A 56,511-nucleotide genomic window follows, 5' to 3' on the forward strand; every position below is an offset into this window, starting at 1 on the left:
TCACCGGCAGCGGACATGTGGCTCACACTAAAGCCCGGCTCAACGCGAATTCTGCCTGCCGCCACGATCGCCGCAAAGGCCGAGCCTAATTCTCCTCGCGCGGCTAGTTTATCATTTGCGCCGCCGCCAAAAGCCTTCGAGGGATCTGAGCCTCGCAGCAGCCAGATGATCTCGGTATCAGGTGAACCATCCTGAAGATGAGCCAACTCCATCAGCGTGCCGATCGCAGAATGGCCCGCTCCCAGTACAGCCACCGTCTTGCCTGCGTACCTTAAACGTTGAGCGCCACGAATATCTGGCATCGCGTAGGTAATATGGGCGGCGAGGTCTCGCTCCCCGATAGCAGGAAGGCCACTTACACCTGCAGGGTTAGGCGTTGACCACGTCCCGGACGTATCAATGATGGCATCGGCGCGTAGTGTTTCGGGACCTTTGCCATTCTGATACCGAATTTCGAAGGGCGCAGATTCGCGCCCCTTGGTCTTCGCCTTGTCGTAGCCGAGACGACTGATAGCCGTCACGCGGCTTCCCGTACGAATGACATCCTTCAGAACCGTGCGGGTAGCTAAAGGATCAAGATATTGCTCAAGCAGCTCCCGTCCCGTCGGATAAACGTGCGGATCAGGCGAATTCCAGCCCGCTGAAGACAACAAGCGTTCAGCCGCCTTATCAACATTGTATTCCCATGGTGAAAACAGCTGGACGTGCTTCCACTGCCTAATGGCATGGGCCGCCGCCGGTCCCGCTTCAAGGACCACCGGATTGAGACCACGCTCTAAGAGATGCGCGGCCGCTGCAAGGCCTACGGGACCAGCTCCGATAACGGCTACATTCTTGCTCATATACATCTCCTACATTTCGCGAATTGTCGAATTATTCGGCAAAGTTAGACTAGGCCGCGGATTTCTTATCCGCGCATTCTTCATCAACGCAGCATTCCGCAATCAGGAAATTCACTAATCCTTGCATGGTGTCGTATTCAGCAAGGCAGAATAGGGTCTTCCCCTCGCGCCTTTGCGTAACCAATCCCACCATCATGAGCTCCTTGAGGTGATACGACATTGTAGAGGCTGCTACCTTTAGCTTCTCACCCAGCTTCCCAGCCGGCATACCGGCATGGCCCGCACGAATAAGGGCTCTGTAGATCCTCAATCGGGTCGTATTTCCCAAGGCCTCAAGCCGGGCCGCTGCATCATCGATTTTCATGACCCCATCCTGACACGTGAGGGGATGGAGTCAATCATAATTCGAGAATATTTGAAATATAGAAAGTTGCTTCTCTGAGACAGTTGACATCGTTCTAATATATCCATATATCTGGATTTATGGAGAACGAACCTGCTATCCTCGCAATGGCTGCGCTTGCACAAAGTACGCGCCTCGCGGCCTTCAAAATTCTGGTGAACCACGAACCAGACGGCCTGCCTGCGGGAGATCTCGCGCGCGTTTTGGAAGTGCCTCAAAATACTCTTTCGGCGCACCTCTCCGTCCTCTCGCGAGCGGACCTTGTTACGTCTGAGCGTCGCAGCAGGACGATCGTCTATCGTGCCAATCTCCAAACGTTTCAGTCCGTCGCACTGTTCCTATTGCAGGATTGCTGCGGTGGCCGCCCGGATATTTGTGCTCCTGTTCTGAACAGCCTGAAGATCTGTGACACCCCAAAATCAAAAAAGGAAAAGTCCCGCGCCTGATTGCCGGGACACCGCTCGCTTTAACCTGGTGCAATCATGAATACCTTCGAACGCTATCTGACACTCTGGGTCGCACTCTGCATCGTCGCAGGTGTGGCTTTAGGTCATATAATGCCGAGCTTCTTTGCAGCCGTAGCTTCTGCCGAAGTCGCGAAGGTCAATCTTCCAGTAGCAATACTGATCTGGCTAATGATTGTGCCAATGCTACTCAAGATCGATTTCGGTGCGCTAGGAAGCGTTCGTGAGCATTGGCGCGGTGTAGGCGTCACGTTGTTCGTTAATTGGGGCGTGAAGCCTTTTTCGATGGCTTTACTCGGCACCTTCTTCATCGGACACGTCTTCGCACCGATGCTGCCATCAGCACAAATACCCTCCTACATTGCCGGTCTCATTCTGTTGGCCGCAGCACCATGTACGGCCATGGTTTTTGTCTGGTCGAACCTCTGCGAGGGTGAACCACACTATACGCTCAGTCAGGTCGCGCTTAACGACATTCTGATGGTGTTCTTGTTTGCGCCGCTGGTTGGCCTGTTGCTGGGCGTGGCATCGATCACAGTACCGTGGGCGACGCTGCTATTGTCCGTAGTACTTTACATTGTCGTTCCGGTCATCATTGCGCAGCTTTGGCGCAGCTCAATGATTCGAGCAGGCAATGGAGTCTTTGAGCGGACTATGGCTAAGCTACAGCCCGTCTCGCTCGTGGCGCTCCTCGCGACCTTAGTGCTGTTGTTTGGCTTTCAAGGCGAACAAATCCTGCGGCAGCCTGTTGTGATCGCGATCCTGGCGGTGCCAATCTTGATCCAGGTCTACCTGAACGCGGGCATCGCTTATTGGCTGAGCCGACGATTCGGTGTGGCCTGGTGCGTAGCAGCTCCAGCTGCTCTGATCGGGGCTAGTAATTTCTTTGAGCTCGCAGTTGCTGCCGCGATCAGCCTGTTCGGATTGAATTCGGGAGCCGCATTAGCGACAGTCGTCGGCGTGCTGGTCGAAGTACCCGTGATGCTTTCGGTAGTGCGAATCGTAAAGGCAACAAGGGGCTGGTACGAAGCGGGAGTATCCTGCGAGCCAGCTAAAGTCCGTTCATGACAGTTACGATCTACCACAACCCCGCATGTGGGACCTCGCGTAATACGCTCGCCATGATCAGGCAAAGCGGCGAGGACCCGGTCGTGATCGAATATCTAAAAACGCCACCAACGCGCGAACGGCTGAAAGAGCTGATTGCCGCGCTAGGGATACCCATCCGAGGATTGTTGAGAGAAAAAGACACGCCCTACAAAGAGCTTGGACTGGATGATCCCAAATGGTCTGACGACGAATTACTGGATTTCATGTTGGCGCATCCGATCCTTATCAACCGACCAATCGTCATAACACCCAAAGGTACGAAGCTCTGCCGTCCTTCGGAAACCGTCTTAAACTTGCTTGACCATCCGGTTCGTCGGTTCGTGAAGGAAGACGGGCAAGTGGTCGAAGGGAATTGATCTCGTGCCGTAACCTCGCGCAGCAAATGTTGCGATGCAATATGCAAGGCGGCCCGCGCCAGAGTTCACTTTGTAATGATTTTAAATGTCGCTAGACTTGTCCACATGTCTGGAGAAGTCGAATGGCGTCCAAGACTGAGTTATCGCGTCGTGTAGTGGTCGGGACAGGCTTGGCGTTGCTGCTCCCGAAGCCAGCCCGGTCTGAACCCGCATCGCCAGAACCGATTCGTTTCGGTCTCACGCCCGTCTTTTTGACATCCGATCTCGAACTTCTTGGTCGGCTTCAATCCTATCTGCAACTTGCCACCGGCCTTCCCGTAAATCTCGTCGAACGTCGCACCTATCAGGAAATCACAGCCATGCTGATTTCTGGGCAGCTGGATGCGGCATGGATTTGTGGCTATCCGTACGTGGCGCATCGGCACGAATTGCAGCTCGTCGCCGTGCCCCTCTGGCATCAAAAGCCGCTCTATCAATCCTATATCATCATCGACAAAGAACGCGACGCTCAAACCCTTGTTGATCTGCGGGGAGATATTCACGCTTTCTCCGATCCAGACTCCAACTCGGGATTTCTCGTAACCCGAGCAGACCTCGCGGCGATGGGTCTTAGACCAGAAAATTTCTTCCGAAGGTCGATCTTCACCTACGGCCACCGCAACGTCATTCGTGCGGTGGCATCCGGTCTCGCTCAGTCAGGCTCGGTCGATGGCTATGTCTATGATGTCGTCGCAAACCTCGAACCGACACTCGTGTCCAACATTCGCATTCTCTCGGCATCCGAATGGCTTGGGTTTCCTCCTATCGCCGGACCAAAGAACCCGCCGGACGGCCAGAGACTTTCGTTATTAAAAACTGCGCTTCTCGATATTCATAAAACAGAAGAAGGGCGGGCTGTGCTGGCTATGCTTCAATTGGATGGATTCGCGAGTGAAGGAGCAAAACTTTACGATACCATCGCGGCGAAAGCTGCCTTCGTCGCGACGGCGGGATGATGCTCATGACGCGCCTCGGCAAATGGCCCATCACAGTTAAAGTCCCGCTGGCGGTTGCCGCCTTGATGATCACTGTAGGCGTAATTGTTTCCGAGCAGGTCCTTCGTCGTCTCGAAGAAACGCAAACACGTTTCCTTTCCGATCTTTCACAAAGCTACCTGGATGGCCTTTCGTCTTCAATTACACCCGCACTTTTGCGCGAAGACAATTGGGAGGTTTACGATGCCATCGACCGGGCCAAAACGATAAACCGCGGCCTGCGAGCTATAGAGACGATCGTCACCAATGCAGACCGCTCTGTGATCGCCGCGTCAGATCCTCGCGTTCATCCTATCGGCTCACAAGTTGAGACGAGCCTGCCCATTAACAAATTTAGTTTTGAGGCAGGCGCGAACACCGCAAGCGCGATGCGTGTCCTTTCGTATCCGGGCCGAACAGCCGGAATCATTTTTGCGACATTCGACACGCGACATCTGGCGGCAGAACGTAGAGATGTTTTATGGGCTCTAACGATAAGCAATGGTGTTCTGACGCTTACGCTCGCGCTGGCGGGTTGGTTTCTCGTCATGCGAATGATGTCGCCTGTCAGAGTACTCACGGATCATCTCGGTGCCGCCCAAGATGGCCATGCCGACCTCATACCGTCTTCAAATCTGTCAAAAACGTCCGGGGAATTCCATCTTCTCTTCAAATCCTACAACGCCCTGGTTCGCTCGATGCGCGACCGCGAAGAGCTTGCGATAAGACTTGCTGAAGAAAAACGTCTTGGCAGTTTGGGGCGTTTGGCTTCGTCCTTGGCTCACGAGATCAACAATCCACTCGGCGGTCTTTTCAATGCTCTCTCCACGCTTAAGAGTCACGGTGCCATTGAGCATGTCCGGGAACGTTCGCTGGCGCTACTTGAGCGTGGCCTAAATGGCATCAAAGATACCGTAAGGACAACGCTGACTGTCTACCGGTCCGATAGTCAATCAAGGCCGTTGGAGCCAAGCGACATTGATGATCTTAAGCTTCTTGTCGCGCCGGAAGCGAAGCGTCGGTCCATACGGATCGAGATGATCAACGGTCTTGTTGAGAAGATGCCTGTTCCGGCCACGCCAGTCAGACAGGCGATCTTGAATTTACTTCTTAATGCAATAGCTGCCTCGCCTGACGGTGCAACCGTTACGCTCACGACAAACAGAAATGAACAACTCGAAATAAACGTAAGGGATCGCGGGCCAGGCTTGCCAGATTGGGCGGCCGAGGTTCTCAGCGCGGCTGAACTGACACCTCCTCGCTCCGAAGGAGGCCTTGGCCTTTGGACAACAAGTAGGCTCATTGTTCAGTTGTGCGGGCGCATCAGTATCAAGCGGGTAGACCCCGGCACGGAGATTTCTATTCGTATTCCTCTTACTAGACCGGAGTTGGCCAGTGCAGCGTGAGCAACGATTAGTTGGATTGGTGGAGGACGATCCAGTCATGGGTGAAAGCTTGATCCAACGGCTGACGCTGGATGGCATCGGCGTCAAATGGTGGCAGGACGGAGAGAGTGCGGTCAAAGAGATCGCAAGCAGTCGCTTCGACGCTATCGTTTGCGATATTCGACTTCCTGACATGAATGGCGAACAATTTTTTACAGAGGCAGCCCGGAGCGGCAACGCGGCTCCCTTCATGTTCATCACGGGACAGGGAGATATTGACCAAGCTGTCAGGCTGATGCGCGCTGGAGCACGCGATTATGTAACGAAGCCGTTCGATATGGATCGCTTTCTTGTGCGGCTTGCTGAGATTTTCAGGCCTGCACAATCTTCCATCGTATCTGAAGCATTGGGGTATTCTCAGCCTGCCAAGGACTTGGCGCATCTCATCGAACGGTTGGCTCCGCTCCCATCCACCGTCTTGTTCACGGGAGAGACCGGCAGCGGTAAGGAGGTTGCCGCTCGTTTCTTGCACGCAACCTCGCCTCGCAGCGATAAACCTTTTATCGCCGTCAATTGCGCTGCCATCCCGTCTGAATTGATGGAAAGCGAACTCTTCGGTCACGAAAAAGGATCTTTTACGGGCGCATCACAGCGCCACGTCGGATATGCGGAACGAAGCGGAGCTGGAATCTTATTCCTAGATGAGATCGGCGATATGCGGCTTGAGCTCCAAGCAAAACTATTGAGGTTGCTCGAAGAACGTAAATTTAACCGAGTGGGCGGCGAAACTGCCCTTCCTTTCACCGGCCGTCTGATCGCAGCTACCAATCAGGACCTATTCGATCTCGTGCAAAAGGGACGCTTTCGCGAGGATCTCTATTACCGGATCAACGTCGTAACGGTCGAAATACCGTCACTACGTGCAAGACGCGACGACATTCCTTGGCTGATGAACAAATTTCTGAATGAATTCTCGACGACAGCGAGCCGCGATATCAAAGGCTTCGGTGCCCTCGCTGAGCAGGCAGCCCTCCATTATCCGTGGCCTGGGAACGTGCGTGAGCTTAGAAACCGAGTTGAGCGAGCAGTCGCTCTCGGTTTGGATGAATGGATCATGCCGGCCGATCTATTTCCGGCGACAGAGCGAAGCGCAGGGCGTGCCAATTTGGAATCTCTGGAAGATGTCAGACAGGACGCCGAACGTCGTCACATTCTTCGTGCACTTCAGACCGCAAACGGTGAAATCGGAACGGCATCTAAAATTTTGGGAATTGGCCGGACCACACTCTGGGACAAGATGCGGCGGCTCGGCTTAAGCACCGACGTTCAGGATCCAAGTCAATAGTGCGACTTGTTCAGCGTCATTTAATTACGACAGGAACCGTTGTCAGTGGAGCAACCGTTCGCATTCCTGAACGAACGGCAACGCAACATGTTCGGGAATCCGAACATCTGCTCCTCGGCAGGTAGCCCCATCTTGGAAAAATTCAATTATCTCAACGCTGGAACGTAGTGGCCCGATCTCTGCAATGAGCTCCCCGTCCGATGGGACACAAAATCCATGATCTGGGGAGATCATCATGAAGAGTTGCGACAAACTAGTCGACGCTGGCCGTCGCCATTTTCTAAGTAGCGCCGGCGCCATGACCGCGGCCGCCGCCGCCGTTTCAGTTTTATCTACTGAAGCAAAAGCTGACCAAGCACCCTCAACTTTAATTCGTTACCCGAAGAGCAGGCTCGGGAATGTCGCCGATTTGAAAGTGAACGAGCCTCTCGCCGTCAACTATCCTGATGATGACGCGCCAGGCGTTTTGATCAAGCTCGGGCAACGAGTTGCCAGCGGCGTTGGTGCTGACGGAGATATCGTAGGCTTTACGACCGTCTGCCCGCACAAGGGATTCCCGCTGAATTACGTCGCTTCCGACAAGACGATGAATTGCCCCGGTCATTACTCGCGGTTCGATTGCGAGAAAGGTGGCCAGCAAATCTGGGGTCAGGCGACGCAGAATCTGCCTCAATACACGCTTCGCATCGACGAGAAGGGCGACATCTACGCTGAGGGCGTGGATGAGCTGCTCTACGGCCGTCTTTCGAACGTACTGTAAGGAGAGAGAACATGACGTACAAACGCCAAATTGGTCATCTTCCGATCGTCCCCGCAGACGCGAAAGAGCACAACGTCGTTTGCCACTACTGCATCGTCGGATGCGGTTATAAGGCCTACACTTGGGATGCGCGCTATGAAGGCGGCACAGCCCCAAGTCAGAACAAATTCGGCATCGATCTTTCCAAACAGCAGGAAGCCGATACGGGCAGTTGGTATGCGCCTTCGATGTATAACATCGTGAAGCAGAATGGCCACGATGTACATCTGGTCGTTAAGCCCGATAAGGACTGCGTGGTCAATTCAGGTCTCGGATCGCCGAGGGGCGCCCGAATTGCTGAGATGAGCTATTCGCGCCAACGCAACACACAGCTTCAAAGGCTAACCGACCCCCTCGTCTGGCGCTACGGACAAATGCAGCCCACGAGCTGGGACGATGCGCTTGATTTGGTAGCCCGCGTGACTGCGGCTGTGATCGCCAAGCAAGGCGAAGACGCCCTCTTTGTCTCGGCCTATGACCATGGCGGCGCCGGCGGCGGTTACGAAAATACGTGGGGCACCGGGAAGCTCTATTTTGGCGCGATGAAGATCAAAAACATCCGCATCCACAATCGGCCCGCTTACAATTCCGAAGTTCACGGAACGCGTGATATGGGCGTCGGCGAGCTCAACAATTGTTATGAAGACGCTGAACTTGCCGACACCATCGTTGCCGTCGGCACAAATGCCCTCGAAACGCAAACCAACTATTTTCTCAATCACTGGATACCGAATCTACGCGGCTCGACGTCAGACAAAAAGAAAGCCCAGCTCGGCAACGAACAATTTGATCGCGGCCGGATTGTTATCGTCGATCCGAGACGGACAGTGACCGTCAATGCTTGCGAGGTTGAGGCCGGGAAGGACAACGTCCTTCATCTCGCCCTCAACTCCGGCACGGACCTCGTCCTCTTCAATGCTTGGTTTACGTATGCCGTCGATAAGGGCTGGATTGATAAGTCCTTCGTTCAGGCCAGCACCAAGGATTTTGACAAGGCAGTTGCGGCCAATAAGGTTTCGGTCGCCGATGCAGCCAAGATCACTGGGCTTAGCGAAAACGACATCGTCAAGGCGATCACCTGGATTGCCGAACCAAAGGCTGGCGGCGCACGCCGGCGCACGATGTTTGCATATGAGAAAGGCCTGATTTGGGGAAACGACAACTATCGCACGAACCAAGCACTTGTGAACGTTGCTCTCGCCACCGGCAACGTCGGACGGCCGGGTGGAGGTTGCGTCCGAATGGGCGGACATCAAGAGGGCTATTCACGACCGTCGGATGCACACGTCGGCAAACCTGCCGCTTACGTCGATCAATTGCTCATCGGCGGAAAGGGAGCGGTTCATCACATCTGGGGATGCGACCACTACAAGACCACGTTGAACGCAATGGAGTTCAAGAAGGTCTACAAGAAGAGAACCGACATCGTTAAAGATGCGATGAATGCGGTTCCGTATGGCGATCGCAACGCGATGGTCAAGGCCATCACCGATGCAATCGCAAAAGGCGGCCTATTCGCCGTGAATGTTGACATTGTGCCAACCAAGATCGGAGAGGCTTGCCACGTCATTCTTCCCGCCGCGACCTCCGGCGAGATGAACCTGACCTCGATGAATGGCGAGCGGCGGATGCGCATAACGGAGCGATACATGGACCCGCCAGGACAAGCGATGCCCGATTGTCTCATCGCAGCGCGTCTCGCCAATAATCTTGAGCGTATATTCCGTGAAATTGGCAAGAAAGACGTTGCCGATAAATTCAAAGGCTTCGACTGGAAAACCGAAGAAGACGCATTCATGGATGGCTACGCCAAACATGAAAAGGGAGGCGAATTTGTCACGTATGCGCGCCTGCGTGCCATGGGAACCAACGGCTTTCAGGAGCCCGCGACTGGCCTGGAAACCACCGGGGCTGTCGCAGGCGGCACATCAACCGGCGCTCCTGTCGCTGCGAGCCAAGACCAGCAGAAGATCATCGGCACCAAACGTCTTTATGCGGATGGAAAGTTTAACTCCAAGGACGGCAAGGCTTCGTTTGCAGCGTCTCCATGGCGGGGGCTTCAGGCTCCAGGCAAGCAAGCAGAGAAGGATAAATTCCACTTCCTGATCAACAATGGTCGTACCAATCTCGTCTGGCAGAGTGCTTACCTAGACGTGGACAATGAGCTTGTCATGGACCGATGGCCCTATCCATTCATCGAGATGAATCCATCTGACATGACTGAGCTTGGCCTGAAAGAGGGTGATCTTGTCGAAATCTACAACGACAATGGCTCAACGCAGGCGATGGCACTCCCGACTCCGACTGCAAAGCGGAAACAGGCCTTCATGCTGTTCGGCTATCCGACCGGGGTGCAGGGCAACGTGGTCTCCAAGGGAGTGAACGAACTGATCATTCCTAACTACAAGCAAACTTGGGGCAATATTCGTAAGATCGCGGATGCCCCAGAAGGAGTGAAACACCTCTCCTTCAAGTCGAACGAATACGTAACCTGAGTTGCAGACGAGGGATTCCTTGCGGAATCCCTCGTCTCTTGAGGGGACGGCATGAACCTCCATCAAAGCTTTGTTCAGCACGACATTGCTGACTGCACGAAGGGACAATCGTTGTTGTCCCTTCGGCACGCGCGTGAGATTTTTCTCAAAGACGTGCACCCAATTAGTGAAACCGTGTCTATCCGGCTTAACGAGGCCGTATCCCGTATCACTGCGGCCGATGTTGTCTCTAACGTTTCTCTTCCGAGGTTCGACAACTCGGCAATGGATGGCTTTGGTATCTGCCTCGAAGATCTTTCCACATCCTTCCCTAAAACGTTGCAACTGGCGGGTCGCGCCCTCGCCGGCCATTCAGCGACGGGCAGTTGCACATCCGGTTCCGCGCTGCGAGTCCTGACCGGGTCGCGGGTGCCAACAGATGTCGCGGCAATTATCCCCCAAGAGCAAGTCACCATCATTGGCGACACGATCTTGATTTCCAGCGTACCGCGTTGCGGCGCGAACATCCGCCGCCAAGGTGAAGATACGCTGGCCGGCTCAGTCGTGGTGCCTAAAGGCACAATCATCGATGCTAGGCACATTGCGATGTTAGCCGCTGTCGGCCTTACTCAGATCCATGCTCTACGACCACTTCGAATCGGGTTGATTTCGACGGGCGACGAACTTTCGGACGATAGCCGAGACCTGAGCCAAAACGGCATCGTGGATGTAAACAGGCCAATGCTCCGATCCCTCTTGGCCTCGCCGATGTTCGACCTAACCGATTTTGGAATTTGCCGCGATGATCCTGGCTTACTCTCACAGATTTTGAAAAGTGCTGCAGGGCGAACCGATTTAATCATCTCATCAGGCGGCATCTCTGGAAGCGAAACAGATTGCTTGGAAAGGGCTGTACTGAATGCTGGCGGAACGTACGAGCGGCTCAGAGTGGCGATCCGGCCCGGAAAGCCGATTGCGAAGGGACGCATTGGCGCAATGGAGATTGTCGGCCTTCCAGGTAATCCAGTGTCTGCATTAATCAACTTTCTTCTTTTCGCGCGGCCAACATTATTCAAGAAGCTTGGAATATCCGGAACCGCTCTGTCTGCCGTAAAGGCGAGATGTGCGGCAGCTCTACCTCGGCACTTCAATCGTTCTGAATTCATCCCAGTTCAAATTGGCAATATCAATGAATTTTGCGAGCCGATTGTCCACAAGCTTGGCAGCGGTAGCTCTGCGAGCCTGAGTCCACTGGTCGCCGCGGACGGCTTTGCACTGATTGAAGCGGGAGTGGGCTCCATTGAAGCAGGCGAGCGATTGGACTTCTATCCCTTCAGAAACGCCTTTTCGATCTCATGAGGAAAACGGATGAAATTGACAGTAAGCATCATCGCGCTTGCGTTCGTTGGAGTTGCTTCGGCGCATGCGCAAGACATCGAAGCAGGCCGCAAGGTATTCAATAAATGCATCGCCTGTCATTCTGTCGGACCAGGCGCCAAGAATAAAATTGGTCCCGAGCTAAATGGCTTGATCGGACGAAAAGCAGGCTCAGTCCCGGGATACTCTTACTCGGATGCAAACAAGCAGTCCGGCATAACGTGGACCGAGGAAGAATTTGCCAAATACATTCGGGACCCGCAGGGCACGGTAAAAGGAACGAAGATGGCCTTCGCCGGCCTGAAGAACGACCAGGACATCAAGGACGTCACAGCATTCCTGAAATCGTTCGATAAGGATGGCGGTTCCAAATGAATCTGCTGTCCACTCTCAGCTTTCGAACAAGCAACTCCGCCGAGTCGGAGATCTTCGCAAAACGTCGGAATTTTAAAGTTCTCGTCGATGCCCAGAAAGAAACCTCAGCGAGTCTTGCGGGTCATGCCTCTGTCATGTAATTTGTCCATAAATATGGACATATGGACACGAGGGACGTGGACCGATGAGCACTATCCAAGAGACGGCTATTGAGGGCTTTGGCTCGCTGGCTCAATCGACTCGGCTTGAGACCATGCGACTTCTACTTGCGGCGCATCCCGCCAGCGTGTCCGCAGGAGAAATCGCCAAAAGGTGTGAAGTCCCCCACAATACGATGTCCAATCACTTGAGCATCTTGGCGAGAGCAGGCCTCGTGAATGTCGAAAAAGACGGCCGCTCGATGAACTATCGCGCCGATGCCGGCGCCTTTCGCACACTGATCGATTTTCTAGCTAAGGAATGCTGCGGCGGTCGTCCTGAGCTTTGCGGCTATTTTCCCGATGCCGTGAAGCCTGAAGTTCGAGACGAATCGGGAGTTGTGCTCCCCTCTTTCAACGTCCTGTTTCTGTGCAGTCACAACTCCGCGCGTTCTATTATCGCGGAAGCCCTGCTTGATAGATTGGGCGGCGGAAAGTTCCGTGCACACTCTGCTGGTTCAGACCCAAATAAATCCCCTCTCCCGGAAGTGTTAGAGCGCCTTAAGGCGCTTGGCCATGACGTGTCGAATCTACGTAGCAAATCATGGAACGAGTTCACAGGCAGCAATGCGCCGCGCATGGACTTCGTTATTGCGCTTTGCGATACGCCCGAGGGACAGGCCTGTCCGGATTTTGGCGATCGATTTGTAACCGCCGCTTGGCCGCTTCCTGATCCTAGCAAGTTCGTGGGTTCAAGCACCGAGCGCACTACATTACTTAACGAGCTCTACGCGATGATCCGGCGACGAATAGAAATCTTTATCAATCTTCCATTCGCCTCGCTCGATCGCATGGCGCTTAAAAGACGCCTTGACGAAATTGGCGACACGACACGCGTCGCGCCATAAGAGACGTTCAATCGCCGCTAATCGCAGGATCTCCGCAAATGTCGGGACTTCAAAACCGAGTGTTGCCAGATCTCATCCTTGTATCCGGAGAATTTATCCTAGATCGCGAAGCTCTGAGAGCTTGGCGAGGTACCGTTGAACTCAGCCTGTCGCTTCGACAACTTCGTATCCTCGAGATATTCCTCGAGCGGCCAGGTCAGATCATCAGTCGCGCTTTTATCCGATCAACCGTCTGGGGACCGACCGCACCGGTCTCGGGAAACAATGTCGACGTGGAAATCGGTCACATGCGAAAAGTCTTACGTGGAGCCGACGGCAGCCAACCGATCAAGACGGTCAGGGGTTGCGGCTTCGCTTTTGAGCCCAAAGAAGCTCAAAGACACGGCTAGATCCTGCGCTAACTTGCCTGCGCAAAGCGATCGTCGAGAGCATATCCGGCGCCCCGCACCGTTCGGATTGGATCCTGGTTGCTATCCAGGTTCAGCAATTTGCGTAGGCGTCCAATGTGAACATCCACCGTTCGCTCATCGATATAGATGTCGCGACCCCAAACGCCATCGAGCAATTGCTCGCGGCTAAAGACACGGCCTGGATGCTCAAGAAAGAATTCCAGAAGTCTGTATTCTGTCGGGCCCAAGTCGACGGCACGGCCTGCCCGCGCCACACGGCGCCTCTCACGATCCAGCTCAATGTCGCCGTACGAGAGGATGGTTGCCATTCGACTTGGACTTACGCGGCGAAGTAGCCCTCGGACACGCGCCAAAATCTCCGGCACCGAGAACGGCTTAACAATGTAATCGTCTGCGCCGGTCGCTAGTCCCCGGACCCGCTCACTCTCTTCGCCACGAGCTGTAAGCATAATGATTGGAAGATTTTTGGTTTGGAGATTGCCGCGAAGCCGCCGGCAGAGCTCGATGCCAGAAAGCCCCGGAAGCATCCAATCGAGAATTAGAAGATCTGGCAGGTACTCCTTCAACCGCGCGTCTGCCTCATCACCTCGAACGGATATATCGACGTTATAGCCTTCAGCCTCCAAATTGTACTTAAGCAGCGTAACAAGAGATTCTTCGTCTTCGACGACAAGAATGCGCGCCTTCATTTGATGCCTCTTGCCTGCGATCAATTGGTACCCGTGAAGTTTGTCATGTCGCCCTTAGGACGCTTTTCCGTAATCGTTTGCCCATCGACTTGGTACACGATGGTCTCAGCTATATTGGTCGCATGATCTCCCATCCTCTCGATATTCTTCGCACAGAACATCAGATGGATGCAGAAGGTGATGTTGCGAGGGTCTTCCATCATGTAGGTCAGCAACTCGCGAAACAGCGACGTGCAAATCGCGTCAACTTCTTCGTCACCCTTCCAGACCGTCATGGCGGCAGCTACATTTCTAGCCGCATAAGCGTCCAGCACAGATTTAATCTGCTCTTGCACAAGCTCGGACATGTGTTCGAGTCCACGCACGAGTTTCACCGAGTGGAAATCCCCCTCGCCGATTGCATGCACGCGCTTTGCATTATTCTTGGCAAGATCCCCGATTCGCTCCAGGTCCGTCGCAACTCGCATGGCACTGACAATCTGTCGAAGGTCAATCGCCATCGGCTGGCGCCGAGCAATTGTGAGAACTGACCGTTCCTCGATCTCGCGTTGGAGCTGATCGACGTCCGCATCTTTCGCAACCGTTGCGACCGCTAGAGCCGCGTCGCGCTCAACCAGCGCGTTAACGGCGTCAACGAGCTGTCGCTCGACGATTCCACCCATTTCCGATACCAGCCTGCCAATCTCCTGCAGATCTTCATCGAAGGCTTTGGCCGTATGATCGAGGATCATCATTTTCTCCCAGATGATTAGCCGAAACGGCCCGTGATATAGTCTTGCGTACGGTGGTCTTCGGGCGCGGTGAAGATCTTAGTTGTCAGACCAAACTCCACGAGCTCGCCCAAATACATAAACGCCGTGTAGTCAGAGACCCGCGCTGCTTGCTGCATGTTGTGCGTGACGATAACGATCGTGTAATCGGACTTCAGCTCGTCGATCAGCTCTTCGATTTTCGCTGTCGAAATCGGATCAAGGGCAGAGCATGGCTCGTCAAACAGGATCACCTCGGGTCGAACGGCGACGGTCCGCGCAATACACAGGCGCTGTTGTTGACCACCAGACAGGCTTAAACCACTGGCTTGAAGCTTATCCTTGACCTCATCCCAGAGCGCAGCGCGCTGAAGGGCCTTCTCCACGCGGCTATCGATCTCTTTCTTCGGCAACTTCTCGTAGAGACGAATCCCATAGGCCACATTCTCATAAATCGACATGGGGAACGGCGTGGGTTTCTGAAACACCATGCCGATCCTGGCCCGAAGAAGGTTAATGTCGATCTCATCGCCAACGATGTTTACGCCGTCGAAATGAACCTGCCCTTCCGCGCGCTGACCGGGATAAAGATCGTACATGCGGTTAAGCACACGAAGTAACGTTGACTTCCCACAGCCGGATGGCCCGATAAACGCAGTCGTTTGGTTTTGATAAAGGGGCAATGTGATGCCCTTGAGAGCTTTGTGATCTCCATAGAAGAAGTTCAGGCCTCTGATCGCGATTTTGTCCCGCAAAGGCGAACTGGCCGCCTCCGGCCGAACAGCCGCAAGATGAGTCGCGCTCATGACGTTTTCCTTGTTCCAGCAAGTGAACGGGCGACAATGCTAAGTGTCAGCACCGATAGCGTGATAATCAACGCGCCTGTCCAGGCTAAGCTTTGCCACTCGGCATATGGACTAAGCGCGAACTGGAAGATGACGGCAGGCAAACTCGCCATCGGCGCGTTAAGGTTGTTCGAGAAGAACTGATTGTTGAGAGCCGTGAAGAGCAACGGCGCTGTTTCTCCAGTCACGCGCGCCACGGCGAGCAGAATGCCAGTGATGATCCCTGCTCGCGCCGCTCGATAGCCTATCTGCCGAATCATAAGCGCACGTGGCAGACCAATCGATGCCGCTGCTTCACGAAGCGTGTTCGGCACCAGAACCAACATATCTTCAGTCGTCCGCACTACGACGGGCACGACAAGAACCGCCAGAGCGGCCGCCCCCGCGATGCCTGAAAAGTGACCCATCGGCCGCACCATGACCTCATAGATAAAGAGGCCGATCACGATGGAGGGCGCACTCAGCAAAATATCATTGATAAATCGAATAACGCTCGTCAGCTTTTCGTGGCGCCCGTATTCGGCCATGTACGTTCCCGCGAGCAGACCAATAGGCGTTCCGATCAAAAGACCCAACCCAGTCATAATGAGGCTGCCCGTGATCGCGTTGAGAAGACCACCGCTCGCTCCAGGGGGCGGCGTCATTTCGGTGAAAACCGCCAGCGAGAGCCCACTTAGCCCTCTCCAGAGCAGCACACCCAGGATGGCGGCAAGCATTGCCATCCCCATCACGGTTGCCGAGACGGAAGCGAGAACTGCGAAGCCGTTGGTGCGCCGGCGCGATGAATATCTTGCGGACTCCATTAGCCGACCTTTCCTTCAATTCGCATCAGGAGGAAGCGCGCGAGTGCGAGGACAATGAACGTGATCACAAAGAGAATGAGACCAAGCGCAATCAACGATGAGGTGTAGAGATCACCAACGGCCTCGGTAAATTCATTCGCAATCGTCGCAGCGATCGTTGTCCCAGGCGCGAGCAAAGAGGCGTTAATCTTGTGCGCATTGCCGATCACAAAGGTGACCGCCATCGTCTCGCCGAGCGCTCGACCTAGCCCGAGCATGACGCCGCCGATGACACCGACGCGCGTGTATGGAAGCACAACGAAGCGCATCACTTCCCAAGTACTGCACCCTAGACCGTAAGCAGCTTCTTTAAGTACGGGCGGAACGGCATCGAAAACATCGCGCGAGATCGAGGTGACAAAGGGAAGAACCATGATTGCCAGAATGAAGCTGGCTGTGAGAATGCCTATTCCATAGGGCGGACCGGCAAATAACGTCGATAAGACTGGAACGTTATCTGTCGCAGCAATCAACGCCGGTTGAACATGCTCGGCGAAAAATGGCGCCAGAACAAACAGTCCCCATATCCCGTAAATGATGCTGGGAATGCCGGCTAACAATTCAATTGCAATACCTATCGGCCGCCGCAGCCACTTGGGGCAGAGTTCGGTAAGAAACATTGCAATAAGTAATCCGAACGGCACCGCAATCAGCATTGCGATGAATGACGTAACCAGCGTCCCATAGATCGGCGCTAGAGCACCAAATTTCTCCGTGACTGGATTCCATATCTGCGCCGAGACAAAGCTGAAGCCAAATTCGTGCAGAGCGGGCAATGAGCCAGAAACGAGCGATATGATGACGCCGCTCAGCATCAGCAAAACGAAAATCGCAGCAGAGCGGGTCAGAATGCGAAAGAGCGCGTCGCTCGCTTTTAGCCTCTGAAGCACCCGCGCGCGTTCGGCAACGTCTTGCACCACGTCTTCGCTTTGCCAAGCCACATCCACCACGGAGGCCTCCAGATTAGATAGATCGTCAGAAAGTTGGGCGATTACGGTCGCTGAAAGAGCGAAGGGGCGACGTGCTAGTCGCCGCCCCTTCGATGCTTATTCAGTTCGAAGCTGCAAAGAGAGGCTGACCGCCGCTATTCTTGATGTCGCTCGCCCATACCTTCTTGATACCTTCCACGACCTTCGCGGGCATCGGGACGTAATCAAGGCCAGCTGCCATCGCGTCGCCCTTCGGCGTAAACGCCCAACCAAAGAACTTCAGAGCTTCTTTGGTCGCGGCCTCGTCATTTGGCTGCGTCGGAATCAAGACAAAGGTCGAACCAGCGATCGGCCAGCTATCAGCCCCGTGCTGATCGGTGATGACCACGAAGTAGTGGTCTGAGTTGCTCCAGTCCGCATTCGCGGCAGCCGCCTGAAAAGCTGCCGCGCTCGGCGAAACAACCTTTCCGTCCTTGTTGATCATATCAACAGAGGTCATTTTGTTTTGCTTGGCGTAGGCGTATTCGACGTAACCAATTGCGCCCTTGGTATTGGCAACGTTATTGGCGACGCCCTCGTTGCCCTTTGCGCCAATCCCTGCTGGCCATTCCACTGCAGTGGCAGCACCAACCTTGGATTTCCAATCTTCGCTCACCTTGGACAGGTAGTCGGTCCAGATGAAAGTCGTGCCCGAGCCGTCCGAGCGGTGCACAACAACGATAGCCTGGCTTGGCAACTTCGCATTGGGATTGAGCTTGGCAATCGCAGGATCGTTCCAAGTCTTGATGTCACCGAGGAAGATTTTGGCGAGCGTCGCGCCATCGAGCTTCAGATCACCGGACTTGAGCCCGTCAAGATTGACGACCGGGACATCGCCGCCGCTGACGACCGGGAATTGCACGAGGCCGGACTTCTGAAGATCGGCAGGCTTCAACGGCATGTCGGATGCGCCAAAGGTCACCGTGCGACTCTGGATCTGCTTGATGCCGCCGCCAGAACCGATCGACTGGTAGTTCACGCCAACGCCATTTTCCTTTTTGTAGGCGTCAGCCCATTTCGCAAGAATTGGGTACACGAAGGTCGAACCGGCCCCCGAGATGTCGGCCGCGAATGCTGGAACCGCCGAAGCAACGGCGAGACCGACAGCGACTAGAACTTTTGTGAATTTCACTGGCTCTCTCCTGTTTGAGCGAGGCGCAGGTAATTTCGGCGCCATCGGGCATCCCTTCGGGATTGGCCAATTGCGCTTCTATGGGCGTTGAATAACAGTTCTGTGACAAATACGTCGATAAATACCGACATATTTCATCAGTAACACTGAATACATCAGGAATTAGTCGATTAGTCTCGACTTATTGACATCTACGCTCAGAGGAGGAGACATCCCTTGAGGTTCTGATCCGGCTCATCTCCTTGGTTTCCAGAATGCGGCTGCCGGATGCCGCACGCGTCGCTTTTTATAATAGGGAATTTTTCGATATCCCGATGGGAGCCTGGACGCAGGCTGCAATGCGGGGGCCGAGCGACTGGAGCGTCGGCGAACGCGAATTGATGGCGGCCATGGTCGCGAAATAGAACTCTTGGGGCTTTTGCACGGGCGCCCATGGAGCCGTAGCCCCAAAGATATTGCAGCGGCCGACAGTGAACGCAGCACTTGCGGACTTTCGCGCAGCGCCGATTTCGGAGGCGCTGAAGGAAACGCTGGCATACCTGGAAACCATGACGTTGCGACCGATGGAATTGACGGTCGACAATGCAAAAGCGGTGCTTCGCAGCGGCGTGCGTCCCGAAGCACTGACGGATGCAATCGCGGTTGCAGCGATCTTCAACATTGTCACCCGATACGCGGACGCGCTTGACTTCGCCATGTTGCGTCCCGAGGAATTCGAACGTGCTGCCAACATGCTCCTCAGGCGAGGTTATGCTTCCTGAGGGCCGCTATATGCCCCCAAACGAACTCGATGTGGGTTATTCGGGGTATGACGACACTGACGTCGTCATAAGACCTTGGGAAGAACCCTGAGTTTGCGAGAGAAGCAGTTCGCACAACCCGGCGACAAATCTAGGGTTGCCGGCGACGATTGCCCTAAATCGCACTGATTCCTTTTCTTGCTCCGTCAAAGTGGAAACGTATCCCTGCCATTTCCAATGCACTTTTTAGCCTGGCTAACGTGTCATCGTAGGCGATTGAGCGCCCCTGTTCGTACCGGGCGATTGAGTGCTTTGACACACCTGATTTGATCGCCAACTCGTCCTGGCTCCACCCGCACCATGCTCGCGCGGCCCGCAACTGAGCTGGCGTGATGTCTGCCTCGTTAACCATAAATCGCTCATTTTGAGACAAATGCAAACTTCTGTGGTAGTGTTAAGATAAGATTAAATATCGCGGCCGAGCCGACCCTCCGCCGTCAGTCGCTTCAAGTCCAGAACGCCAGAGTTAGTATCGCTGAATCCTTCATAAGGATTTAGACCGGCAGGATTTTGACGGAAGGTTGCCCTTCGTTCAAGGACTCGAATCGAGTCCTTCGCCGCTTATCGCACGTCAGCAAGCCATCATTGTATCGGGAGCGTCTCATGCCCGCATCGAGGAATCACGCGCCATTTTCATTGGCTCCGGCTCCTGCACAATTCTCTCCGCTGATTTGGTGGCGCACACGGAGGCCCAGTCCCCTTCTGTGCAAAGGCATCGGCGGAATTCGTGAAGCTTTGCTTGGGACCGAAATCCAAGGAGAACCAGAATGGCCTCGCGCAATCCTTGGCGACGCCGCGGTTGCAATTCGGATAGCGGTCGGACAAATGAAAGTGCGCAAGATCACGGCTACCGAAGTCGACATAGCACTATCGGCTGTTCTGGCATGCGCACTTGAGGGTGAACCAGCATCAGCAATTGTGCTTTCCTCGGCGTTGAGGCGCCGCTCGAAATGTGATCCCTCTTGCAAGACTCTCAGCTTGCTCTGGTTAGTCGCGAAATTCTGACCTCAACGAACACGTCATCGCTCGGGCAGTTTGCACGCAGCTCAGCGCAGACGATGAAAATTGCGGTCAGCATAAATCGCGGAGTTTGTGAGATGTCTATTATAACGCAATGCGGAAGCCTGAACCATCTAAGGGACAATCTGACAAGCTTCCTCTGTGATATCCATAATCTACAAAACGGTGAAACGCCGCGCTCGATGGATTTAAGTGTCGCTCCTACCATCGAGCAATGGTCGTATGGCCTCATACCGACACGCTGCATTGTTGGTTTAGTTCGCGGACACCCAATTCTTGGCAATCGCGCTTCCGTCCACACGTCTCAAGTCGTCCTCTTAGATCCCGAGAACGGTTGGGCGCGGACATGGTCTCGATACTATCGTCTCGGAGCGCCCGAACGGTCTACCACCTACTCAGCGGGCTCGTAGTCGCCGTTTGGTGAATGGCGACCCTGTTGGCCGATGCTTCATCGGCGCCGATCCGAGTTCTTTCGTTGAGGCGATGAAACGTTTGCCCGAGAAGATGGAGGCGAGGACTGAAGTGTTGCTCTGGGTCTTATCGGATCTGCACTTGGAAGCGACGCGCGGCTGGAATCTACCGTCCGGAGACGCACGTCCACATTTCGACGTCCTCGTCGTGGCCGGCGATCTGATCCCCCGAATGGAGCGCGGTGTGAAATGGCTATCCGAACGTGTGACCGATCGCCCCGTGATCTACGTCGCAGGAAATCACGAAGCTTATGGCGCGGATCTCGATCGCACGATCGAAAAAGCTCGTGCCGCCGCAGTGGGAACAAATATCCATATCCTGCAGAACGACAGCGTGACCATCGGCGGCATGATTTTTCTCGGTGCAACCGGATGGACCAACTTCAATCTTTTTGGCGATCCGGACCGCGCGATGCATGCCGTCGGCGAGTTGATGAATGACTACAAGAAAATCCGCGTCAGAAATTATGAGTTGCGCTTGCGTCCGGCACACACGCTTGCACGCCACAACGAGACGCGCGCATTCCTACAGCGAGAATTGAGCCGGCCGAAAACCCTACCGCGCGTTGTGGTCACGCACATGGGCTTTCATGCGGAAGCTGTCCGCCAAGGATTCGAGCGCGATCTGATATCGGCCGCATACACCAGCAACGATCCCATCGAGGGTGCGGACCTCTGGGTGTACGGGCACACCCACGAGACCCGGGATTTTCGCGTGGGTGCCACCCGCGTTGTCAGTAACGGAAAAGGCTACGGACCCTGGCGCGCGAACGAGACCTGGGAAAATCCGCACTTCGATCCGAACCTGATCGTCGAAATCTAACAGCGGCAGTTAGAATTAAGGACTGAACGGCTTTCCGCTAAGGCGACGACAAACTCGGCGTGCCCGCGGCGACCGATCGGCATCGAGATGCTCAAGCAAATTCCAATGAAGTCGCAAAGAATAATCGCATGAAGTTCAGGCTCATACCACCAGAAGTCTGACTGTGATGGTGCTTGAACTACAAAACTCCCCAGGAGCGACCGATGACGCGCAAAAGCTTCGCGAAATTGCAACGCTCTCGAGTCGCCGCAAAGGACACCCACGCCGCAGGCGTCGATGCTGGTATTCCACTCCATAAATTTAGGAGGATTCCAAGCAGCATGACATCCAATCCTTCACTATCTCAGCCAGTTGGGGAGGAGGTCAAGGACCCTGTCGACGACGACGATTCGGAATCGGCTTGCAAACCAGTAGCAAAGCGAGCGAGCCCCTCGGCAAGATGTTCGATAGTCGCAGCCGCGTTTCGCGCTGCGACCAAAGGTGCCATCCGGCGACAGTTGAAAGGTAAGTCTCCGCTCGCGCTCGTTGTCCTAGTGCCCGGGCCCAGCTGGATTGCGCCGGTCAGGGCGCTTTTCTTAAAGCGATTTGGCGAGAGATGGCAGACTGCGCTCGAAGCGGATACCAAGACAACGGCCGGGCATAAAGCCGAACGGAACGCTGAGGTCGCCAGTTGTCTTACGCGCGGGCTACCAGTGATCGGCGTCGCAGTTGAACGTGATGCGCTTCCTTCGGTGCTGACAACCGCTGCCGATCTGACTATTCGTTTTGATACCCCGCGCGGCTCCACGATCGGCCGCGCGATCCGGATGTTCACGGGACGAGCGGCTCCGACCGAGATCGACGAGAAAATCGCATTCGGCCTCGAGTTCCACGACCTTGTCGCCGCCTTCCGCCCCAACTCGTCGCCGGTCGAAATCATCGAGCGCTTGCGGAAGGCCTCGCCCGCAACACGGAGCGCAGGCACCGCCGAGCGTTTACCCAATTTGGAAGGGGCGATCGAATATGGCGCGGCACGAACCTGGGGTATGTCATTGGCGCAAGACCTCGCCGACTATCGCGCCGGACGTCTCGACTGGCAGGAAGTAGACCGTGGCGCTGTGCTGTTTTCGGAGCCGGGTCTTGGAAAAACACTGTTTGCCCGGATTTTGGCACAAGCGTGTGGCGTCCCGTTAGTCGCCTTTTCGATCGCCGATCTGTTTGCAAGCTCTCCTGGCTATCTGGACTCGGTGATCAAGGCATCCCGCGCGATGTTCGAGCGCGCGGCCGCTGTTGCGCCGTGCATTCTATTCCTCGACGAAATCGATGCACTACCGAACCGCGCTACCATGTCTCCACGTGGCGCGGACTGGTGGACACCCGTAGTGACCGATTTCCTGCTTAGCCTCGACAACGCGGTCGCGGGTAAGCGCGCAGGAATCGTGGTGATCGGCGCCACCAACAACATTGGCGGCGTCGATGCGGCCATGCTGCGCCCCGGTCGGCTCGAACGGGCGATCGAGATCATGCGTCCTGATCACGCAGGCGCGGCGAATATTCTTCGTCACCACCTCAACGGAGAATTGCTGGACGCGGATCTCACTGACATCTCGCATTTATTGGATGGATCGACCGGTGCCGAAATCATGATGACAGTCCGTAGCGCCCGCCGGAGCGCGCGCTACGCGGGGCGCAAGCTGGAGCGCGATGATCTACTGCAATCCATCGCGCCGATCGAGGCCATCGCGCCCGACGCGCTCAATCGCGCATGCATTCACGAGGCTGCTCATGCCGTGGCCTCGCTCGTCGTTCCTTCCGGAATTCTCAAACGATGCATTATCGGTAGCACTGCGGCTACGGCAGGCCGGACACTTATCCAGACGGATAAGAGCGACCTGCTGACCCGGGATTCGGTCGAACGGCGCGCCGTGGTCTTACTCTGCGGTCGCGCCGCGGAGCGGCTTTTGATCGGCAGTGCCGGACTCGGTGCGGGTGGGGACGACGAATCCGACCTCGCCCAGGTCACTCAGTTCGTCGCAACGCTGCACGCCTCCTCGGGCCTTGGCGACACGCTGACCTACGTCACCTCATTTAAGGAGGCACTGGCAGCCGTGCGCGACGACCGCGAACTCCGGTCAAAGGTCGAGCAACACTTGCGTGCCCTACAGGAGCGGACTGAAGAAATCGTACAGAGGCACCGTGACGCCATCATCGCCGTCGCCGACCAGCTCAGGACACGCCGTCAGCTTTCGGGAGAGGAAGTTCGCCGGATCGTCCAGGCGACCTCCGAACGATCGGACCGAAGCCATCAGTCATTGATAACCACGGAGGGCTGAATGCTCGTTGTTACGGTTGACCTCGTTCCTGGGGGTTACGAATCCCACCGCCGCACCATCGGCTCCATGCGGATAGCCAATGTTTCCAATCTGGCGGACGTGTCCGACTACGCCGTCGATGCGACGGAAAACGCCAATCCACTGTCCGGCACAGCGCTGCGAAACACAAAGTGCACGGTGCGGGCCCATAACCGCAGGCAAAGCATTTGGGCTCTTCTGGCGAAGGCATCGGGGGAAATCCTCAAGGACTCCGGCGAACTGTAAAACCGTTCGCACATCAGTCCACTGACTCAATCCGCAGACCCGACTTCACGGACGATTCATCATATCGGTATCAGACGAATCCTAGGAAAACGATTTCGCAACTAGCGCGCGAATAGTGTCGCGCCACACTTTCATGTCCAGAGTACGAGTGCTGCGATGACCTTGGAATTTGTCTTCCACCTGAGCCACTTTCCCAAGCGGATCCCACCCGCACTCGGAATTCGCGCCTCATCTAACCAACCGCTTCCCGCCGCTTGCTTCCGAAATGGTGCCGGCACCACGTCGTCGCAGCAGATTCGTTGACTGTAGGTCCCAAATGACAGTTGAAAATCGCGTCAGGCATATGGGCCGATCTGTCTCGAGCCGTAAGGTCGTAACTTACCGCAGCGGTCACTTTACCGGTTACGTGCCATCGGAAAAGAACCGGCGCATGATCCAATATGAAAGCATCCTCGAACGCGACTACATTCAGCTTGTCGAATGCGACGACGACGTTCTCGGCTATTCGGAGCAACCGATGAAGCTGCACTGGTCTGACGGCGTGGACTTTTACGACACGACGTTCGACTTCGAAGTCTTCCGCCGCGGAGGCCAGAAGTACCTCGTCGAGGTAAAGCCGCTCTCGAAGGTGATCAAGTATGAACTAGCCGAGCTTTATGGTTATGCCCGCGCCGCAGCCATCAAGAAGGGCTACGACGACATGGAGCTTTGGACGGACCGGGAGTTGAAATCCATGCCGAGGCTGGGCAACGCCGAGCTCCTGGTCAGCGGTAACACCACATTCGAGGATTCCACCACCAAATTGGCGATGCATTCAGCGATCAGCGATCTTCGGCGGATCGTAGACCGCGCGACAATACGCGACATCCGCTCGGCTTCGGGGCTCGGCGCATCTGCCTACTGGGGGGTGATCAGAATGGTCGCACTGGGCCAGTTGATCCCCGCGTGCGCGCGTTCTCCGTTGGACGATAGCGCCGTGCTGCTGTTTGCGGGAGGCCGCTTGTGAACGCGCCACTTATTCGCCTCGGCAAGGGCGATATCATCATCATAGACGCCGTCTGGTATGCTGAAGTGTCGCGACACGACGGAACCTTGAAACTCCGTTCCATCGGCGGCGAGATCGAGCGTACTTTCACAGGGGTAGAGCTCCGGAACATCTATTTCGATCCCGCGGGCCGGATGAAGATCGTCCGCAGCGAGCTTGCGGCCCTTGAAGGGGAGGCCGCTAAGGTCGTGGCTCGTCCGTTCGAGAGTTTCACCGACGAGCAGCAGGCGGAGATGTTGCTCCGGCTGGAATACGTAAACGCGTGTGACGAAGGTTTCGCTGCCAAGACCTACAACAAACGGCCAGAGGACGGGTACACGAAGATTGCAGCGAAGGTTACCGAGCGTTTGCTGGCCCAGTTCATTGTCGGCACAAGTCAGTTTGACGTGCGGGAGAGGAAAGTATCCGGATCCACTCTTCGCGACTGGTACATGCGTTGGCGCCGAGCGGGGCGCCGTCTCGGTGCCCTCGCCCCGCTTACACATTGCCGTGGCAATTACGATGCCAAGCTTGATCCTGCCGTGCGTGCGATCATCGCGGACTGCGTGCGACAGAAATGGCTGACCCTCGAGAGACCGCCGTTGACTGTGGTGTACGACCTAGTCTGTCGGAGCATCGAAAAGCTGAACGAAGGGCGGGTCGGCGGCGAGTTGGAAGCGCCGAGCGAGATGGCCGTATGGCGCTGGATAAAGGCGAACATCGACCCTTATGAGGAAACCTTTTTCCGGAAAGGTCGCAAGGAAGCCGACCATCAGTCGCGGCTAATCGGTAAATCTCCGATGGCCGTGCGCCCGTTGCAGATCGTCGAATTCGACGAGACGCCGCTCGATATTCTGCTGGTCGATCAGAACGGCAAGGAACGCGGCCGCGCCAACCTGACCGCAGGCATCTGCCTCGCGACCGGCATGATCGTCGGCTGGCATATCGGCGTGGAGAAGCCGAGTTGGACAACCGTGATGCAGGCGCTGCGGATGGCCGTGCTCGAAAAAGACACGACGGCATCCGGAGCGGAGTCGCCCTATCCAGTTTATGGCGTACCGGAGATGGTCAAGGTCGATAATGGACCTGCGTACCGCTCCAATTCATTAGTCGCGGCTGCGGGCCAGCTTCAGTTCGAGCTCAGGCTTGTACCGGTCGGAAAGCCGAACCTGAAGGGGAAGGTGGAGAGGTTCTTCAGAGAGGTCTCGCGCGACTTCCTCTCGGTATTTCCGGGAAGGACATTTTCAAACATCCAGGAGCGCGGTGACTATGATTCCCAAGGTCGCGCCAGGATGACCCTTGAGCAGACCCAGCTTCTGTTCATGCGTTGGGTCGTGGATATCTATCACAATCGGCCGAACAGCCGCTCATTCGGTCAGACCCCGCTTCAGAGGTGGGAAGCACTGTCTGGCTGCGGCGTCAGACTCCCTCCGGAATCTGCGGATCTCGCGCCACTTATCGGCCTTATCGTGAACCGCACGATTCAGGCCGACGGCATCACCTTTATGGGCCTCACCTACCGCGACCCGAAGCTGGCTGAATTCCGCAGGACCGGCCACATGGGTCAAGAGTGGATGGTCAAAGTGGATCCGCTGGACCTTTCGGCGCTGCTTGTCCTCGATGCCAAGGGGCAGCGCTGGGCCCGCGTACCTTGTCAGCAGATGCACCTAATTGAAGGCCTCACGTTGCAGATGTGGATGGACGTGGTGCGCGCAGCGAAGGAGCGCACCAAGCAAGGGCAGAGGGTAGCGAGGTCCACGCTCCTGAAGGCGAGAGAGGCTCTGATCCTGGAAGCCAGGAAAATGGGTCACAGACCTCACGGAAAGATCACGACGGCCGAATACCGGTGGATCGAAGGAGAAGTCAACAACCCGAAATATGAGTTCGATATCGATCCGGACGACGACAGCAAGAAAAATATGAAGCCACGAAACCGCAAGGCGTGGAGGGCAAATGCAGACGACGCGGCCGACCAGGAACCGGCGATGACCGATCCCGCTTCCCGCGCCGGCGGCCATGGCGTGGCCGAAAAGGAAGTGCCTGACGCCCACTTTGAACAAGCGCAACGGGAATTCTTCGAAGAACTCGCGGAGGAGGATGAGACCGAACGCTTGTGGCGGTTCACGGAAGAAAGCGCATCCGCAGCCGACGCCGCCCGACAAGTCCGTGAAGCGCCTTCGGCGGAGGGCGCTCCGGAATTCGACGAAGCGTCGCTGGTGCCCACGGCCAAAGATATGGAGACCGGCGTTCCAGGCAGCAAGGATCAACCAATGCTGCGCGCTTTCCTGCGGAAAAGACGAAAAACCGAGAACCAGTCTAACCGATCAGCCGATATCGACATCAAAAGACAGCCGAGGGGACTGATCGACGAGGATGACGTCGAGCACTGGAACAAGGGTGACAGCAACGAGGCTCACGATGACTGAACGTCAGCAAAAAGGTCCAGGCCGGGAGCCCACAAGGGACCCGGATGAGGCCTTGTTCGCGAAGCTGCCATCCGACCGCAAGTTCAACCGCATCCGCAGCAAGGACCCCAAACGAATCGCGCGACGGGAGCAGTTGAGAGCGATCCGGGCGATCAATGTTTCGACCGGAAAATTCGCCGTCGCACAATCTTATTTCGAGGGTTTGGTGGATCGTGCCGATGCCGGCATCGATGGTCACTGCCTCGTCATCCATGGCCGCACTGGGGCCGGCAAGACCCACATCCTCAAGCAACTGCGAAAGCATCCGGATTTGCAGGAGGAAGAGACTCCTGAGGGACCTTACCGCCCGCTTCTGCAGGTCGTAGCGCCGGCACCGTGCACATTGAGCACGCTAGGGCTGCAGATACTTCACTGTCTCAAGTACCGCCCGCGCAAGAAACTCCGGGAGAACGAGATATGGGATCGCGTCGTTGCGAACCTTGCGGCTCAGGACGTCGCAATTCTGGTCATCGACGAAATGCACAACGTGCTGACCGGTCGCAACGTCGTAGAGCGCGAAAAGATCGCGATGACATTAAAGTCGCTGATGGTGTCCGAGGATAATCCGATACAACTCGTGCTGTCCGGACTTCCCGGTGTGACGTCCTTTATCGACATATGGAAGGAGGTCAAACGCCGATCACACTTCCTCGAATTGACGCCGCTGGTCCCGGTGAAAGACCACAAGAAGCTCCTTTCATTCCTCACCGGTCTGGAAGAAAGGATCGCGATGCCGACATGCGGATTCACGGAAGGCGACATGCCGGAGCGATTCATGATGGCGTCCAGGGGTTACGTCGGCCGGATGGCCTACTTCGTACAGGAGGCCGCCACCTTCGCCCTCGCCGCAGACGATCCCTTGATGAAAGAATACCTCGGCGAGGCGTACAAGCGTCCATATGCGGTGAACGCGAAAGAGAATCCTTTCCTGATCGCGAACATTCGCGACTATAGGCCTCCTAAGGGCAAGGAGGCCCTCGACGCGGACGGAAAGACATTCCTCAAAGGAATGAAGAAGCCCCCTGCTAACGATACTGACATCGATGACCGCGATGATTTTTACGATTAGGCCATTTCGGAACGACGGCGAAGGCGCGATCGGGTACCTGATGCGATTGGCGCAGGCGCATGGCGTTCCTCGTCTTTCCGAAATGTTGACCCAAGTCGGAGTGCCTTGGTTCGATCTGGCGCAGGGGATGCATGCCGCGCATATCGCGGCGTCCGTCTGTGGCGACATCAATGCCATGGAGTACGACACAGCCAGGCTGTCGACGGCCGGCATCGTTCTGCGCGACCAGTTGCTGCGGCGCCGCCAGTGGTCGGTGCATGCAGGCCGCCGGGCTTGCCCGATCTGTCTTGCGGGAGATGCATCGTCGCAAGCCGGCGATCGGTTACCTCGAGCATGGCACCGAAATTGGTGGGATATCCGCGCGGTCACGGTATGCCCGGTCCACCACGTGAAGCTCGTCGGATGCTGCGGTATATGCCAGGCGAAGCTTGATTTCCGTAACACCACCGTTGGGAACTGCCCAGCGGGCCACCGCATCGCGGATGTGGACGTTCAAACCGTGGAAAAATGCACTGGTGACGCATACATCGTTGCCCGTCTCGCCGGCCTTCCCCGTCCAGCGTCGGGCGTGCTGGATTCCAGTTCTCTCGGCGAGGCTATTGAAGTCCTTGAACTCACAGGCGCCGCCTCGGTGGCCGGTCATCGTATTCACGACGCTGCGGCGTCCGAAAGACACACCGTGCTGGACGCCGGTTACAGGACACTTTCCAGTTGGCCGGCCGCCTTCGATGCGATGTTGGATAACCTGGCTTCGCAAGCTGTCACAGGCCCCGGTAGATGGGGCGCGTCGGCTACCTATGGTACATTTCACTCGAGGCTTCTCAAGATCGAGGGCCCGGCTGCTGAGCAGTTAAAGGAGCGAGTACGGCGTCACGCACTCGCTCATGGCGTGGCGATATCCAAGCCGGTGTTCGGAGTATCGCAGGAGCCCCGCGAAGTTTGTTCGGTCCGCCACGCAGCCGTGCGCATGGGCATGGGCTTTGAGCGAGCCCGGCGCGAATTGGGTATCCGTGGACTGCTGCCGAAACGCACGCGTCGCGGCACGCCAATCAAGATTTCCGTTGAGGCCGTGGACGAGATCATCGCGCAGCGTCAGACGGGCATTGGCATGGCGGCAGCCGCAAAACGTCTCGGCATCGGAAGGACTCAAGCGCGCAGACTGGCGGTGCTCGGAATGTTCGGCGCCGACCGTGCTTTGTTACTGGACAAGGATGTGGACGCCTTCGTTATGCGCTTGTCGCAGAGCGTCGAAAAAAAATTCGATCTAAAGGCGATCTCGCTTCCGGAAGGGTGCCGGACTGCGCGCTGCCCGATGGAGGTGGCGGTTGCTGCGGTTCTCGACGGACGGCTGCGCCTTTCAACTTTTCAGGATGGACGCGGATTGGCCGGCGCGTTCGTTCCGCTTCGGGCATTGCGCGAACTCGGAAAACAGGCCCGCGGTACGATGCCGCTGAACGACGCCGCTACGATCCTGGGGTTAAAATGGGAAGCGCTCAACGGGCTTGTGAGGCTGGGGCTTGTAAAGTGCGGTCCCTCCGGGATTGCCCGCTCGGACCTTGAAAATTTCCGACGTGACTACATCGCTTGCACCCGGATGGCGCAGTCAGTCGGTCTGACGCCTCGCGCCTTGATCAAGCTCCTCGCAGCGGCGGGCGTTGCACCCGCGGCAGCGCCGCCGCGCTGCCGTCAGGTATTCTACCGCCGCCGTGACGTGTTGAAATCCAAGTCTGACCCGAAGTACCGCACCGAACTCCTTGCCGCAGCCCAGTCATGACGGGCGCGGGGACGAGACATAGACTTCTGAGCTCCCGCGTGCCGCTGTGGACTGACGAGCCTTCTTACGCCCTGGCGAACCGGTTAGCCCGTCGCAACGGTGTGAACTCCCTTGTCTCGTTCGGCGGTGATCACGCGATCCCCTATCGCGAAATCATTCGCGGCCTGCGGAATGCCGAAATCGCCGATCTCTCAGGTGCGGAAATAGGCAATTTGGACTCGGCCACCTTCCGCGTAGAGGGTGAACGGGTTCATCTCAACGGGGAGTTGCTGCACGTCGACGATTGGTCCTATTCAAGTCTGCGGGTCTGTCCGTCCTGCATTCGGGGCGACCTCACTCACGACGACCGACGCAAGGAATATCTGCCCCACGTGAGGTCGTGGTGGAATTTGCCGGCGATGACGGTGTGCCCGATACATCGGCAGGCTTTGTTGGACCGACATCCGGCGTGTCCGGACGCGTCGGTCAATCACTTGTCTCTGGATATCCGCTTCGTGGCTGAAGGCACCGGCGACTTTGCAACCCTCGCTTCCGAGCCGGTCGAGGACGTGCGCGCCGAGGCCTACCTGCTTGGTCGTCTTGGCTTCATGCCTAGGGTCTTCAATCCGATCCTCGATCCACTTCCTCTTTGGAATGCCATCCGGCTCATGGACCGCTTTGGCGCGGTGGCCGCGGCCGGTGTGCGCGGGTATACTTCCTTCGGCGGCGACGTCGAAGCACCGAAAGCTCTCGCAGCGGGCTACACAGTTTTTGCGGACGGTAGGGATGGGCTTTTTCGCTTCCTCGATCGGCTTGTAGCCGCGCCGGACATACCGATGGGCAAATGGGGTCCGCGGGTTGTCTATGGCAGGATCTACGAATGGCTGTCGCACGACACTCGCGATACTGCCTATGACAACGTTCGGGAGCTGGTCCGCGAACATGCGCTGGATCACGTGCCGCTCGCAGGTGATGACCTTTTGTTCGGCCGGCCCGTCGGAGAAAGGCGGCTTTACACGCTTTGGCATGCAAGCAAGGCTGTAGGCGTTGGGCCCTCCGCAACGCGGCGGATTCTCAAGGCGCTCGGTCACCTTGACGGGACCACTGACGGAAAGCCGAACTGGCAGATCGCACTCAGGGCACCGGTCGTCGAGAAAGCCGCGGCCGAGCTCCGTGACAGAATCAGTTTCAATGATGCCCGCGACTATCTGGCATTACCGCGTCAGCCCATGGCCGCCCTCTGTGATTCAGGGACCTTGGTGCCGTTTCTCCACGTGTCGACGGGTGTGAAGGAGCACGTTTTCCGCACACGTGATCTCGACGCGTTTATCGGTAAGCTTCTGGGAGATGCGCCTTTACTCGGAAGCCCAGGCAAGTTGTGCGATGTGATCAGCGCAGGTAAGCGCGCCCAAACCTCAACCCTCGAGATCGTCTCTTCCCTGATCGACGGTAGCCTACGATGCGCCGGCAAACTCGCAAGCGCATTCGGAATGATGCAAATCCTGGTCGACCTCGACGACGTGAAGGCCCTTCGAGATGCGGGCGCGAACGTCGATGAGAGCCAGACTATGGAAGCTGGAAGGCGGAAATTGGGACTGACCTGGCTGGTCTTTGGAAAGCTGGTCCGGTTGGGCTACATCGACGCAACGTCGGTTGGGATCGGCCTTCGGAACCGGAGCAGAAATCTCATCGACCCTGAAAGCCTGGAAGCCTTTTCGTCGACATACATCTCTGCCGCCGAAATCGCCGCAGAACGTGAGACCCATGTGCGGACGCTGGTTCAGCAACTGCGGCAACAAGGCATTGAGCCCGCCATCGGCAACAAAGAGGTCGGACAATACTTCTATCGCAGGTCTGCCTTCGCCATTAGCGGCACCCGGCACAGGCAATCGCGCTGAGTGCTGGGCTACTTACTTCCCCCTTTGAACTTGCAGACCGTGCCCTTACGATTCCTGGAACAACAGGAGATCGTGCCCATGAACGCGGAACACATAGCGTCGTATTTTACGAAGAAGCTCGCGAAGCCGATCCACTTCGATATTGATCTAATGAACGACGATGAAGACATCATCCGTCGATATTACGCGATGGAGCCGACGGCAGTCGATGGCAACAGTGTGCACGTGCTATTGACCTTCAGATTTCAAATGATTTTTGATGAGAAAAGGGGCCAAGCGAAGTATTGCGGAGAAGCCAAAATACCCTTCGAGGACGGCGACACGCTGGAATCTATTTTTGACATGGCCGTGGCCGGTGCCAACTTCGGCGAGGATAGCCTCCGTTTAACGGCTGCCGGTCCCGACGAGGACCGAATTGCGACGGCATACAAAAAACTTCAATCTCGCCTGAACGCGGCGCCGCCGACATCCCCACGAGGTCCTTAACGTCCGAAATTGCCTACCGCCTTGCGCACTGCCATCGTAGGCTGCATGGGTCACCCGGAACCCAAACGATGCAAGCCGAAGATATAGCCGCCTACTTCACTAAGAAGATCGCCAAACCGATCGCGTTCGATATCGAGGGAGCGGAGCTAGACGGCGAACAGGTGCATTTCTACTATTCAATCGAGCCGACGGCGGTCGACAACGACATTCTGCATGTCATCGTCAACTACAAGCACGCGATCCAGGGCAAAGAAAAACATAAGACGCCTCCGAATTTTCTCGGAGACGTCGAAATCCCGCTGAAGGACAACGACACGGTAACATCGGTCCTGACTATGGCCGCCGCTTGGGCGACTTTCGGCGCAGCCAGCGAATTCGTGAAGTCAAAGGACGACCAGATAAGTCTCAGCTACCAGGAGCTAAATCGACGGCTTAAAGAGCGATTTCCGAGTCCAAAACCTTAACCTCGTCTCAGCGAATTTCTGAATGTCCACCGCTACAGAATAAGGAATCGACCATGAGCTCGAACAGCATTCGAAGCCGAGAGATAAAAAAGGCAGCGGCAGCCGACTTCGAAGCCCGTTCTGGAGCCGCTCGGTTCGCCGTGGCCAACACCGCTATCGAGGGTGGACACGTACTACCGGAAACCGAGGAACTGCTGGACGGATGGACACGCGGAGAGATCGACGACGACGAACTGATGAAGCAGGCCCTAAAGAGGTTCGGGTCGGGTATCTGATCCAAACCCTTCTTCCGAATCTATCTTCGTCGCGGCCGTCGCTGACGCCAACTTCGAAAAGAACAGCCTCCGCGTGACCCATGCTGACATCGAATAAGGACGCAAGCCGCGCCTAGCTCAGTTCAACGTGCCATTCCGGGACCAGTCTGCGACTCAGGGTCCTCTTCGTAGTCGTAGTCGTGCTCCGCCGGCACCTCGGCCTGATTGATCAGGGCCATCTCCGTATCGGTCAAATCCACGGTCGACATCGCGCGTTGATCGGACTGCCACATCTTGAATCTCGCAATTGTTGTCCTGACCAGACAACCGGAATGACCGAAAACTGCAAGTCCGGACTCAAAATATTTAACGCCATCCGCACCGGCGCCGACTACGGGAATTATGCCATCTTGAATACGTGGACTGGGTCATCGTCGCGTTCGACAGGGACCTTGTCATCAGCAGCAATCCGGATGGCTATCCAAGCTGTTTCGGCTTCCTTAACCTGGAAACGCGTTGTCATCCAATGTAGATAGGTCTCAGTCCCCATCAGATCGACGTCAACATGGTCGAGGGCTTTGATGGCGGCCCTAGCCTTACCATCGTCGGCGATCACGACCACGGCCTCGCCGTCGGCCACCGAGTTTTCGACGCCTTCAAGAATCTGAAGGATACTTTTCTCGCCGCGCCCTACCCAACTCGGCTTCAACTCAGCCGGCATCCCCGCCATCTGCCAGACCTTCATCGCCTTTTCATATTCGACGAACTCATCGGTCGTTTGAATATTTATGCGATGTGCGTTTCGCGCGAACCATTCAGCGATATCCTGGCGATGCAATTCCCGCCGATCACCACCTTGGTCTGGCTCACGAACAGCCTCTTCGCGGACCATGTCGGTGATCCATACTTCTGCACCAGGAACGAAAAGCCAATCGAGGGCCTCGGGCCCGGCCATCGCGAGGAGCGATAGAGGAGTATTGTCAGGAATGAGTATCCTTGAGCGACGCATGCCCTCGAAGATGTCGCTCATTGCTGACCCCTGAACCGGTTTTCGACCACCGCTATTTCGGCATCAACGAAGGATCGATTTCTTCCGGAAAGTGCAGCTTCCGCCATCGATAAAGCGCAAGCGCGCAGATCGCTAGTATCGTATCCAAGAGGATCAACCGGTAAGCCTCGACGAACGACGGCTCTACGCTCCCTGCGAAGCTCGGATGGCACAAGCTCGCCGCTCTCCTGCTTGAGGCGGCCGAACTCCTCGACGGTCATCATGACCATCCGCGCACGTCCGTGATTGGTGATGATCACAGGCTCCGAGATCGCTGCCCTCTGGATCTCTCCGGTACGCTGCTGCAGATCGAGCGAGGTAAAGGACTGCATAAGGACGTCTCCTTTCCACGTAAAATACGTGTTTTGAAAGAAAAAGTCAATATGAGAGTTCATGGCGACACCCAAACCTTAACGGCCCCGCTTCTTCGCCGGCCGCAACACCTGCCCGCCGGCAGCCTCCTGCATTAACCCTTCCAACGCGCGCGATCGCGGACTCGGCCGGCGATCGGCGTCGGCTGCTGATCGGCCTTGCAACCATTTGGTGCGGCGTTTTTCGATTGAGTCAGGGATATGCGTTAGAGACCTGCGTTTGAGTCAGGGAATTGCGTTATTTGAGTCAGGTTTATGTGTTGTGCCGTCGGCGGCGCGCTCTGATTTCGCTCAAGAAATTCCGGCGCCAGAGTCAGGGTTATGTGTTACCCAACATGGGATCAAAGCTTCATCTGTTCCAGCGCCTCGTACATCGGCGCTGGTGAAACCTTGATGTATCCCGCGAACGGATGCTCCATATCGACGATCAGGTTGACCGCCATCGCGATGGAGAATGCCGCAACGGCAAAGGCGATGACTACGACAGCATTTGGTGGCGCGTAGACCGCGTAGCTGAAAAACAGCACGCTCAACCAGAATGTCACGACGATCAGGAAAAAATGCGGAGTGCGCGCGCCAATTTGAATGGCCAGCAGCCGGCTGTTTTGTTTCAGATCTTCGATCATGCGCAGACCGCTCGCACGGGCTTCCCGGCCGACGTCGTCCTGTGGCGCGAGGCTGCGCAGCCGATCCTGAATCTCGTTCAGAGTCGTTACGCTGCGTGAATGATCCGGCGAGACCGCCGTCCATATCTGCACAATTTTTGCTGCCGTGAAGGCCCGCAGCAATTCGCGCACCGGCTTAGCCTCCGAGCCGAAATGAACCGCTTCCCGATCGAGCAATCTGAGGCTCGTGCTGAACTGCTCGATCGCCCTTCTGCTGTTGTCGAGATCGGTCTTGGCATTCGTGACCAGAAATCCAATGACAAGTGCGGCCATGAGACCGACGGCGCCCATCGTGTGCTGGACCGTCTTGTGCGTCGGTTCGGAGAGATAACGTTCAGGCAATTTCTTGCTTAGCAACAAACCTGCCAGACTGGCTCCAAAAATACAGCAGAAAGCAACAAACCCCGCGCCGGTGAACATCAAGCCACCTCAGAAGGACGAATGTGCAAAAATGGAACGATCCGCGGCGGCCGGTGCGATGTCAAGCAGCCTCATGAGCGGCGGTTCAAGTTACCTGCCTCGCCACGACAAGTGCCTGCCTGACCTCACGATATGGCGATGTGGCGGTACGGGCTTTAGTCTAACCGCCGCACTCTCGCGCCTCGTTCTGATCGATGTATAATCGCGCTTCCTTGTCCAGGGAGATGCGCGATGAGCTGGATGCCGTCCAACGATCCGATCCTCGGCGACCCGCAATCCTGCGATGCGCTCGAACTCGTGATCGTGCCGCGCACCCGCGACCTCGGTGACGGTTTCGCCGTTCGCCGCGCGCTGCCGCACGGCAAGCGGCAGATGGTTGGCCCCTTCATCTTCTTCGATCATTTCGGCCCGGTGCAATTCATCGCAGGCCAGGGCATGGATGTACGCCCGCATCCCCATATCGGCCTTGCGACCGTCACCTATCTGTTCGACGGCAGCATCATGCACCGCGACAGCGAGGGCAATATTCAGGAGATCAAGCCCGGCGCCATGAACCTGATGACCGCGGGCCGGGGCATTGCTCACTCCGAACGCACGCCGGACGTGCCGCGCGCCAATGGGCAAAGAATGCTTGGCCTGCAAAGCTGGATCGCGCTGCCGATGGATCGCGAGGAAATCGCGCCGTCTTTCCAGCATTACAGCGCCGACAGCCTGCCCCTCGTCAGCGACACCGGGCTCAAAGCCCGCATCATCGCGGGCAAGGCGTTTGGTGCGGCGTCGCCCGTTGATCAAACCTCCGAATGGTTTTACGCCGAGGTCAATCTCGATGCCGGAGCGCGCGCGCCGCTCGACGCCGACCACGAGGAACGCGCGGTCTATCTCGTCGAAGGCGAGGTGGAGATCGCGAATGAGCATTATGAGGCGCCGCGACTTCTGATCTTCCGCCCCGGCGACTGCATCACCATTACGGCGGTGACGCCCACAAAAATGATGTTTCTGGGTGGCACCGCGCTGGAGGGGCCGCGTTACATCTGGTGGAATTTCGTCTCCTCGAACCGAGAACGGATCGAACAGGCCAAGCAGGACTGGAAGACAGGCCGTTTCGCGCACGTTCCTGAGGAGATCGAATTCATTCCGCTGCCGGAATGAATATCCCTGTAGTCCCATGAGCGGAGACGTCTGACCGATGCCAAGCCTGACATTCGACCGCGCCTTTCTTACGAACCTGCTCGGCACCCTGACCGATCGCGGACGCGACCTGATCCGTGGGTTGACGCAAGCATCGCCGCACCGCATCGCCGATGGCGAGCTCGCCGAGCTTGGTGAAACCTTGCTGTCCCGCCGCGGCGAAGCGACCGGCGTCGCGCTCGCCCAGGCACTGCTCGCCGGTTATGAAGCGGCGACACCCGAGCAGCGTCTCGCCTTTCTCGATGCGCTGGCCGATCTGTTCGGTCCCGAGCGCGAGGCCATCGAGCGCGCGATCGAAAAGGTCCGCGCCGAAGGCATGAGCCCCGCTGCCGTCAGCGACCTGCATGACGCAGCCGAGCCCCGGCGGCAGGAATTGATCCGCCGCCTCAACCTCGCGCCCGGCGGCACCGCCGCGCTGGTGCGGATGCGGGAAGAACTCCTGACGCATCTTGCCGAACATCCGCAACTGCGCCCGGTCGACAATGATTTTGTCCATCTGTTCGCATCATGGTTCAATCGCGGCTTCCTGGTGCTGCACCGGATCGACTGGACCACGCCCGCCAACATTCTGGAAAAGATCATCCGCTACGAGGCGGTGCACGCAATCAAGAACTGGGACGATCTGCGCAATCGTCTCGCACCGCCGGACCGGCGCTGCTATGGCTTCTTCCACCCTCGGCTTGTCGATGAACCGCTGATCTTCGTCGAGGTCGCGCTGACGAAGGAAATTCCCGGCGCCATCGCGCCGCTGCTCGAGGAAGCCCGCGCGCCGATCGACCCGCAGCAGGCGACCACCGCCGTGTTCTATTCGATCTCGAACACCCAGCGCGGTCTCGGCGGCATTTCCTTCGGCAACTTCCTGATCAAGCAGGTGGTCGAAGATCTCAAGCGCGAGTGGCCGAACCTTAATACCTTCGTGACGCTCTCGCCGGTGCCGGGATTCGCGTCATGGCTCGCCCGCGAGCGAGCTGCGGACAATTCGGCAGCGCTCGACGCCGCCGACAAGGAAGTGCTCACCGCCATCGACCAGCCTGGCTGGATCAACGATCCTGCAATTGCCGAGCGCGTGAAGCCGGTGCTGCTCGCGGCGGCGGCCTATTATTTTCTGGAAGCCAAGGACAAGCGCGGCCGCGTCGCCGATCCGGTGGCGCGCTTCCATCTCGGCAACGGCGCGCGGCTGGAGAAGCTCGATTATCTCGGCGACACATCAGCCAAGGGTCTCAAGCAATCGTACGGGCTGATGGTGAATTATTGCTACGACCTCGATGACATCGAGGACAATCACGAAGCGTTTGTCGAGAAGGGGGTCATCGCGGCGTCGGCCGTCGTGCGCAAAAGGCTGCATGCCAAGACCGGCTTCAACTCCGGTTTGAGCGGCGCGGCATGACCAAGTGCGTGTCAGGCGCTCACGCGGCGCCCGACAGATAGGCCTCGCGACGACCGATCATGCGCTCCGCCGCAATCTTCGCGGCTTCTTTGGTGTCGGTCGCACAGATGCGATATTCGAGATTCGGCAGCACGATCGTGTCGCGCCGGATGAAAAACGATTTCAACGAGCGGGAAGGAATTCCCACGCGCGCCAGCGCCTCGGCGACGTTATCGACCGCGCCGAAAGCAAACAAAGCGCCGGTCGCAGCCACGCGCACTTCGTAAATTCCGGGGCCGATCGGTGCCTCAAGCTTGTCACCGCGCGCTGCCGTCGGATAGCGCTTCCATTCGCCCCAAGTGGTAATCATCGTCGCCTCGGAAAGGTTAATTCAAAACAGGTCAGTATCGATTAGTGCGGTTCAACGTCCGCCAGGTTCGATTCGTTCCGGATATGGTTGTCGCGGGAACTTTGTTCAAGAACTCGCGCTTTTGTGATCAGAGAAAAGTTCCCTCTTACACGGGTAATCCGTGCTTGTGCGCGAGTTCTTTCAGCGACGTCTGCGACCGCGCGCCGATGTGCTGGATCACTTCCGCCGCTGCCATTGCGCCTAGCCGTCCCGCCTGCTCATAGCCGGCCTCGCGAACAAGCCCGAACAGGAAGCCTGCGGCGAACAGATCGCCCGCACCGGTGGTGTCGACCACATTCCTCGCGGGGAAAGCCGAGACTGCGATGACTCCTTCCTTGGCGGCGACCACGCAACCCTTTTCGCTGCGCGTGACGACACCGAGCGCGGCATCGTTGCGCAGCTGCGCGAGCGCCGCGTCGAAATCCTGCGTGTCGTAGAGCGATTGCAATTCCGCTTCGTTGGCGAAAATCAGATCGACCGTCTTGTCGCGCATCAGGCCAATGAACTCGTCGCGATAGCGGCCGACGCAGAACGCATCCGAAAGAGTGAGCGCAACCTTGCGGCCGTGCTTGTGCGCGATCTGTGAAGCCTTGACGAACGCATCCTTGGCGTCCTTCGGGTCCCACAGATAGCCTTCGAGATAGACGATGGACGCCGCTGCGATCTCATCCTCGACGATGTCGGCCGCCGACAAGTCCTGCGCCGCGCCGAGATAGGTGTTCATGGTGCGCTCACCGTCGGGCGTGACCAGAATGTAGGAACAGCCGGTGGCTGGTCCGTCCTTTGCGGCCGCCGTATCGAACGCCACACCCGCGCTGCGGATGTCGTGCGCATAGAGCTGGCCGATCTGGTCGTCCTTGATCTTGCCGACATAGGCCGCGCGCGCACCAAGCTGGGCGATGCCGACAATGGTGTTGGCCGCCGAGCCGCCGGAAACCTCCGTGGCCGGGCCCATGTCCGCATAGATCGATGCAGCACGGGCCTCGTCGATCAGCGCCATCGCCCCCTTGGTCATGCCGTGGTCGGTCAGGAACTTGTCGTCCACCCGCACCAGGATATCGAAAAGGGCGTTGCCGATGCCAAGAACATCGTATTTGGCGCTGTTCATTAAGATTAATCCTGCGGAATGAGGCCGAAACCGGCTAAAGCTGGTAAGACGCGGGGGTATTCGCGGCGGTTTGAACGCCAGCGCGACCTATCACGACAAACCCTCTGCCAGCAAGCAGCCGAACCTTCGACCCACTCCAAAACGCCGATGATCCGCCACATCCTCACGGTTTCCGCCGGAACGCTGATCTCGCGGATCTTGGGCTTTCTCCGCGACACGCTGATCGCGGCGCTGCTCGGCGCAGGCCCCGTGGCGGATGCCTTTCTGGTCGCGCTGCAATTCATCAATGTCGCCCGCCGCGCGCTCTCCGAAGGTTCACTGAACGCCGCGCTGGTGCCGATCTATCTGCGGCTGCGCGACAGCGAGGGTGCGATCGCCGCCACCACCTTCGCCGGGCAGGTCATGGGCAGCCTCTGCCTGATCCTGATCGGAATCGCCGTGGTGTTCACCGGGTTGATGCCGATTGTGATCTCGGTGATGGCCCCGGGCTTCATCGGACACCAGACCATGCAGCTCGCGATCGACGATGCGCGGCTGATGATGCCTTACTTCGCCTTCGTCGCTCCGATCACGGTGATGATGGGCGTGCTCAACGCCGAACGGCGTTTCCTGCTCACCGCATTCTCGCCGGTGCTGTTCAACATCATGATGATCGCCATCATCCTGTCCCTGCTTGCATGGCATCATGATGCGCAGACATCCGCCACGATCATCGCAGGCGCGGTCGGTGTCGCCGGATGCTTCCAGATGCTGGTGCTGATCCAGCGCCGCCCATGGCGCAGCGGCCTTGCCGCACCCATCCGCGTCTCCTTCAATCCCCAGATCCGCGCCTTCTACCGCAAGGCAGTGCCTGGCATGATCGCCAATTCCGGCCCGCAATTCCTGATCGTCGCAGGCGCGATCATCGCATCCAGTTCACCTGCTGCGGTATCGTGGCTCTATTTCGCCAACCGCCTGATCGAACTGCCGCTCGGCATGGTCGGCGTCGCCATGGGCACCGTGCTGATGCCGGAGTTCACCCATGCGATCCAGAACAACGACCGCTCTGCCCTCACCCATGCGCAATCGCGCGGCCTCGAACTCGCCGTCGGGCTGGTGCTGCCCGCCACGCTTGGCCTGATCCTGTTGAGCGAGCCGATCATCGGCATCCTGTTCCAGCACGGCGCGTTCACGGCCGCTGACACCGTGGCGACCGCGCAGGCGCTGTCGGTGCTGGCGCTAGGGCTTCCCGCCTACGTGCTGGTGAAGGTTTTGGCGCCGGCCTTTTTCGCGCGCGAGGACACGCGCACGCCGCTTCTCGCAACGCTCGCAGGCATCGCGAGCGCGGTGATCGCGGGTCTTCTCGTCGATCATCGCTTCGGCGTCTCCGGCATCGCCGCGAGCATCTCGCTCGGCGCCTGGGTTTGCGCCCTGATCCTGACCTGGCGCGGGGCATCCTCGTTCGGCTTCTCCATCGACGACGACGCGCGGCGGCGGCTGCCGCGCATCGCGCTGTGCGCTGCCATCATGGGGCTGACGCTTTTCACCTCGCAATATTTCGTCTCGGACCTGACGCAGAACGCCCCGTTCTTTCCGCGCCTCACCATTCTGGGCGGCATGGTGGCGGCCGGCATTTCGTTCTATGGCCTGCTGCTCGACCTGTTCGATGTCGTGAGCTGGGGCGAGGCTTTCGGCGACTTGCGCGACCGGGGCTCGCGTGGCAAGTGAGCGGCGGAAGCAGCCGGCGGGTTCAGGCGGCGCTTCCACGGGAACGATATCATGACAGCGATTCAGCGGGTTTTTTCGGGCGTCCAGCCGACGGGCAATCTGCACCTCGGCAATTATCTCGGCGCCATCGTCAATTTCGTGAAGTTGCAGCAGACCCACAACTGCATCTATTGCGTGGTGGACCTGCACGCGATCACCGTATGGCAGAACCCGGTTGAGCTGACGCACAACATCCGCGAAGTGACGGCGGCGTTTCTCGCCAGCGGCATCGATCCCGACAAGCATATCGTCTTCAACCAGAGCCAGGTGGCCGAACACGCCGAACTGGCGTGGGTGCTCAATTGCGTCGCCCGCCTCGGCTGGCTGAACCGCATGACCCAGTTCAAGGAAAAGGCCGGCAAGGACCGCGAGAACGCATCCGTCGGCCTGTACGCCTATCCGAACCTGATGGCGGCGGACATTCTCGTCTATCGCGCGACCCATGTGCCGGTCGGCGAGGACCAGAAGCAGCACCTCGAACTGGCGCGCGACATCGCGCAGAAATTCAACAACGACTTCTCGGAGTCGATCGCCGCCAAGGGCTATGACGCGAAGTTCTTCCCGCAGCCCGAGCCGCTGATCACCGGCCCGGCGACGCGCGTGATGAGCCTGCGCGACGGATCGAAGAAGATGTCGAAATCCGATCCATCGGATTACTCGCGCATCAACCTCACCGACGATGCCGACGCCATCGCCCAGAAAATCCGCAAGGCCAAGACCGATCCCGAGCCGCTGCCGTCCGAGGAAGACGGTTTGAAGTCGCGCCCCGAAGCCGACAATCTCGTCGGCATCTACGCCGCGCTCTCCGGCCGCACCAAGGCCGACGTGCTGCGCGAATTCGGCGGCGGACAATTCTCCGGCTTCAAGTCGACGCTGGTCGATCTGTCCGTCGACAAGCTCGGCCCGATCGGCGCAGAAATGAAGCGGCTGATGCAGGACCCCGGTCACGTTGATGCCGTGCTGGTGAAGGGTGCTGAACGGGCCCGCGCTATCGCGTTCGAGACCATGAAGGCCGTGAAGGACATCGTCGGCTTCGTGCAGGCGAAATAGCCCGAATCCTGCGGCATTTCGGCGCTAATCCCCTGTCTTCCTAACCTTATTTCAGGCCGGCCATCTGCGTTACCGTCTTGATCGTGCTTTTTACAACGCCATCTGTTAGGAGAGGGCACCGCAACCCGATCGCGCCGGCCTTGAACCGGCGATGCGTTGGAGACACCCATGTTTATCCAGACCGAAGCTACCCCCAATCCCGCGACGCTGAAGTTCCTGCCCGGCCGCACCGTGCTCGAAGGCGGCACGATGGAATTCACCAGCCGCGACAGCGCCGCGCGCTCGCCGCTGGCAGTGAAACTGTTCGAGATTCCCGGCGTCACCGGCGTGTTCTACGGTTCCGATTTCGTCACCGTCACCAAGGATGACGGCGACTGGCAGCATCTCAAGCCCGCCATCCTCGGCACCATCATGGAACACTATATGTCCGGTGGGCCGATCCTTGCCGACGGCGCGCAGCCGGATGCCGGACCGCATGCCGAGGAATTCTTCAACGAAGCCGACGCCGAGACTGTCGGCATCATCAAGGACATTCTGGAAACCCGCGTTCGCCCGGCGGTCGCCAGCGACGGCGGCGACATCACCTTCCGCGGCTTCAAGGACGGCATCGTTTTCCTCGACATGAAGGGCTCCTGCTCGGGATGCCCCTCCTCGACCGCGACGCTGAAGCACGGCATCCAGAACCTGCTCAAGCACTACGTGCCCGACGTTGTCGAAGTGAGGCCGATGTAAGTCTTCCTCGCACGCGCGAGAGTGACGATTTGACGATGGCCGGGCTTGACCCGGCCATTTATTTTTCTGAATGCTTGCGTATCCCGGCAGGCTTTGAAGCCTGCGATTTAGCCCTTTCACGAAAACCTTATTCGCCCATCATGCTCGTTCTCGCCATCGATACCGCGCTGGAATCCTGCGCTGCCGCGGTGCTCGACACCGATGCGGAAGCCTTCCGCGCGCTGCAGAGCCTGCCGATGAAGCGTGGCCACGCCGAAGCGCTGATGCCGATGATCGACGAGGTGATGAAGGCGGCCAGCCTTTCTTATTCCGCGCTCGACCGGATCGCGGTCACGGTCGGCCCCGGCAGCTTCACCGGGCTTCGGGTCGGCATTTCAGCGGGTCGCGGGCTTGGCCTTGCGGCCAACCGCCCCGTGGTCGGCATCACCACACTCGCTGCCTATGCCGCGCCGCTGATCGACGGGGAAAGCGAAACGCCGGTGATCGCGGCGATCGATGCCCGCCATGGCCATGTCTACGCCCAGGTCTTTTCCGGCGACGGCACGAGCCTCATCAAACCCGCCATCATGCCTCTTGAGGACGTTTTCCGCGCTGCGCGCTTCGGTCCTGCGCATATTGTCGGCGATGCGGCCGACATGATCGCGGCGCAATGGCCCCCGGAATTCGAGCCGCCCGCATCAGTCGACCGGCAGGCTGCGCCGGACATCGCATGGGTCGCATGGCTCGGCGCCAGCGTGGACCCCGATGAAGCGCCGCCACGGCCTTATTACCTGCGTGCGCCCGACGCCAAGACCAAGGCCGAACTGGCGCAACGCTGATGCCGGGCCTCGTCTCAAAATTGCTGTCGCTTTTTCTATCGCGCGGCGATGCAGCGGTTGAGCCCGCGAATTTGCGCGACGCGCCCGCCCTGGCGCGGCTGCACAAGGCATCCTTTCATCGTGGATGGGATGTCGGTGAGTTCGAGCAGTTGCTGGCCGACCGCAGCGTGCTCGCACACAGGCTGCGGATGGGCCGCGCCATCGCAGGCTTCATCCTCTCGCGCATGGCGGCGGACGAGGCGGAAATTCTGTCGGTCGCGATTGCGCCCAACATGCGCGGACGCGGCCTGTCCGGCCCGCTCGTCCAGACCCATCTCGGCTACCTCGCGGGCGCCGGTATCCGGACAGTTTTTCTCGAAGTCGAGGAAAACAACCAGCCCGCGCGTGCGCTGTATGCGAGGGCAGGTTTCAGCACCGTGGGCCGGCGTGAGCGCTATTATAAAGATGACAGCGGCGCTCAATTAAATGCCATCGTGATGCGTCGCGACTTGTCGTCGTAGCCCCACAATGGCAAAATAGCATCCATGCCCATCGCGAAACCCGTTTCCGCTTCGACATCGACCGACATCGAGTCGCGCTGTGCCGCAACCGGCATGCGCATGACCGAGCAGCGCCGCGTGATCGCGCGCGTGCTGGCGGAGTCCAACGACCACCCCGACGTGGAAGAATTGTACCGGCGCTGCGTCGCGGTCGACGACAAGATCTCGATCTCGACGGTGTACCGCACCGTCAAGCTGTTCGAGGATGCAGGCATCATCGAACGTCACGATTTCCGCGAGGGCCGCGCGCGCTACGAACAGGTGCCGGACAACCATCACGACCATCTCATCAACCTGCGCGACGGCAAGGTGATCGAGTTCACGTCCGAACAGATCGAAACGCTGCAGACCGAGATCGCCCGGAAACTCGGCTACCGGCTGGTGGACCACCGCCTGGAACTATATTGCGTCCCGCTCGACGACGACAAAAGCTGAATTTCCATCAATTTCAGCAGGTTTTGCGGCTTCTCATCGCTGGATTCGGGTCCCGATCCGCTATATTTGAAGCGCTTGCCGCGAAAGGAGCCCTGCTCCTTCCGCCACCGCCGCAACCAACCCGGTTTTCATGACGCCGCCGCGCAAGCTGCACATCAAATCCTACGGCTGCCAGATGAACGTCTACGATGCGCAACGCATGGTGGACACGCTGGCGCCGGAGGGATTCGTGGAGACGGCGGACGCCAATGAAGCCGACCTCGTCATCCTCAACACCTGTCACATTCGCGAGAAGGCCTCGGAGAAAGTGTTCTCCGAACTCGGCCGTCTGCGCGTGATGAAGGAAGAGGCCGCGCGCGAGGGACGCGAGATGAAGATCGCGGTCGCCGGATGCGTGGCGCAGGCCGAGGGTGCGGAGATCACCCGCCGCGCCTCGACCGTTGACGTGGTGGTCGGTCCGCAGAGCTATCACAACCTGCCGAAACTCCTGGCCAAGGCGCGCAACGGCGCACCCGCGATCGAAACCGAATTTCCTATTCAAGACAAATTCTCGTCGCTCCCCGCGCCAAAGCCTGCGGCGATCCGCGCGCGCGGCATCTCGTCCTTCGTCACGGTGCAGGAAGGCTGCGACAAATTCTGCACCTTCTGCGTCGTGCCCTATACGCGCGGCATGGAAGTGTCGCGGCCGGTCGCCGCCATCGTCGATGACGTGAAGCGCCTCGCGGACAATGGCGTGCGCGAGATCACGTTGATCGGCCAGAACGTCAACGCCTATCACGGCGAAGGCGCGAACGGACAGGCATGGTCGCTCGGCCGCCTGCTGCATCACCTCGCTGGCGTTCCGGGCATCGTGCGGCTGCGTTATTCGACCAGCCACCCGCGCGATGTGGACGATTCACTGATCGAGGCCCACCGCGACATTCCCGCCGTGATGCCGTTCGTGCATCTGCCGGTGCAATCGGGCTCCGACCGGATTCTGGCGGCGATGAACCGCAAACACACCGCGGCTGACTATATCCGCACCATCGAGCGGTTCCGGAAGGCCTCCCCAAAGATCGCGTTCTCATCGGATTTCATCGTCGGATTTCCGGGTGAAACCGAACAGGATTTTTCCGATACCCTCGCGCTCGTCACACAAATCAGCTACGCTGGCGCCTATTCGTTCAAGTATTCGCCCCGCCCGGGCACTCCGGCGGCGGACATGCAGGAGACGGACACGGCCTTGGCGGTTCCAGCAGCGGTGATGGACGAGCGCCTGGCACGACTCCAGGCCTTGATCGACGCCCAGCAGGCGAGCTTCAACAGGGCTGCCATCGGCCAGACGGTCGAGGTGCTGTTCGAACGCGCGGCGCGCGAGCCGGGCCAGATCGTCGGCCGCACCGCTTATCTGCAACCGGCGCATGTGATGGCACCGGCAGACATCATCGGCCAGGTTTTGCCGGTCACCATCGACAGTCTGGAGCGCTACAGCCTCAAGGGCAGGCTTGCGTCCACGCATGCGACGGATACATCCCGCGCACCCATTTCGATCCCTGCAACGGAGCCTGAAACCTTTGCCTAAAAGCGCAGCGGATTCACCTTCACTCGCTCCCGGCCGCAAATCCGATCGCGACCCTTCCTCCTCACCGGAAACACAGATCGTCGTCGCCTTCGACGACAACCGTGCGGCCTCTGCGCTGGTGGGACCTTATGGCCAGCACCTTGCGCTGATCGAACGCCGCCTCGGCGTGGTCGCTGATTCACGCGGCAACCACGTCACCATCGCGGGCTCACGCGATGGCTGCGATGCGGCGCGGCGCGTGCTCGAAACGCTCTACAAGCAGGCGCTCGCCGCAACAGATATCAGCCATGGCGATGTCGAGGGCGCGATCCGCGCCATCCTCGCGCAGGGCTCGCTGTTCGATTTCGAGACGCGCACGGGGAAAACTTCGTTCGAGGAAATCAATCTGCGCAAGCGCCCGGTCCGTGCCCGCACCGCCGCGCAGGACGCCTATATCCGCGCGCTGAAGCGCAACGAACTCGTGTTCGGCATCGGCCCCGCCGGCACCGGCAAGACCTGGCTCGCAGTGGCGCAGGCCTGCCAGCTGTTCGAACGCAAGGAAGTCGATCGCATTATCCTGTCGCGGCCTGCGGTGGAGGCGGGCGAACGGCTCGGCTTCCTGCCCGGCGACATGCGCGAGAAGGTCGACCCATATCTGCGCCCGATCTACGACGCGCTTTACGACCTGATGGATTCGCGCGTGGTCGAGCGCGCACTGCAAAGCGGAGAGATCGAAATCGCGCCGCTCGCCTTCATGCGCGGACGCACGCTGACCAACGCCGCGATCATTCTCGACGAAGCGCAGAACACGACGTCGATGCAGATGAAGATGTTTCTGACGCGCCTTGGCGAAAACAGTCGCATGATCATCACCGGCGACCCGAGCCAGGTCGATCTGCCGAACGGCCAGCAATCCGGCCTCGCGGAAGCCTCACGGTTGCTGTCCGGCGTGGAAGGCATCGCGCAGGTGACGTTCGCCGCCGAAGACGTGATTCGTCACGAACTGGTTGCGCGCATTGTCGCTGCCTATGAAGGCGGGCCGCGCCCCGCCTCTCCGGCCAAGCCTGCCTGAGACGATGCCGCGTCCTCCCACCGCCGATGTCCTGATTGCCGCCGATTGCTGGCAGGCGCAGGCTGATGCCGAAGACGTTATCCAGCGCGCCATCGCGGCCGCCGCCTCATTCGTCGAATTGCCCGCAGAGGATACCGAAGTCGCGGTGATGCTGACAGACGACGCGCGCATTCGCGAACTGAATAAGGAATGGCGCGACCAGGACAAGGCGACCAACGTGCTGTCCTTTCCGGCTGCACAGCCGCCCGGCGCAACGCCGCAGCCCTTGATGCTGGGCGACATCGCCATCGCCTATGAGACGACGCGCTTTGAGGCGGAGACGGAAGGCAAGCCGTTCCAAAACCATTTGAGTCATCTCGCCATTCATGGCTTCCTGCACCTGCTCGGCTACGACCATCTCGACGATGACGAGGCCGAGGAGATGGAGGGACTGGAGCGGGACATTCTGGCGAAGCTCGGCATCGCCGACCCCTATCTCACCAGCGACCAGGCAAAGTAGTGACGAACGACTCCGACCATAGCGCAACAACGCCTACCCCCTCGACCACCACGCTGCCCGTGCCGGTGCAGCAGGGCGAAGTGCTGCGCCCGGCCGCCGAATCCTGGCTCTCGCGCGCGATCCGTTCATTGTTCGGCTGGAAGGCCGGCTCCGCGCGCGCCGACATTCAGGTCGTGCTCGACGCGACCGCGCCCGACGACGAGACCAGCTTCACCGCGGTCGAGCGCACTATGCTGCGCAACATCCTGTCGCTGCACGATCGCCGCATCGCCGACGTCATGGTGCCGCGCGCCGACATCGTCGCCGTGCGCCGCGACATTTCATTGGCTGAACTGATGTCGCTGTTCGAGAGCGCGGGCCACTCCCGCCTCGTCGTCTACAACGACACGCTCGACGAACCCGAGGGCATCGTCCACATCCGCGATCTCGTCGCCTTCATCACCTCTAAGGCCAAGGTGGATCCCGAGGTGAACGCCAAGCGCAAGAAGCCGTTTCCGGCCGGCCTCGATCTGAAATCCGTCAATCTCGCCATTCAGCTCGCGGACACCGCCATCATGCGCGAGCTTTTGTACGTGCCGCCGTCGATGCCCGCGATTGATCTGCTGGCGCAGATGCAGGCGACCCGCATTCATCTTGCATTGGTTGTCGACGAATATGGTGGCACCGACGGCCTCGTTTCGATCGAGGACATTGTCGAGCAGATCGTCGGAGAAATCGACGACGAACACGACAGCGACGAAACGCCTTCCGTGGTGCGCCAGGCTGACAACTCCTTCATCGCCGACGGGCGCGCCAGCCTCGAGGACGTACAATCCGTGGTCGGCGACACGTTCAACACCGGCGAGGCCGGTGAGGAAGTCGATACGCTCGGCGGCTACATCGTCAATCAGGTCGGCCGCTTCCCGGTGCGCGGTGAAATCATTCCAGGCCCCGGCGAATTCGAGATCGAGGTGCTCGATGCCGATCCGCGTCGCGTCAAGCGCGTGCGCATCGGCATCCGCAAGGAAGAAGCCAGCGGCCGCCCGCCGCGCGACGGACGCCGCCGCGAACCATCCGCCGAACAGGCGCCGACAAAGCCGCCGTCGGGTGGAGAGACGAATACATGAGCGTGGCCACCGCCCTACACTCACCCGCACGCGCCACGATCCTGAGCTGGGGCTGGCGGCGCGCGGCCATCGCGCTTGTCGCAGGCGCCAGCTCCGCGCTGGCGATGGCACCTTTCAACGCATGGCCTGTTCTGTTCATCACTTTCCCAGTGCTGGTCTGGCTGATCGATGGGACCGGCCCCGGCCGGCGCGGCGTGGTCAGTGCCGCCATCGCCGGATGGTGGTTCGGTCTCGGCTATTTCGTCGCCGGACTGTACTGGATCGGCAACGCGTTTCTTGTCGATGCCGAAACCTTCGCCTGGCTACTGCCGCTTGCGATCCTTGGTCTGCCAGCGCTGCTCGCGCTGTTCATGGCTGCGGGCTGCGCGCTGGCGCGGCTGATCTGGACGAAGGACTGGTCACGTTTGCTGTCGCTGGCGGTTGCGCTCACCGTCAGCGAATGGCTACGCGGCCATATCCTGTCCGGCTTTCCGTGGAACCTGTTCGGCTACGCACTCGCCGAGCCATTGGCGATGGCGCAGGCCGCATCATTGATCGGTATCTGGGGCGTGAGTTTCCTCGCGATCGCGATCTTTGCCAGCCCCGCGACCCTGATCGACGACCGCGCCCGCACGAAACGGCCGTGGCTGCCGTTCGCCCTCTCTCTTGTCCTGCTCGCCGCCAGTGGCGGCTATGGCGCATGGCGGCTCGACCGTCACCCGACGCAATTCGTGAGCGGCGTGAAGCTGCGGCTGATGCAGCCGAACCTGCAGCAGGACGTGAAGTTCAACTACTCCGCCAAGGACGACGTGCTCGCGAGATACATGGCGCTGTCGGACCGCGCCACTGGCCCGCAGACCAGCGGCGTGCGCGACGCCACGATCCTGATCTGGCCGGAATCGGCGTTTCCGTTCTTCCTGACGCGCGAACCAGCCGAGCTTGCCAAGATCGCGAACTTCCTGCCGCCGCAGACCACGCTCATCACCGGCGCGGTGCGCGCGCCCAATCTGTCGCCGGCGGTGCGGCCGACCAAGGCCTACAACTCGATCTACGTCATCAATCACGACGGCGACATTCTCTCGATCTACGACAAGCTGCATCTGGTTCCGTTCGGCGAATATTTGCCGTTTCAAAGCACGCTTGAGAAACTCGGCTTCCAGCAACTCACCAAGGTGCAAGGCGGCTTCATTCCTGGCGCCCGCCGGCGCACCATGGCCATTCCCGGCGCGCCGCGCGTCCTCCCGCTGATCTGCTACGAGGTCGCCTTCTCCGATGCCATCGTGCCCACGGGTGAGCGGCCGGGCTGGATCGTCAACCTGACCAATGATGGCTGGTTCGGAAACAGCACAGGCCCCTATCAGCATCTTCAGATGGCACGCTTGCGCGCCATCGAGGAGGGGCTGCCGATCGTGCGCAGCGCCAATACCGGAATTTCCGGGGTGATCGACCCCGTCGGGCGTGAAGTCGGCCACCTTGCGCTTGGTCAAGAAGCCGTTCTGGATTCAGCATTGCCCGTAGCATTACCGCCGACGGTTTTCTCGCACTGGCGACATATGCCGCTCGCTATCATGGTCGTGCTCTCGGCACTTGTCGTCCTGGTGCGGCGGCGCCGCGAAGCCTGATCGCCCGCGCAGGAACGATATCAAATAGTGAGACAGTGCTGAAAACCGCCTCCATTTAACCCGTTTTATTGGCGTGAATGGCTCTATCTTCGCCACAGCTCGCCATTGCGACCATATGGGTCAGAGCGGAAATTTGACGAAGCTCGAAAAAGTAGCTTAGTCGGAGAATATCGTACTCTTCTCACGGTCCGTCAGGGGCACTTGAATGTCGGCGAAAACGCCAAACCCGGTCGACAAATATGTTGGCAGCCGCGTGCGGATGCGTCGCATCATGCTGGGACTGAGCCAGGAGAAGCTCGGCGACGCGCTCGGACTGACTTTCCAGCAAATCCAGAAATACGAAAAAGGCACCAACCGCATCGGCGCGAGCCGCCTGCACCAGATCGCCGATATCCTGCAGGTACCGGTCTCGTTTCTGTTCGAGGGCGGACCGACCAGCAACACCAGCGTCGAGGGCCTCGGCGAAGCCCCCTCTCCGGCTTATGTCTCGGACTTTCTCGCGACGTCCGAGGGACTGGCGCTGACGCGTGCATTCACGAAGATCACGGACGCGAAGCTCCGCCGCAGCATCGTCGACCTTGTCGAGCAGATCGCCGGAACACAGAACCCGTCCTAACCGCAGGCCAGGCTTGTAATAGGCTTGGCTTGCGATTTTTGGATTTCCCTTTTTGCTTCGAGCCTTTTATTGCGAGCGGACCTGACGCAGGGTTCTTTTGCGTCCTCTTCCTATCAAGGCTCTCTCCGATATGCCGGACAACCATAACCATGACGCGCCCTCGCGGTCCTTCTTCGGACGCCGCAAAGGCCACAAGCTGCGCCCGCATCATGCCTCGCTGATCGAGGACTTGCTGCCGCGCCTTGCGCTCGACATCGGCACGCCGGCCCCTGCAACTTTGACCGCATTGTTTCCCGCAGGCACGAATGCCGTTCGCCTTGAGATCGGCTTTGGCGGCGGCGAGCATCTGCTTGCCGAGGCCGCGGCATCTCCCGACACCGGCTTCATCGGCTGCGAGCCCTATGTCAACGGCATGGCGAAAATTCTCGCGCAAATCGAAGCTCGCGGTCTTTCCAATATCCGTCTGTTCGCGGGCGACGCTGCTGAATTGCTCGCATGGGTGCCGCCGCAATCGCTGGCACGGATCGATCTGATTCATCCCGACCCGTGGCCGAAGCGGCGGCACTGGAAGCGCCGCTTCGTGCAGGACGCCACGATTGCGGCGATGGCTCGCGCGCTGACCGCGCACGGCGAATTCCGGTTCGTCTGCGACATCGACGACTACACGTCATGGACGCTGTGGCACATGCAGGGCGCAGAGGATTTTCTCTGGCTTGCGGAACGCGCCGACGACTGGCGCTCGCCGTGGCCGGGCTACACCATGACGCGCTACGGTGCGAAGGCCACGCGGGAAGGCCGCAAGGCATCTTACTTACGTTTTCAGCGGATTTGATTGAGCCTTGGTAGAGGCTTACTTTTCGCGCGCCCGCCAGAACACCAGCACGCGCTGCGCGGTGGCGGTCGAAAGCCGCTCATAGTTGAGGCGCGCTTCCTCGATATCCGGCGGCGAGGGCATCTTGCCCGGCCCCAGACGCAACACGATCAGTGCGCGCGCCGTCGCCCATTCCAGACCGATCGCGCGTGCGATCAGGAGGATCGGATCGTAGCGGTCGCCGAGGATCAACTGATCGACCGTCGCAAGCCGTACGCCGGACATCGCCGACAGTGCGGCGACGGCCTCTTCGTATTTGTGTTCCTTGGCGAAGTTGAGCAGCGCCGCCTCGTTCAAACCGCCGGACTGATGCAACGCCAGAATGAGCCGCTGCGCTGGCGCGAAGTCGCGCTTCACGAGCCGCGCGCGCGGTGCCGAGGAAATTTCCAGCATCGCCTGATTGATCGCAAGCCGCTGCTTCGGCTTCGCCGTCTCGAACATCCGGCGGCGCACGATGTCCACCGACCTCGACAGCAACTCCTTCAAGCCATCGGGCGAGATGTCTTCACGTTGCCCGAGTGACAGCGCCAGCACGCCGTCATCGACCGCGCGATTGATCAAACCCGAATATCCCGCCGCGGAAAACGTAGCGCCTGAATTTTTCGCCAGCACACGCACCACTTCGCGATCGGCGCGGCGCAGGATCACATCGGTCAGCGGCGCCGCAAGCGTGTCGCGTTCGGAGATCGCCGCCAGATGCGCCTGACCCTTGGCGCGCGCGATTTCCATCAGCAGATCTTCGTCGATCAAGGGCGAGCGGCTCAGGATCGGGCCCGCGATACGGATTTCGTCTTCCCGCGCGAGATAATTGACGACGCCGGGCGGTGCATTGGACAGGCTCGCAAAACGCGCAGCCACGCCAGCGCGGGCCGCAGGCTCGGCCGCAGGCACGAGACCGATCAGGATGCCGTCGAACAGTTCGATGTGTTGCGGACCAAAAATCGGAGCGCCCTGCACGAACAGTTCGGCAAGCTTCGTGATCGCGGTCGCGCGCTTTTCCGCAGAGCCGCTTTTTGCGATCGCGTCGAGTTCAGGGATCAGGGACGTAACTGCCATCAAATCGGGTCCGCGCGGGATTCGAGCGCGGTCCCCAATCTAGAGACCGCTCATGAATGAAGGGTTTAGCCGATCATTCATTTCCGCCGAGTTCCCGGTCGGCCCTTGCCGGGGGGGCGGAAACGGAGTATATCCCCGCACAATAATCATCTCATACGATCGCGTAGGAGAGTGGGCCCTTCCGGACCCGCTCTTTTTTGTTACCCGGCGCGGTCGCCTGAGCCGCAGGAGAAACGATGCTCCTGCCGCGACAAACCGGCGCTGCTCCGGCAGCGTAACGGAACCTTTTCTTAACCATAGAGACGGACCCGCTGACGCCCGACATGACCGAACCCACTTCCATTGCCGAGACCGACATGCCTGCTGAGACCATGCCTGCGGTCGAACGCCGCCTGGTCGTCGAGCCGGGTGTCGCGGCGCGGGTGGCGGCGATCGCCGAGCCAGTGCTCGAAGGGCTCGGCTACCAACTGGTACGCATCAAGATTTCCGGAGAAGCCGGCTGCACCGTGCAGATCATGGCCGAACGGCCGGATGGCACCATGCTGATTGACGATTGCGAAGCGATCTCCAAGGCGCTGTCGCCGGTGATGGATGTCGCCGACCCGATCCAGCGCGCTTACCGGCTTGAGATTTCCTCTCCCGGCATCGACCGGCCGCTGGTGCGGCAGTCGGATTTCGAACGCTATACCGGCCACCTTGTGAAGATCGAAATGTCCGTGCCGCACGATGGCCGCAAGCGCTTTCGCGGCACGCTGGAGGGCATCGAAGACGGGCTCGTGCGCATCACGCGAGATGACGTGAAGGAACACAAGGGCGCGCAGGAAGCGGATGTGCAATTGCCGCTCGCGGACATCGCAAGCGCAAATCTCGTTCTGACCAACGAACTGATCGCCGAATCCATGCGCCGCGGCCGTGACGCCGAACGCGAGCAGCTTGAGAATGCAGGCGTGCTACCGCCTCCTCCGCCGCACGCCAAGAAAGCGCGCGAAATGCGAGACAAGGCGAAGCCGCGCCAACCGAAACCGAAGAAACCATTGCCCAAGAACACCAAAGCTCACAGGCTTGCCGCCGACGCCAAACGGCGCGCAGCCGAATCCGATCCCCACGAAGGAGAGTAAGCCATGGCCGCTGTCAGCGCCAACAAACTGGAACTGCTGCAAATCGCCGATGCCGTCGCACGCGAGAAGTCGATCGACCGTTCGATCGTGATCGCCGCGATGGAAGACGCCATCGCGAAAGCGGCACGGGCCCGTTACGGTTCCGAAACCGACGTACATGCGGAGATCGACGCCAAGAAGGGCGAGCTTCGTCTGTCGCGCCACATGCTGGTGGTGGAGACGGTCGAGAACGCCGCCAACCAGATTTCGCTGAAGGACGCGCAGCGCGCCAATCCGACCGCACAGATCGGCGACACCATCGCCGACACCCTGCCACCGCTGGAATATGGCCGCATCGCCGCGCAGTCCGCCAAGCAGGTGATCGTGCAGAAGGTGCGCGAGGCCGAGCGCGACCGGCAGTATCAGGAATTCAAGGACCGCATCGGCGAGATCGTTAACGGCATCGTCAAGCGTGTCGAATACGGTAGCGTCATCGTCGATCTCGGACGCGGCGAAGCCATCGTGCGCCGCGACGAAATGCTGCCGCGCGAAGCGCTGCGCAACGGCGACCGCATCCGCGCCTACATCTTCGACGTGCGCCGCGAAACCCGTGGTCCGCAGATCTTCCTGTCCCGCACCCATCCGCAGTTCATGGCGAAGCTGTTCGCGCAGGAAGTGCCGGAAATCTACGACGGCATCGTCGAGATCAAGGCGGTTGCCCGCGATCCGGGTTCGCGCGCCAAGATCGGCGTGATCTCCCGCGATTCCTCGGTCGATCCGGTCGGCGCCTGCGTCGGCATGCGCGGTTCGCGCGTGCAGGCGGTGGTGAACGAACTGCAGGGTGAGAAGATCGACATCATTCCGTGGTCGCCCGATATCGCGACCTTCGTCGTCAACGCGCTGGCTCCGGCCGAAGTCGCCAAGGTCGTCATCGACGAAGACCGCGAACGCATTGAAGTCGTGGTGCCGGATACCCAATTATCCCTTGCGATCGGACGCCGCGGCCAGAACGTGCGCCTCGCATCGCAGCTTACGGGCTGGGACATTGACATCCTGACCGAGCAGGAAGAATCGGAACGCCGCCAGGCGGATTTCGAGAATTCCACGCGCGTGTTCATGGAAGCGCTCAACGTCGACGAAGTGGTCGGCCAGTTGCTGGCGTCGGAAGGCTTCTCCTCAGTCGAGGAACTCGCCCTGGTCGATGTCCGCGAACTCGCGGGCATTGAGGGCTTCGACGAGGAAACCGCTAACGAGCTGCAGAGCCGCGCGCGCGAATATCTCGAACAGCTCGATGCCGAGTTGGAAGCGAAGCGGAAAGAACTCGGCGTGGACGATGCTCTGAAGGATATTCCGGGCGTGACCGGCAAGATGCTGGTCAAATTCGGCGAGAACGACGTCAAGACGGTCGAGGATCTGGCCGGCTGCGCCACCGA

At 58.7% G+C, this 56,511-nt stretch carries 58 protein-coding genes (2 of these 58 running past the window's edge); 42 read left to right on the forward strand and 16 right to left on the reverse strand.

Going from position 1 to position 56,511, the window contains the following annotated elements; translation table 11 throughout:
• Both AC1RNA_RS03380 and AC1RNA_RS03385 read right to left on the reverse strand, forming a co-directional pair.
• A protein-coding gene (locus AC1RNA_RS03380; protein ID WP_492950256.1) for an FAD-dependent oxidoreductase crosses the window boundary here: on the reverse strand, positions 1-848 show its 5' portion. The gene continues 523 nt to the left of window position 1, outside the view; 848 of the gene's 1,371 nt are visible here — the first part of the coding sequence; the start codon lies at positions 846-848; the stop codon falls past the left edge of the window.
• A 43-nt stretch (positions 849-891) separates the two neighbouring features.
• Positions 892-1,206 carry an ArsR/SmtB family transcription factor gene (locus tag AC1RNA_RS03385; protein WP_492950257.1) on the reverse strand — a complete coding sequence of 105 codons (315 nt, stop codon included), beginning with the start codon at positions 1,204-1,206 and terminating at the stop codon, positions 892-894.
• A 119-nt stretch (positions 1,207-1,325) separates the two neighbouring features.
• Here AC1RNA_RS03385 and AC1RNA_RS03390 point away from each other — a divergent pair, with 119 nt between their 5' ends.
• The 12 genes from AC1RNA_RS03390 (at position 1,326) to AC1RNA_RS03445 (ending at position 13,377) form a co-directional block, all read left to right on the forward strand.
• Positions 1,326-1,691, forward strand: coding sequence for an ArsR/SmtB family transcription factor (locus AC1RNA_RS03390; RefSeq protein WP_492950258.1), 366 nt, complete (start codon positions 1,326-1,328; stop codon positions 1,689-1,691).
• A gap of 36 nt (positions 1,692-1,727) precedes the next feature.
• Positions 1,728-2,777 carry an ACR3 family arsenite efflux transporter gene (arsB, locus tag AC1RNA_RS03395; protein ID WP_492950259.1) on the forward strand — a complete coding sequence of 350 codons (1,050 nt, stop codon included), beginning with the start codon at positions 1,728-1,730 and terminating at the stop codon, positions 2,775-2,777.
• Positions 2,774-3,175, forward strand: coding sequence for an arsenate reductase (glutaredoxin) (arsC, locus tag AC1RNA_RS03400; protein ID WP_492950260.1), 402 nt, complete (start codon positions 2,774-2,776; stop codon positions 3,173-3,175). The genes arsB and arsC overlap by 4 nt, the downstream gene beginning before the upstream one ends.
• Before the next feature lie 122 nt (positions 3,176-3,297).
• Entirely contained in the window at positions 3,298-4,170 is an 873-nt protein-coding gene (locus tag AC1RNA_RS03405; protein WP_492950261.1) for a substrate-binding domain-containing protein, read from the forward strand.
• Positions 4,171-4,175: 5 nt separating this feature from the next.
• Positions 4,176-5,594: a sensor histidine kinase gene (locus AC1RNA_RS03410; RefSeq protein WP_492950262.1), complete on the forward strand. Its 1,419-nt coding sequence runs from the start codon at positions 4,176-4,178 to the stop codon at positions 5,592-5,594.
• Entirely contained in the window at positions 5,584-6,918 is a 1,335-nt protein-coding gene (locus tag AC1RNA_RS03415; protein WP_492950263.1) for a sigma-54-dependent transcriptional regulator, read from the forward strand. Before AC1RNA_RS03410 ends, AC1RNA_RS03415 begins: the two co-directional genes overlap by 11 nt.
• Positions 6,919-7,153: 235 nt before the next feature.
• Positions 7,154-7,678: an arsenate reductase (azurin) small subunit gene (locus AC1RNA_RS03420; RefSeq protein WP_492950264.1), complete on the forward strand. Its 525-nt coding sequence runs from the start codon at positions 7,154-7,156 to the stop codon at positions 7,676-7,678.
• Between the two features lie 11 nt (positions 7,679-7,689).
• Positions 7,690-10,212, forward strand: a complete 2,523-nt coding sequence (locus tag AC1RNA_RS03425; protein ID WP_492950265.1) for an arsenate reductase (azurin) large subunit — start codon at positions 7,690-7,692, stop codon at positions 10,210-10,212.
• 51 nt (positions 10,213-10,263) lie between these two features.
• A complete protein-coding gene (locus tag AC1RNA_RS03430) occupies positions 10,264-11,550 on the forward strand; it encodes a molybdopterin molybdotransferase MoeA (RefSeq protein WP_492950266.1) in 1,287 nt (428 codons plus the stop codon).
• A gap of 9 nt (positions 11,551-11,559) precedes the next feature.
• Positions 11,560-11,943 (forward strand): c-type cytochrome, encoded by a 384-nt coding sequence (locus AC1RNA_RS03435; protein ID WP_492950267.1) that lies wholly within the window; start codon positions 11,560-11,562, stop codon positions 11,941-11,943.
• A 184-nt stretch (positions 11,944-12,127) separates the two neighbouring features.
• Positions 12,128-12,988 carry a metalloregulator ArsR/SmtB family transcription factor gene (locus AC1RNA_RS03440; RefSeq protein ID WP_492950268.1) on the forward strand — a complete coding sequence of 287 codons (861 nt, stop codon included), beginning with the start codon at positions 12,128-12,130 and terminating at the stop codon, positions 12,986-12,988.
• Positions 12,989-13,026: 38 nt separating this feature from the next.
• A complete protein-coding gene (locus AC1RNA_RS03445; RefSeq protein ID WP_492950269.1) occupies positions 13,027-13,377 on the forward strand; it encodes a winged helix-turn-helix domain-containing protein in 351 nt (116 codons plus the stop codon).
• 8 nt (positions 13,378-13,385) lie between these two features.
• On the opposite strand, the gene phoB is transcribed toward AC1RNA_RS03445, so the two are convergent.
• From phoB to pstS, 6 genes are all read right to left on the reverse strand, one after another.
• Positions 13,386-14,087 carry a phosphate regulon transcriptional regulator PhoB gene (phoB, locus tag AC1RNA_RS03450; protein ID WP_492950270.1) on the reverse strand — a complete coding sequence of 234 codons (702 nt, stop codon included), beginning with the start codon at positions 14,085-14,087 and terminating at the stop codon, positions 13,386-13,388.
• Positions 14,088-14,107: 20 nt separating this feature from the next.
• Entirely contained in the window at positions 14,108-14,818 is a 711-nt protein-coding gene (gene phoU / locus AC1RNA_RS03455; protein WP_492950271.1) for a phosphate signaling complex protein PhoU, read from the reverse strand.
• A 17-nt stretch (positions 14,819-14,835) separates the two neighbouring features.
• Positions 14,836-15,642: a phosphate ABC transporter ATP-binding protein PstB gene (pstB, locus tag AC1RNA_RS03460; RefSeq protein WP_492950272.1), complete on the reverse strand. Its 807-nt coding sequence runs from the start codon at positions 15,640-15,642 to the stop codon at positions 14,836-14,838.
• A complete protein-coding gene (pstA, locus tag AC1RNA_RS03465) occupies positions 15,639-16,484 on the reverse strand; it encodes a phosphate ABC transporter permease PstA (protein WP_492950273.1) in 846 nt (281 codons plus the stop codon). The genes pstB and pstA overlap by 4 nt, the downstream gene beginning before the upstream one ends.
• Positions 16,484-17,443: a phosphate ABC transporter permease subunit PstC gene (gene pstC / locus AC1RNA_RS03470; RefSeq protein ID WP_492951173.1), complete on the reverse strand. Its 960-nt coding sequence runs from the start codon at positions 17,441-17,443 to the stop codon at positions 16,484-16,486. Before pstC ends, pstA begins: the two co-directional genes overlap by 1 nt.
• A gap of 130 nt (positions 17,444-17,573) precedes the next feature.
• Positions 17,574-18,623 (reverse strand): phosphate ABC transporter substrate-binding protein PstS, encoded by a 1,050-nt coding sequence (gene pstS, locus AC1RNA_RS03475; protein WP_492950274.1) that lies wholly within the window; start codon positions 18,621-18,623, stop codon positions 17,574-17,576.
• 563 nt (positions 18,624-19,186) lie between these two features.
• On the opposite strand from pstS, the gene AC1RNA_RS03480 reads away from it, so the two are divergent.
• Positions 19,187-19,384: a hypothetical protein gene (locus tag AC1RNA_RS03480; RefSeq protein ID WP_492950275.1), complete on the forward strand. Its 198-nt coding sequence runs from the start codon at positions 19,187-19,189 to the stop codon at positions 19,382-19,384.
• A 154-nt stretch (positions 19,385-19,538) separates the two neighbouring features.
• Here AC1RNA_RS03480 and AC1RNA_RS03485 read toward each other — a convergent pair whose 3' ends face one another.
• Positions 19,539-19,775, reverse strand: coding sequence for a helix-turn-helix domain-containing protein (locus AC1RNA_RS03485; protein WP_492950276.1), 237 nt, complete (start codon positions 19,773-19,775; stop codon positions 19,539-19,541).
• Between the two features lie 850 nt (positions 19,776-20,625).
• On the opposite strand from AC1RNA_RS03485, the gene AC1RNA_RS03490 reads away from it, so the two are divergent.
• The 12 genes from AC1RNA_RS03490 to AC1RNA_RS03545 all read left to right on the forward strand — a co-directional run bounded on the left by AC1RNA_RS03490 (position 20,626) and on the right by AC1RNA_RS03545 (position 33,746).
• Positions 20,626-20,853: a DUF6634 family protein gene (locus AC1RNA_RS03490; protein WP_492951174.1), complete on the forward strand. Its 228-nt coding sequence runs from the start codon at positions 20,626-20,628 to the stop codon at positions 20,851-20,853.
• 73 nt (positions 20,854-20,926) lie between these two features.
• Positions 20,927-21,736, forward strand: a complete 810-nt coding sequence (locus AC1RNA_RS03495; protein ID WP_492950277.1) for a metallophosphoesterase — start codon at positions 20,927-20,929, stop codon at positions 21,734-21,736.
• 203 nt (positions 21,737-21,939) lie between these two features.
• A complete protein-coding gene (locus tag AC1RNA_RS03500) occupies positions 21,940-24,048 on the forward strand; it encodes an AAA family ATPase (RefSeq protein ID WP_492950278.1) in 2,109 nt (702 codons plus the stop codon).
• The gene (locus tag AC1RNA_RS03505; protein ID WP_492950279.1) at positions 24,049-24,312 is read left to right on the forward strand and encodes a hypothetical protein; all 264 of its coding nucleotides are present in this window, start codon (positions 24,049-24,051) and stop codon (positions 24,310-24,312) included. It abuts the gene before it with no gap.
• A gap of 316 nt (positions 24,313-24,628) precedes the next feature.
• Positions 24,629-25,318: a hypothetical protein gene (locus tag AC1RNA_RS03510; RefSeq protein WP_492950280.1), complete on the forward strand. Its 690-nt coding sequence runs from the start codon at positions 24,629-24,631 to the stop codon at positions 25,316-25,318.
• Positions 25,315-27,762: a TnsB C-terminal domain-containing protein gene (locus AC1RNA_RS03515; protein WP_492950281.1), complete on the forward strand. Its 2,448-nt coding sequence runs from the start codon at positions 25,315-25,317 to the stop codon at positions 27,760-27,762. Before AC1RNA_RS03510 ends, AC1RNA_RS03515 begins: the two co-directional genes overlap by 4 nt.
• Complete coding sequence (locus AC1RNA_RS03520) at positions 27,755-28,870, forward strand: TniB family NTP-binding protein (RefSeq protein WP_492950282.1); 1,116 nt, start codon at positions 27,755-27,757, stop codon at positions 28,868-28,870. Before AC1RNA_RS03515 ends, AC1RNA_RS03520 begins: the two co-directional genes overlap by 8 nt.
• A complete protein-coding gene (locus AC1RNA_RS03525) occupies positions 28,845-30,644 on the forward strand; it encodes a TniQ family protein (RefSeq protein ID WP_492950283.1) in 1,800 nt (599 codons plus the stop codon). Before AC1RNA_RS03520 ends, AC1RNA_RS03525 begins: the two co-directional genes overlap by 26 nt.
• A gap of 38 nt (positions 30,645-30,682) precedes the next feature.
• Entirely contained in the window at positions 30,683-32,521 is a 1,839-nt protein-coding gene (locus AC1RNA_RS03530; protein ID WP_492950284.1) for a TniQ family protein, read from the forward strand.
• A 78-nt stretch (positions 32,522-32,599) separates the two neighbouring features.
• A complete protein-coding gene (locus AC1RNA_RS03535; RefSeq protein WP_492950285.1) occupies positions 32,600-33,007 on the forward strand; it encodes a hypothetical protein in 408 nt (135 codons plus the stop codon).
• A gap of 68 nt (positions 33,008-33,075) precedes the next feature.
• Positions 33,076-33,471 carry a hypothetical protein gene (locus AC1RNA_RS03540; protein ID WP_492950286.1) on the forward strand — a complete coding sequence of 132 codons (396 nt, stop codon included), beginning with the start codon at positions 33,076-33,078 and terminating at the stop codon, positions 33,469-33,471.
• 53 nt (positions 33,472-33,524) lie between these two features.
• Positions 33,525-33,746: an antitoxin VbhA family protein gene (locus AC1RNA_RS03545; protein ID WP_492950287.1), complete on the forward strand. Its 222-nt coding sequence runs from the start codon at positions 33,525-33,527 to the stop codon at positions 33,744-33,746.
• A 122-nt stretch (positions 33,747-33,868) separates the two neighbouring features.
• Here AC1RNA_RS03545 and AC1RNA_RS03550 read toward each other — a convergent pair whose 3' ends face one another.
• The 4 genes from AC1RNA_RS03550 to AC1RNA_RS03565 form a co-directional block, all read right to left on the reverse strand.
• Positions 33,869-34,018, reverse strand: a complete 150-nt coding sequence (locus AC1RNA_RS03550; protein WP_492950288.1) for a hypothetical protein — start codon at positions 34,016-34,018, stop codon at positions 33,869-33,871.
• 107 nt (positions 34,019-34,125) lie between these two features.
• Positions 34,126-34,755, reverse strand: a complete 630-nt coding sequence (locus AC1RNA_RS03555) for a hypothetical protein (protein WP_492950289.1) — start codon at positions 34,753-34,755, stop codon at positions 34,126-34,128.
• Entirely contained in the window at positions 34,752-35,168 is a 417-nt protein-coding gene (locus AC1RNA_RS03560) for a type II toxin-antitoxin system Phd/YefM family antitoxin (RefSeq protein WP_492950290.1), read from the reverse strand. The genes AC1RNA_RS03555 and AC1RNA_RS03560 overlap by 4 nt, the downstream gene beginning before the upstream one ends.
• A gap of 317 nt (positions 35,169-35,485) precedes the next feature.
• Positions 35,486-36,229, reverse strand: coding sequence for a bestrophin-like domain (locus AC1RNA_RS03565; RefSeq protein ID WP_492950291.1), 744 nt, complete (start codon positions 36,227-36,229; stop codon positions 35,486-35,488).
• A 231-nt stretch (positions 36,230-36,460) separates the two neighbouring features.
• On the opposite strand from AC1RNA_RS03565, the gene AC1RNA_RS03570 reads away from it, so the two are divergent.
• Positions 36,461-37,378, forward strand: a complete 918-nt coding sequence (locus AC1RNA_RS03570; RefSeq protein ID WP_492950292.1) for a pirin family protein — start codon at positions 36,461-36,463, stop codon at positions 37,376-37,378.
• Positions 37,379-37,415: 37 nt separating this feature from the next.
• A complete protein-coding gene (locus AC1RNA_RS03575; protein ID WP_009338820.1) occupies positions 37,416-38,804 on the forward strand; it encodes a malonyl-CoA decarboxylase in 1,389 nt (462 codons plus the stop codon).
• Between the two features lie 19 nt (positions 38,805-38,823).
• Here AC1RNA_RS03575 and AC1RNA_RS03580 read toward each other — a convergent pair whose 3' ends face one another.
• Positions 38,824-39,153 carry a hypothetical protein gene (locus tag AC1RNA_RS03580; RefSeq protein WP_009338819.1) on the reverse strand — a complete coding sequence of 110 codons (330 nt, stop codon included), beginning with the start codon at positions 39,151-39,153 and terminating at the stop codon, positions 38,824-38,826.
• A gap of 145 nt (positions 39,154-39,298) precedes the next feature.
• Positions 39,299-40,300, reverse strand: a complete 1,002-nt coding sequence (locus AC1RNA_RS03585; protein ID WP_009338817.1) for an adenosine kinase — start codon at positions 40,298-40,300, stop codon at positions 39,299-39,301.
• Positions 40,301-40,447: 147 nt separating this feature from the next.
• On the opposite strand from AC1RNA_RS03585, the gene murJ reads away from it, so the two are divergent.
• The 13 genes from murJ (at position 40,448) to trmB (ending at position 52,886) form a co-directional block, all read left to right on the forward strand.
• Complete coding sequence (gene murJ / locus AC1RNA_RS03590; protein WP_492950293.1) at positions 40,448-42,007, forward strand: murein biosynthesis integral membrane protein MurJ; 1,560 nt, start codon at positions 40,448-40,450, stop codon at positions 42,005-42,007.
• 51 nt (positions 42,008-42,058) lie between these two features.
• On the forward strand, positions 42,059-43,096 hold the full coding sequence (trpS, locus tag AC1RNA_RS03595; RefSeq protein ID WP_492950294.1) for a tryptophan--tRNA ligase: 1,038 nt from the start codon (positions 42,059-42,061) through the stop codon (positions 43,094-43,096).
• A gap of 168 nt (positions 43,097-43,264) precedes the next feature.
• Positions 43,265-43,828: a NifU family protein gene (locus AC1RNA_RS03600; RefSeq protein ID WP_048757677.1), complete on the forward strand. Its 564-nt coding sequence runs from the start codon at positions 43,265-43,267 to the stop codon at positions 43,826-43,828.
• 140 nt (positions 43,829-43,968) lie between these two features.
• Positions 43,969-44,646, forward strand: a complete 678-nt coding sequence (gene tsaB, locus AC1RNA_RS03605; protein ID WP_492950295.1) for a tRNA (adenosine(37)-N6)-threonylcarbamoyltransferase complex dimerization subunit type 1 TsaB — start codon at positions 43,969-43,971, stop codon at positions 44,644-44,646.
• Positions 44,646-45,146 (forward strand): ribosomal protein S18-alanine N-acetyltransferase, encoded by a 501-nt coding sequence (rimI, locus tag AC1RNA_RS03610; RefSeq protein WP_492950296.1) that lies wholly within the window; start codon positions 44,646-44,648, stop codon positions 45,144-45,146. The genes tsaB and rimI overlap by 1 nt, the downstream gene beginning before the upstream one ends.
• A gap of 24 nt (positions 45,147-45,170) precedes the next feature.
• On the forward strand, positions 45,171-45,620 hold the full coding sequence (locus AC1RNA_RS03615) for a Fur family transcriptional regulator (RefSeq protein ID WP_009338807.1): 450 nt from the start codon (positions 45,171-45,173) through the stop codon (positions 45,618-45,620).
• Between the two features lie 130 nt (positions 45,621-45,750).
• On the forward strand, positions 45,751-47,181 hold the full coding sequence (gene miaB, locus AC1RNA_RS03620; RefSeq protein WP_492950297.1) for a tRNA (N6-isopentenyl adenosine(37)-C2)-methylthiotransferase MiaB: 1,431 nt from the start codon (positions 45,751-45,753) through the stop codon (positions 47,179-47,181).
• Positions 47,174-48,232 (forward strand): PhoH family protein, encoded by a 1,059-nt coding sequence (locus AC1RNA_RS03625; protein ID WP_009338805.1) that lies wholly within the window; start codon positions 47,174-47,176, stop codon positions 48,230-48,232. The genes miaB and AC1RNA_RS03625 overlap by 8 nt, the downstream gene beginning before the upstream one ends.
• A gap of 4 nt (positions 48,233-48,236) precedes the next feature.
• Complete coding sequence (gene ybeY, locus AC1RNA_RS03630; RefSeq protein ID WP_492950298.1) at positions 48,237-48,731, forward strand: rRNA maturation RNase YbeY; 495 nt, start codon at positions 48,237-48,239, stop codon at positions 48,729-48,731.
• Positions 48,731-49,837, forward strand: coding sequence for a hemolysin family protein (locus AC1RNA_RS03635; protein WP_492950299.1), 1,107 nt, complete (start codon positions 48,731-48,733; stop codon positions 49,835-49,837). The genes ybeY and AC1RNA_RS03635 overlap by 1 nt, the downstream gene beginning before the upstream one ends.
• On the forward strand, positions 49,834-51,438 hold the full coding sequence (gene lnt, locus AC1RNA_RS03640) for an apolipoprotein N-acyltransferase (protein WP_492950300.1): 1,605 nt from the start codon (positions 49,834-49,836) through the stop codon (positions 51,436-51,438). The genes AC1RNA_RS03635 and lnt overlap by 4 nt, the downstream gene beginning before the upstream one ends.
• A gap of 205 nt (positions 51,439-51,643) precedes the next feature.
• The gene (locus AC1RNA_RS03645) at positions 51,644-52,054 is read left to right on the forward strand and encodes a helix-turn-helix domain-containing protein (RefSeq protein WP_009338801.1); all 411 of its coding nucleotides are present in this window, start codon (positions 51,644-51,646) and stop codon (positions 52,052-52,054) included.
• 130 nt (positions 52,055-52,184) lie between these two features.
• On the forward strand, positions 52,185-52,886 hold the full coding sequence (gene trmB / locus AC1RNA_RS03650; protein WP_492950301.1) for a tRNA (guanosine(46)-N7)-methyltransferase TrmB: 702 nt from the start codon (positions 52,185-52,187) through the stop codon (positions 52,884-52,886).
• Between the two features lie 18 nt (positions 52,887-52,904).
• Here trmB and AC1RNA_RS03655 read toward each other — a convergent pair whose 3' ends face one another.
• Entirely contained in the window at positions 52,905-53,981 is a 1,077-nt protein-coding gene (locus AC1RNA_RS03655) for a DUF2336 domain-containing protein (protein ID WP_492950302.1), read from the reverse strand.
• Positions 53,982-54,304: 323 nt separating this feature from the next.
• Between AC1RNA_RS03655 and rimP the strand changes: the two genes are divergently transcribed.
• Positions 54,305-55,099 (forward strand): ribosome maturation factor RimP, encoded by a 795-nt coding sequence (rimP, locus tag AC1RNA_RS03660; protein ID WP_492950303.1) that lies wholly within the window; start codon positions 54,305-54,307, stop codon positions 55,097-55,099.
• 3 nt (positions 55,100-55,102) lie between these two features.
• A protein-coding gene (gene nusA / locus AC1RNA_RS03665) for a transcription termination factor NusA (protein WP_009338797.1) crosses the window boundary here: on the forward strand, positions 55,103-56,511 show its 5' portion. Its footprint extends 199 nt past the window's final position; 1,409 of the gene's 1,608 nt are visible here — the first part of the coding sequence; the start codon lies at positions 55,103-55,105; its stop codon lies beyond the right edge, outside the window.

Source organism: Afipia sp. GW821-FHT14H12 (assembly GCF_058803465.1).

Excerpts from the sequence above, each read along its gene's own strand:
- AC1RNA_RS03385 (WP_492950257.1), bottom strand. The coding sequence starts at position 1,206 with ATGAAAATCGATGATGCAGCGGCCCGGCTTGAGGCCTTGGGAAATACG.
- AC1RNA_RS03390 (WP_492950258.1), top strand. The coding sequence starts at position 1,326 with ATGGAGAACGAACCTGCTATCCTCGCAATGGCTGCGCTTGCACAAAGT.
- arsB (WP_492950259.1), top strand. The coding sequence starts at position 1,728 with ATGAATACCTTCGAACGCTATCTGACACTCTGGGTCGCACTCTGCATC.
- arsC (WP_492950260.1), top strand. The coding sequence starts at position 2,774 with ATGACAGTTACGATCTACCACAACCCCGCATGTGGGACCTCGCGTAAT.
- AC1RNA_RS03405 (WP_492950261.1), top strand. The coding sequence starts at position 3,298 with ATGGCGTCCAAGACTGAGTTATCGCGTCGTGTAGTGGTCGGGACAGGC.
- AC1RNA_RS03410 (WP_492950262.1), top strand. The coding sequence starts at position 4,176 with ATGACGCGCCTCGGCAAATGGCCCATCACAGTTAAAGTCCCGCTGGCG.
- AC1RNA_RS03420 (WP_492950264.1), top strand. The coding sequence starts at position 7,154 with ATGAAGAGTTGCGACAAACTAGTCGACGCTGGCCGTCGCCATTTTCTA.
- AC1RNA_RS03425 (WP_492950265.1), top strand. The coding sequence starts at position 7,690 with ATGACGTACAAACGCCAAATTGGTCATCTTCCGATCGTCCCCGCAGAC.
- AC1RNA_RS03430 (WP_492950266.1), top strand. The coding sequence starts at position 10,264 with ATGAACCTCCATCAAAGCTTTGTTCAGCACGACATTGCTGACTGCACG.
- AC1RNA_RS03435 (WP_492950267.1), top strand. The coding sequence starts at position 11,560 with ATGAAATTGACAGTAAGCATCATCGCGCTTGCGTTCGTTGGAGTTGCT.
- AC1RNA_RS03440 (WP_492950268.1), top strand. The coding sequence starts at position 12,128 with ATGAGCACTATCCAAGAGACGGCTATTGAGGGCTTTGGCTCGCTGGCT.
- AC1RNA_RS03445 (WP_492950269.1), top strand. The coding sequence starts at position 13,027 with ATGTCGGGACTTCAAAACCGAGTGTTGCCAGATCTCATCCTTGTATCC.
- phoB (WP_492950270.1), bottom strand. The coding sequence starts at position 14,087 with ATGAAGGCGCGCATTCTTGTCGTCGAAGACGAAGAATCTCTTGTTACG.
- phoU (WP_492950271.1), bottom strand. The coding sequence starts at position 14,818 with ATGATCCTCGATCATACGGCCAAAGCCTTCGATGAAGATCTGCAGGAG.
- pstB (WP_492950272.1), bottom strand. The coding sequence starts at position 15,642 with ATGAGCGCGACTCATCTTGCGGCTGTTCGGCCGGAGGCGGCCAGTTCG.
- pstA (WP_492950273.1), bottom strand. The coding sequence starts at position 16,484 with ATGGAGTCCGCAAGATATTCATCGCGCCGGCGCACCAACGGCTTCGCA.
- AC1RNA_RS03480 (WP_492950275.1), top strand. The coding sequence starts at position 19,187 with ATGGAATTGACGGTCGACAATGCAAAAGCGGTGCTTCGCAGCGGCGTG.
- AC1RNA_RS03485 (WP_492950276.1), bottom strand. The coding sequence starts at position 19,775 with ATGGTTAACGAGGCAGACATCACGCCAGCTCAGTTGCGGGCCGCGCGA.
- AC1RNA_RS03490 (WP_492951174.1), top strand. The coding sequence starts at position 20,626 with ATGGATTTAAGTGTCGCTCCTACCATCGAGCAATGGTCGTATGGCCTC.
- AC1RNA_RS03495 (WP_492950277.1), top strand. The coding sequence starts at position 20,927 with ATGAAACGTTTGCCCGAGAAGATGGAGGCGAGGACTGAAGTGTTGCTC.
- AC1RNA_RS03500 (WP_492950278.1), top strand. The coding sequence starts at position 21,940 with ATGACGCGCAAAAGCTTCGCGAAATTGCAACGCTCTCGAGTCGCCGCA.
- AC1RNA_RS03505 (WP_492950279.1), top strand. The coding sequence starts at position 24,049 with ATGCTCGTTGTTACGGTTGACCTCGTTCCTGGGGGTTACGAATCCCAC.
- AC1RNA_RS03510 (WP_492950280.1), top strand. The coding sequence starts at position 24,629 with ATGACAGTTGAAAATCGCGTCAGGCATATGGGCCGATCTGTCTCGAGC.
- AC1RNA_RS03520 (WP_492950282.1), top strand. The coding sequence starts at position 27,755 with ATGACTGAACGTCAGCAAAAAGGTCCAGGCCGGGAGCCCACAAGGGAC.
- AC1RNA_RS03525 (WP_492950283.1), top strand. The coding sequence starts at position 28,845 with ATGACCGCGATGATTTTTACGATTAGGCCATTTCGGAACGACGGCGAA.
- AC1RNA_RS03535 (WP_492950285.1), top strand. The coding sequence starts at position 32,600 with ATGAACGCGGAACACATAGCGTCGTATTTTACGAAGAAGCTCGCGAAG.
- AC1RNA_RS03540 (WP_492950286.1), top strand. The coding sequence starts at position 33,076 with ATGCAAGCCGAAGATATAGCCGCCTACTTCACTAAGAAGATCGCCAAA.
- AC1RNA_RS03545 (WP_492950287.1), top strand. The coding sequence starts at position 33,525 with ATGAGCTCGAACAGCATTCGAAGCCGAGAGATAAAAAAGGCAGCGGCA.
- AC1RNA_RS03550 (WP_492950288.1), bottom strand. The coding sequence starts at position 34,018 with ATGTGGCAGTCCGATCAACGCGCGATGTCGACCGTGGATTTGACCGAT.
- AC1RNA_RS03555 (WP_492950289.1), bottom strand. The coding sequence starts at position 34,755 with ATGAGCGACATCTTCGAGGGCATGCGTCGCTCAAGGATACTCATTCCT.
- AC1RNA_RS03560 (WP_492950290.1), bottom strand. The coding sequence starts at position 35,168 with ATGAACTCTCATATTGACTTTTTCTTTCAAAACACGTATTTTACGTGG.
- AC1RNA_RS03565 (WP_492950291.1), bottom strand. The coding sequence starts at position 36,229 with ATGTTCACCGGCGCGGGGTTTGTTGCTTTCTGCTGTATTTTTGGAGCC.
- AC1RNA_RS03570 (WP_492950292.1), top strand. The coding sequence starts at position 36,461 with ATGAGCTGGATGCCGTCCAACGATCCGATCCTCGGCGACCCGCAATCC.
- AC1RNA_RS03575 (WP_009338820.1), top strand. The coding sequence starts at position 37,416 with ATGCCAAGCCTGACATTCGACCGCGCCTTTCTTACGAACCTGCTCGGC.
- AC1RNA_RS03580 (WP_009338819.1), bottom strand. The coding sequence starts at position 39,153 with ATGATTACCACTTGGGGCGAATGGAAGCGCTATCCGACGGCAGCGCGC.
- AC1RNA_RS03585 (WP_009338817.1), bottom strand. The coding sequence starts at position 40,300 with ATGAACAGCGCCAAATACGATGTTCTTGGCATCGGCAACGCCCTTTTC.
- murJ (WP_492950293.1), top strand. The coding sequence starts at position 40,448 with ATGATCCGCCACATCCTCACGGTTTCCGCCGGAACGCTGATCTCGCGG.
- trpS (WP_492950294.1), top strand. The coding sequence starts at position 42,059 with ATGACAGCGATTCAGCGGGTTTTTTCGGGCGTCCAGCCGACGGGCAAT.
- AC1RNA_RS03600 (WP_048757677.1), top strand. The coding sequence starts at position 43,265 with ATGTTTATCCAGACCGAAGCTACCCCCAATCCCGCGACGCTGAAGTTC.
- tsaB (WP_492950295.1), top strand. The coding sequence starts at position 43,969 with ATGCTCGTTCTCGCCATCGATACCGCGCTGGAATCCTGCGCTGCCGCG.
- rimI (WP_492950296.1), top strand. The coding sequence starts at position 44,646 with ATGCCGGGCCTCGTCTCAAAATTGCTGTCGCTTTTTCTATCGCGCGGC.
- AC1RNA_RS03615 (WP_009338807.1), top strand. The coding sequence starts at position 45,171 with ATGCCCATCGCGAAACCCGTTTCCGCTTCGACATCGACCGACATCGAG.
- miaB (WP_492950297.1), top strand. The coding sequence starts at position 45,751 with ATGACGCCGCCGCGCAAGCTGCACATCAAATCCTACGGCTGCCAGATG.
- ybeY (WP_492950298.1), top strand. The coding sequence starts at position 48,237 with ATGCCGCGTCCTCCCACCGCCGATGTCCTGATTGCCGCCGATTGCTGG.
- lnt (WP_492950300.1), top strand. The coding sequence starts at position 49,834 with ATGAGCGTGGCCACCGCCCTACACTCACCCGCACGCGCCACGATCCTG.
- AC1RNA_RS03645 (WP_009338801.1), top strand. The coding sequence starts at position 51,644 with ATGTCGGCGAAAACGCCAAACCCGGTCGACAAATATGTTGGCAGCCGC.
- trmB (WP_492950301.1), top strand. The coding sequence starts at position 52,185 with ATGCCGGACAACCATAACCATGACGCGCCCTCGCGGTCCTTCTTCGGA.
- AC1RNA_RS03655 (WP_492950302.1), bottom strand. The coding sequence starts at position 53,981 with ATGGCAGTTACGTCCCTGATCCCTGAACTCGACGCGATCGCAAAAAGC.
- rimP (WP_492950303.1), top strand. The coding sequence starts at position 54,305 with ATGACCGAACCCACTTCCATTGCCGAGACCGACATGCCTGCTGAGACC.